Raw genomic sequence first — 56,017 nt, forward strand, 5'->3', positions numbered from 1 at the left:
GGGTTGTGCACCTCGACACCGGCCGGGGGCGCGATGTCGGCGGCGGTGACCAGACCCGGACCCTGCTTGCGCAGGTACATCACGACCGGCTCGTCCTGCTCCGAGGAGACGACCAGCTGCTTGATGTTGAGGATCAGGTCGGTGACGTCCTCCTTGACGCCCGGCACGGTGGTGAACTCGTGCAGGACACCGTCGATGCGGATGCTGGTGACAGCAGCGCCGGGGATCGACGACAGGAGGGTGCGGCGCAGGGAGTTACCGAGGGTGTAGCCGAAGCCCGGCTCCAGCGGCTCGATCACGAACCGGGAACGGAACTCGTCGACGACCTCTTCGGTCAACGAAGGACGCTGAGCAATCAGCACGAGGTATTGCCTCCAGTATTCGGCGCCCGCTGTCTGACGCCATAGACACCCCAAGGGTACGGACCTTGCTACCTTCCGGGGCGCCGAACCGCCTGACCGCACCCACCCGCCAGCCGGTCGGCCGACACAAAGCGGTGCCACCAGGCTCACTGCTCCTGCGGGCGGGGCAAAGGGGCCCGACGTCACCATTAGCGACATGAACGGCCTGTTCGCACGGTTAGCCAGGGAGACCACCGGCATCCAGGACATCAAGCGCCTGGTCGACGTGCTGCCCTTCCTGGAGGCGTCGTGAGCGGGCGGGGGCGAAAGGCCGTCCTGCCGCCAGCCGACTTCGAGGCGCCCGAGGGGATAGCCGCAGACGGACAGCAGGTCACAGTGATCAAGCTACAGGCGCGTCTTCGACTTCACCATGATGCCGATCCCGGAACGTCGTACCGCTCCGCCCAGACGCCCGCTGACCCACAACCTCACGCAGCTGCCCCGGCCCCACACAAGGCCGGGCACATCCCCGCGTTGAGCGATCGATGCCAGACGTCTAAGACCCTTCAAGACGCGCTCAAGCGCCGCCGGCCCGCGGGCCCCACATCGGCTTGCCGCCCGGCAGGCCACGGTCCCCGTCCTGGCCCATCAGCATCAGGAACAGGCTCTTCATCGCGGCCAGCCCACGCGCCCGTCGGACCGCCGCCTCGTCCGCCTGCGCATAGCTGTCGAAGAACCGCGAGGCACCGCCCGCGGGAAGCAGCACCCAGGCGGCCGCAAGGTCCCAGGCCGGGTCGTCGGCGAAAACATCGCCGAAGTCGACCACGCCCGCCAGTGTCCCCTCCGCGACGACGACGTTCGCGGGATGCAGGTCGCCGTGAACCCACACCCGCGGGCCCTCCCACCCGGGAGCCGCGGCCGCGTCGTCCCACACGGCCCGGATGTCGTCCGCGGCGAAGTGGCCGAGGTCCACGGCCCGCAGGAAGCGTTCGAAGCCCTCCGTGCACTCCGTGGGGTGACCACCGCGGTCCGAGGCATCCGGTGCTTCGGCGGGCGCCTCCACATGCAGCGCCTTGAGGAAGGCCGCCAGGACGTCGGCCGCATGGTCGCCGCGGGTGATCGAGCCGTGGTCCAGCGGCGTGCCCTCAACCCATGTCATGACGGTCCAGATCTTGGGGAAGCGCTCGGACGGGGCACCGTCCCGCACCTGGACCGGGATCGGCAGCGCCAGGCGCGAGGCCAGGGTCGGAAGCCACCGGCGCTCCTTGAGTTGCAGATCCGGGTTGGTGTCCATCGGCTGCATCCGGACCGCCAACTCGTCCCCGAGGCGCCACATCCGGTTGCCCCAGCCGCCCGCCACCTCGCGGATGGGCAGCTCGGCCAAGTCCGGATGCTGGTCCCGCAGCAGGTCACGGACCAGACCCTCGCTGATCACAATCTCGGATTCGACCATGCGGAGTCACAGTACTTGGCGCACGCGCAGGCAGGGAACGAGCACGCCCGTACCCGCTCCCCCACAGGACAGCAGCCGTGATGATCAGCAACGCCTCCACCGGACGGAGCTTAGGATCATCAGCGCTCGGTCCACTCCGCCCGGACCAGGTCAGGGTTTCCACGTGCGCAGGAAAGCGGCGATCCGGGCAGCGGTGCAGCGCGGACTGTTCAACTCATGGGCGAGTGCGGTGAGCTGTTCGCGAGTGGGGCTGACCGGGATGTTGCTGGCCTCGAGATACATCACCGCGACCGCGCAAGCCACCGTCAGGTTGGAGCGCTCCAGCCAGCGGCAGCGGCCCAGAGTGTGCACCAGGGCGGCGGCACGGGCGTAAACGCCGTCGTAGACGGGTGTGTCAAGAAGTTCACCGCGATGGCGCGCGACCGCTGCGATGGGGACGCCGTAATCGTCGGCGGCCGGGTCGCGATGACCCGCCCGCTCCGCGACCTCGAGGATCCAGGACTCGTCGACGTGCAGAATCACGCGACGGCGCCCGGCTGGGGCCCGGCGTACGGGGCGTCGAGTTGCCGCTCCAGGTCGTCGAGGAAGGTGCCGTGCTCATCGATGAGCCGCTGGGCGGCGGCCATACCGGCAGCGCGGGCGCCGGTGGTGTCCTCGATGATGAGCCGCTCTACGTACTTGTTGAAGTCCAGTCGGCGAGCGGCCGCGGCCGCCTTGCCGGCCGCGAGCACGTCCTCCTCCAGCCGCACCTGTGTCTGCTTCTTCGTGGAAGTCACCCCCCTAAGGTAGCACGGTGGTAGCAGCCTCGGGTGGGCAATGGGACCAGTGCCCCATCGGCCCCGCACACGCCAGCAGCGGTGCTGCGCCGACCGCTCCAGCGTCAGCCATTCGCGATGGTGTAGGCGGCAAGGCACCGGCGTCGTAGACCCGCACATCACCTCGCCACGCCGTGGCTGAAGGCCTTCGCGCTGAGACCATCACCGCAGGCGCAGGGAGCACAGCGGAGCAGCCGGCGCCGCTCCACCTGGCTCGGGACCATCCCCGCGGGGTGCGGGGAGCACGCCAAGAGGCGCTGAAGCCCCAGTCGACGCCGGGAGCATCCCCGCGGACGCAGGGACCACGTTGTCGGTCATCGCCCGTCAGTAGTCGGGGGGACGGTACGACGGTCTCTGACACCGCAGACGAACACCCTGCTTTGACCCGACGAGACACGGCGATCAGGCTGGCAAAAGCCAGCAGCGCACCAGTTATCGACGACCGGCCAACGAAGCAGTCAGGTGGCGAGGAGGGAGTCGTCCTCGACACGGGCACCAGGCAGCCGGTGCCGGGCTGCGACGAGGGCCACGTCGATGTCGCTGGTACCAGTCGACACACACAGCGTGTAAGCAATGTCGTCCATCCGTCGCCGCACCTCCTCATGCCCCTCTTCCGCGTGCAGGACACGCAGCGTCTCGTACTGCTCGATCAAGTTCTTCAGCACGGCGGGGTGCGCCATGAGCATCACAAGCCTCCTTGCAACCACCAATCGCATGCGCCTTACACCGACCCATGTGCCCCGCCCCGCGGACGCCATTCCCGCGCTGTCCAACCACGCGGCTTGAGCTCCAAGCCGGCACAGACTCGACCGGCACGGTGCACCACCGGTCGGCTCCGCCGTGCTCCTCGACGACCCTGGGGATGACTCCGTCGTTCGGCCCATCAAGGGCACCGGATGCCACGCCGAAAAGGATCAAGCGGAGTCGCCCCAGCCTCGCGTTCCCGTACACCTCCGCGCCCCCGGCCGCCTCCCGTACGCCGGCCGCCAGGCCCGGAGGAGATCCCGCATGCGCGTCGTCCTGCCCCTGACCGCCGTCACCACCGCCGCGCTCCTGCTCGTCACGGTCACCGGCACGACTCCCGCCGCGGCAGACCGGAATCCCGACGGCACACCACTGGTCAGGGTGTCCCAGGGCGACCCGTACGCGAAGTGCACCATCGGCGCGAGGTCCCCCGACAGCGTCGTCTACCCGGGCACCGAGGTCGAGCCGTACCTGTCCGTCGATCCGCGCGACCCGACGCGCGTGGTTACCGTGTTCCAGCAGGACCGCTGGAACGACGGCGGCGCCCGTGGCCTGGTGGCCGGCTGGACCAGGGACGGCCGCACCTTCCACCGGAGCACGTTGCCGTTCAGCCTGTGCGCCCCCGGCGGCGCGGACTACGAACGGGCCACCGACCCCTGGGTGAGCACCGGACCGGACGGCACGGTCTACGCCGGCGGAGAGGGCGTCGACTTCACGAAGAGCACGCGCAGCGCCCTCCTGGCAGTCACGTCCCGTGACGGCGGCCGCACTTGGCAAAACCTCACGACCACGCACGTCGACGAGCAGCCGTTCTTCAACGACAAGCCCACACTCACCGCCGACCCGATCCGCAAGGGCACCGCCTACCAGGTCTGGAACCGCCTCGACAACGACCCACCCGGCCCCAGCTCCCTCGACGGTCCCGGCTACATCTCCCTCACCCGCGACGGCGGCCGCACCTGGAGCAAGGCCCGGCCGTTCGTCGAGACCAGCACCGTGCCCAACACCCAGACCATCGGGCATCAGATCGTCATCGACCGGCGCACCGGCACCCTGTACGACTTCTTCGACCGAATCACCTACTCCGACGACCTGAGCACCGTCGTCGAGGCCTGCTACGAGGTGGTTACCTCGACCGACGCCGGAGAGACCTGGAGCACCCCGGTCACCGTGGCCCGGGACACCTCCGTACCGGAGGTCGACCCGAACGACCCCACCAAACTGCTGCGCGACGGGACCACCGTGCCGAGCCCGGCCGTCGATCCCAGGACGGGCACGCTGTACATGGCCTACGAGGGCTCGGACTTCTCCGGCGGCAGGTTCGACTCCGTCCAGCTCGTGCGGTCCACCGACGGCGGACGCGCCTGGGGCACCCCGGAGCTGATCAGCCCCAAGGGCGTTCCGGCGTTCTCACCGTCGATCGCGGTCGACGAGCGGGGTACGGTCGCGCTCACTTACTACGACCTGCGCTTCCTCAGGCCCGGCGACACCACCACCCTGCCCACCGCCTACCAACTGGCCACGCTGCGGCACGGAAACCAGAAGCTCCGGACCGAACGACGGATCTCGCGGGTCTTCGACTGGCTGCAGGCACCGTTCGCCGGGGGCTTCTTCCTCGGCGACTACCAAGGCCTGGTGGCGGACGGCAAGGGAGTACGGGCGGTGCTCACCGAGACCCACTCCGGCGCACCGCAGAACCGTACGGACGTGTACACCACCGCTCTCCGCACCCGCTGACCGACGCGGACGACCACGTTGGGCGGGGTGGTCTCGTCGTTCCAGGGCCTGTCCGACGGGTCGCGTCACCGACCCCGCACCCGACCGCACTGTCACCCGAATGGCCCAACATGACATGCCACCCACATGGGTGAAGATCAAGCTGGCTAGTGCCCCAACCGAGGCAATCCGTGAAACCACATGCGCATTCGATGAATCCTCGCCGCCGTCTTCGCCACGGCAGCCCTCGCCGGACTCGGCCTCGCAGGCGCCGCCACCGCCACCGCCACCGCACAGGGTGCCCACTCCTACGTCACCCCTGGTGAGTGCAAGGCGGGCGGCGGAATGGCCGATCTGTCGGACAACACCTGTAAGGGCGGTACGCACGACGGGGAGCGGATCGACTGAACCCCACAAGGCGCCCCGCAGCCACGCGCCGCGGGGCGCTCCCGCGCGAGCGTAGCCGGGAGGGAGTCGCAGGCGGCACGGAATATGCCTCCCATCCGCGCCGAAAGCGCAGGTGGGATACGTGATCACGGAACCTACTTCTTCTTGCCTTGGGCCTTGCCGGGGGGCGTCCCCGTGCCCGAGATCGCGAAGAAGCTGGTCATCAAGACCGGGAAGAACGGGTCGCACGCGCGGATGTACGCCCGGGTGAGCTCCCAGGACGGCAGTTCCTTGCCGGACGCGGCCTGAGACAGCGCGCTCGCGGAGTAGTTCGCCAGCTTGGCCATGTCGCGGTAGCTGATGCCTTTCGCCGTGCGGCAGGAGCGCATCTTGTCGGCGAAGTTCCGCAACGGGAGCGGCGAGCTCTCGGGAATCGGGTTCTCAGGCCTGGCCATCGTCGCCCCCCTCCCGGGACTGCTCGATGGCTTCCTCCTTCGGTCCGGAGGAAGCGTCGCGCGGCAGCCCCGGGGCGACCGGCGGCGCTCACCTGCAGCCTCGCGGGACCATGCTCGGAGAGCATCTGATCCCGCCGTTCCGCCGGCACGTCGCCACCGCACTACTGCACATCCACAGGCAGAACACGTCGTCTCAACGTCCCACCGCAAGCGTCCATCCACGAGGGCCTGAGTCCCCCAACACTCCAGCTCTGCACCGCAGTCATGACACACCGCGGAGTACCTGACAGATTCGAAAACCGCCTGCTCCATCCCCACCCCCAACGGAAACGAGGTTAAACGACAAGCTCAGGCGGATCGCCGCGTACGGCTTGGCTGCGATGTCGGGCGTACTTCTGGTCGTAGCCGTACTTTCCTGGGACCGGCTGATCGACCTGGCCGCCCGCATCCCGCTGGTCCCGCTTGTGCTCGTCATCGCTTCCGCAGCCTGTGCGCTGGCAGCGGGCGAGCTGTACCGGCGTACGCGGCTGCGGGGGCCGCGACGCTTCGTCCCGCCTATCCGCTGGTGGTGGCCTTGATTATCTAGCGTTATCGGGGTCCGCCCAGGACAAGTGGGGACACGCGATCAGGCAGGTGAGGCATGTTGCCGGCAGGGGCTGGTGATGGGGTGTCCTGTACGACGCACGGCACACCCCAGCATGAGGCCGGGGTCCGTTGGGCTACGAGGTGAGCTGATTCAGGAGCCAGGTGACGGTGGCGCGGACGGTTCCGGAGACGATACCGCCGAGGGTGGCGCTAGCCAGGGCCAGGCGCTCGCGGCGTGTTAGGCGCGTGCGGGACATGGGTCCTCCACATGTTGTGGTCAGGGGGTGGGTCGCCGGTTGGCTCACTGTCCACGTTCGACCCCGCACGAAGATCAACTCTCAGTTGCGCCAAGACGCCAACCGGAGCTGCTGGTCGAGCTGTTCAGCCCATGCCGGGCGCGGGCGCCGGGGATGATGGTGCGATGAGTCGCGACACGGGTGGCGGTCCGGTGAAGCGGCCGCGGGCGCTGGAGCGGGCGCGGGTGGGATGGCCGAGCTCTCTGCAGGAGCTAAAGGATCTGCTGTACGAGGTGTACCTGGCGGCGGGCACGCCGAGCCTGGATGAGATCGCCGCGGACATCGCCAAGAACGACCGCCTGCCGGGTTCGCCGAGCCGGGATACCGTCCGTCGTTGCATCAGCGATCCGGTCCTTCCGCCCGGCCAGGCCGATGTGGTTGCTGTGTCCGTGGTGCTGGCCCGCCGTGCTGCGTGGGATCAGCGGGATCTGGCTGGGCGAGTGCGCGAGCTCTGGGTCGCGACACGGATGGCCAGGGGTGCGGGGCGACCGATCGGTGATTTCGACGACCGGCTAGTGCTGGATGATCTGGAGGTTCACCGGGCCCTTCACGCCGGTGACGGCCGCGAGCGGCTCGGTGCCCTGCCGGCTTACGTCCCACGGGAATTCGATGCACGTCTGGACGCAGTAGTCGCTACCGCGGCGGCAGGGAAGAGCGGCATCGCGGTCCTGGTCGGGGGATCGTCGACGGGCAAGACCCGCGCGCTGTGGGAAGCCGCCAGGAAGCTGCCGGACGCCTGGCGGCTGTGGCATCCCATTACCCCCACCCGCCCCGATGCGGTCTTGGCCGAACTGCCAGACATCGCCCCCAGGACCGTGGTGTGGCTGAACGAGGCCCAGCACTACCTGGGCCCGGACCCGATCGGGGAAGAGGTCGCCGCGGGCCTGCGGAACCTGCTGCGCGACCCGGCGCGAGGTCCCGTGCTGGTGCTGGCCACGCTGTGGCCCGGGCACTGGCAGAGTCTGACCACCCGCACCACCGTGGACCGGCATGCCCAGGCACGGGAACTGCTGAGCGGGTACAAGATCGACGTGCCGGAGGCGTTCACCCACGCCGACCTAGTCGCGCTCACGGAAACGGCCAGCACCGATTCCCGGCTCAAGGAGGCTGCCGAACACGCCCACGCCGCCCAGATCACCCAGTACTTGGCCGGCGTACCGGTCCTGACAGACCGCTACCGCACCGCCACGGGCGCCACCCGGGCCCTCATCCACGCGGCCATGGACGTCCGCCGGCTCGGCGCCGCGCCCTACATCTCGCTGGCCTGGCTGGCCGACGCCGCCCCCGGCTACCTCACCGAGGCCGAGTGGAACACCACTGAAAACGAGTGGCTGGCCCAGGCCCTCGACTACGTCACCCAAGGATGCAACGGCATCCCCGGCATTCTCACCCCCGTCAAGACCACCACCCCTCGCAATCCGCGCAACGGGCGCAACCGCCGCTCGGCGGACGTCTCTAGCCTTGCCGCCGGGCAGCCGGCCCGGGGCATGCCTGGGCCGCATTACCAGCTGGCCGACTACCTCGACCAGTACGGCCGCCTCCACCGCGCCGACCAGATCCCCCCGATCGACTTCTGGACCGCAGCAGCTAACCATGCCCACCCCGCCGACCTAACTGCGCTGAGTAACGCCGCTTCGCAACGCGGCTTGCACCGCGATGCCGCCCAGCTCCGCAAGCGCGCCACCCACAGTGACCCCCGGGCCGCAGCGCAGCTGCTGCGACAGCTCCACCGCTTGTGTCCTACCGACCGCCGCCCAGCCCAGTGGGTCGTGGACCATGTCTCCCTTGACGACGAGCCGGACAAGGTGGTGCAGCTGCTGACAGCGCTTCGGGACGTCGGGACCAGCCAGCAGTTCACCGACTTACTCGCCCGCGACCCGGCCGCCCACGTCACCGTGGACGACGCCTACGCAGTAGGTCGGCTGCTGAAGGCATTGTCGGAGGTCGCTGCCCATGAGCAGGCCGCCGCTCTAGCCGAACGTGCCGCACGCCAGGCCCCTCTCGACGACCCAAGCGGCGTGGCCTTTCTAATGGAGACGATGCGGGAGATCGGATGCCATGAACAGGTCGCTGTGATTTTGACAGGCGACCCGGCCGCCCACGTCACCGTGGACGACGCCTACGCAGTAGGTCGGCTGCTGAAGGCATTGTCGGAGGTCGCTGCCCATGAGCAGGCCGCCGCTCTAGCCGAACGTGCCGCACGCCAGGCCCCTCTCGACGACCGGCACGCTGCGATCCGGCTCCTGGAGAGCATGCGAGAGGTCGGAGCCTACGAGCAGGCCGCGGCTCTCGCAGAACGGGCCGCACGCTACGCCCCTCTCGACAGCAAAGGTGCCGCATCCTCCATGCTGAAGAGTCTGCAGAAGGCGGGGGCCTACAGGCAGGCTGCCAGGCTCGCCGAACGGGCCGCCGCCCAAGGCGACCTCGACAACCCGGCCGACGTCACCTGGTTGCTGGACAGGCTGCTGAGGTCCAAGTCCTATGAGCAGACCGCTGCGTTGCTGGCGCATGACCCGGCCGCCCACGTCACCCTCGACGATCACTATGCCTTGATCAAATTACTGAAAAAGCTTAGGGAAGCTGGGGCGCATGAACAGGCCGCAGCTCTCGAGGTACGGGTCGCCACCCACATCATCGTCGGCCGCACGCGCGCCTTGTCCCCACTGGAGGAGAGACTGAGGAAAAGTGGAGTCCTTGAGCAGGTCACCACGCTGTTGGCGCGTGACCCAGAACCTCACGTCGCCCTCCGCCACCCTTTCGCGATGCGCGACCTGCTAGAAGAGTTGGGAAAGCTTCAATATCACGAGCAAGTTGAGGCCCTCACCGACTGGGCTGTTTCCCACATCGACCTCGACAGGCCGAGCGCCGTAGCCTGGTTCCTGGTGCACCTGTGTGAGGTGGGGGCTCACGACCACGCCGTTGCCCTAGCCGAACGGGCCGCACGCCACCCCATCTCCGACGACTGGGAGGGCGTAGCCCGGCTGCTGAAACACATGTGGCATATCCAGGCACACGAGCAGGCCACCGCTCTTGCCCAGCGAGCCGCCGCCCACTTCGCCCTCCACCACCCGTATGACGTTTCCAGCCTCTTGGCGAGGCTATGGGAGACGGGATGCCGCGAACTAGCCGCCGCCGTCGCGACCGGGGCTACCGCCCATATCGCCGCCGACAGCACGGGCGCTGTGTCCAGCCTGCTGGGCCGAATGGCCCGTGTTGCTGCGCGAGAAGAAGCAGCAGCCCTCGCCGAGCGGACCACACCGTACGCCGGGCTCGAGGACCCGAGGGCCGTAAAATGGTTGCTTGAGAGACTTTCGGAGTCGGGCTACCACCAGCAGATGACCGTGTTATTGGCACGCGATCCGGCCTCACACGCTGCCCTTCATGACTCGCGTGGCGTCTACGAACTATGGGCGAAACTGCAAGAAGTCGGGGCCCATGAACAGGCCACCCGCCTGGCCGAGCGGCTCCCTGCCGCAGGACACTTCGACTTGTACATCCAAATGATCAACGACGCGCAGCGGTTCATGTACGGCCGTGAGCCAGATGGAAGCGCCGCCGCTCCATGGACCTGGGAGGACCTAGAGTGATCTGTTGGCGGCGTCCAGACGGGCGTCGAGGCTGTCGGGGGCGGCGGTCATCGGCCGTGCTGGTGGTCCAGGTCCAGGGCTCGGAGTCGGCGGCGGCGTTGGCGGCTGCGATGCCCAGCCGGGCGGCGGGTTCGCGGAACGGCTTCTTGAGGCGGCGGTGCGCGGCGACGCGGCGCAGCAGGACCGCCAGGAGCGCGGCCTGCCCGGCGTCGAAGGAGTGCTGGCGTTCGCCGGCGCCGCCCAGGAGGGCCGTGAGCGGCGGGTGGTCGACGGCGGGCAGGACGGTGCGGGCGTACTGGCCGAGGTCGCGCAGCTGGCGGACGGGGACGATGTCGACGCCCTCGAAGTCGCCGCCGTGGCTGACGGTGATGTGCGTGCTCATGGGCGGCTTCCCTTCGGTCAGAAGTGGATCTGTGCCAGGAGGTCGGCGATCCCGCGGGCGGCTGCGTTGATGGGCCCGGCGTCCTCGCGGACCAGGCCGCGCAGCCGGCCGTGCAACTCGGCGAGCAGCTGGTTAAGGCGCCATCGCCGCTGGAAGGCGTAGACGCGGTCCCACGCGGGGAAGTCCGCCGGCATCGCCCGCCACTTGATGCCGTTGTCCACCAGGTAGCGGACCGCGTCCAGCATCTGCCGGTGACAGTAGCCCTCCGGCTGCCCACCCCGTCCCTCCAGCCACAGCGGGACGGGCATCGCGTCCCGCATGACCGCCCACTCCGTGTCCGTCATGTCCGAGTCGTAGCGGCGCACGCGGTCCGGGCGGTCGCCCGCATTTCCGAACCGATGAGCGAGACAATCCACGACCGGGCAGCCGAGTTGGACTCCACCGGCATGACAGCGGAACACTGCGACACAAGGGCCTCCCGGGCTTCGGGCTTCGGGCTTCGGGCTTCGGGCTTCGGGCTTCGGGCTTCGGGCTTCGGCAACCCCGAGCTGAACAGGAAGCCCTGCTTTCATGCGCGCACCGGCCCGAGATCACCCGACCGAGGCCGGCGTCTTCGTCAGAACATGCCGTTCTGGTTCCGCGCCTCGTCGGGGATCTGCTGCATGACGTCCCAGTGTTCGGCGATCTGCCCGTCCTCCAGGCGGAAGATGTCGACGATCGCCGTTTCGGGGCCGCCCGGCACCCGGACGCCGTGGACGTGGGCGATCACGTGGTCGCCCTCGGCGAAGATTCGCCTCACCTCGGCGCGGAGGTGGGGGAAGTCCGCCTTGAGGGTCTCGACGAACTCCCGGAAGCCCTCCAGGCCGTCGGCGATTCGGGGATTGTGCTGTATGTAGCTGTGGCTGAGCAGCTTCGAGGCAGCGTCGTAGTCCTTGTTGTTGATCGCGGCCTGGTAGAAGGCCAGGACCGTCTGCTTGTTCTCTTCGAGTCGTGCGCTCGGCATGTCTCTCCCTATAAGTGAACAGCTGTAGCGCTACGACTGTAGGGCAACGGTCGTGCAGATACAATCAATCACCGTGGATGAGAAGTCACCGAGTGAGCGACAACGGCGCGGGCGCAATCCCCGGGGCCAGGGCGAACGTCTCCGTGAGGAGGTCGTCGCCGCTGCTCTCCGCATGCTCGACGAGCTCGGCGACGACCAGGCTCTGTCCCTGCGAGCCGTCGCCCGGGAGGTCAACGTCGCCGCAACGTCGGTATACCTCCACTTCCCCGACCGTGACGCGCTCGTCCTGGCCGCGCTGGAGCGGTGCCACCAGGACCTGATGATCGCCGTGCAGCAGGCTGAGCTCGCCGAGAGCGACCCGGTCGCCCAACTGCGCGCCAGAACCCTCGTACTCGGAGCCTGGGCACATGACCACCCTGGGCTCTACAAGGTGCTGCACGAGAGCACCCTCAACCAGCGCGCGGACATGCGCTTTAAGGAAGAGCTCGGGCGCACGACCACGGCCGCGGTCCAGAGATGCATGGACGCCGGCCTGGCTCCCGCGGACGACGCATCCACCGTGGCCCTCGACCTGCGCGCCGCCGTACACGGCGCGGTCTCCATGCGGGTCAACCAGTCCGACCAGCACTGGCCCCCGCTGGAGGACCAGGTCGATCGCTTCCTTCGCAAGCTCGTGGGCACATCACCCGTCCCAACTCCCGAAGATTGAGGCCGGGAGTAGTCTTCTGCCCCAGGCCTGCGGTGTTCGAGCTGCGAAAGCGCCGAGCTGACAGGAACGCATGCGCGCCACAGCCGGAGATCACCCGTCCGGGCCGCCTCAATCGAACCGATGCCCACCATGATCGGTACGACAACGGCTTCTCAACCCAGCGGAACGGGCGCCTGGGCTGGCGCTTCGGGTTATCCTCGTCCAACGGAGTTCCTTTCGTTTGGTAGGCGTGCTGGAACACCGCGCAAGGAGCCCTCCCAACTCAGAGGCTTGAGAAACTTCCGTTGGGGATGCAGGGCTCCTTTTGCGTGGAGCAGCGGTCTAGGGATAGGCGATCGGACAGACGGCCACCGAAGTCGTCTGCCTCGTGAGCCTGTTTACTTTTGTTGACTCTGATTGACTCTTTGCCAGGAACCCGCTGTTCAGCGGGACTTGCCACTGGGTCTGTGAATTACGGCCCGCTTGCCTGGTGTTAAAGTGCGCGGTTCCGAATGGCGCAGACTCGTGCCAGGGCCGCACGGCCGGTGCAGCGGGCCCGCTTGCCGGCTGCCACGCTGCAACTGAAGTTGAACTCGTGATGTGGGCCTGGTGGGGTCCAGTTGCGCTGCTCGGCTCTATTGGGCTGGGCACCATTGGTAGATCACGAGAAACCGTCTCCACGACATCGTTGGGCCAGGTCTGGCGGACCCGCTCCAACGTCTGGCCCGCGAGGTCCCTCACTGCCTCTTCCTCGGGCACCACGGAGGCACTGCCATCCCTGACCCGCCGGTCTGGATGTTTTGCCTCGGCGTCCACTGCCTTCTGACACAGTGTCGGAGGACGGTGGGACAGCCGGGGAGGCTCCAGCGACGCGTTCGTCAGTTGAGGTGAGCCCCGCTGGAACTGTAGACCCGGGCCGGGAAGATCCTGGAGGCCGGAATGATGTGGTGGGCGGCCGGTCTGTGGGGGGCCGGTGGTGCGGGGATCAAGGAGGCGGCGGACTACAGCCGTGCCCTGCGTCGTCACGGCGTGCCGCCTTGGAAGGTTCCGCCTCCCCACCCGCTGCCTGGCCCGGCAGCCCGACCCGCTGGGCAGCGTGCGGCTCCGCAGCCGAAGGCCGGCTATTACGTGGCCGACGTACTCTTTCAGGTCGGCGTCGGCTTCCTGGTCGACGCGGCGGTCGGCCTGGGTCTGGAGGCGCGCTATCAATGGGCCGCCGTGGTCTTCCTGGTGATCGGAGCCGGCGGTGTACTGGCTCTGCAGCGCGCCACAGCCCTGGTCAAACTCGTCAGTGGCCCCCTTCTCGCGACGCTGGCCGCAGCCGCAGCACCCACGACGCCGCACGAGGACGGGCCGGACGTCGGCGTACCGAGGGTGCCTGTGACTGCCCAGCAGCCTTCGGTCCGACCACACGAGCCTGTTCGGTTGCCGCAGCAGGCCGCTCTGTCCCGAGAGATCGAAGGTGACGTCGATGCGCGCGGATAGCGTCCTTGGGCAGTTCGTCGCAGTGCTCTCTCGGCGCTCCCGCGCCTTCACGGCACCCACTCCGCCCTGCCCCGGCAACGGCGGCCTGCGTGCGGACAGCGTGCTGGGCCGGTTCGTGGCTGTGGTTTCCCGGCGCACCCCCGCCTTCACCGATCAGCCCGATCCGGCAGTCGGCGAGAAGTCCGCTGCTGTAGCCGACGGTGCATCACCACAGATCCGTCAGCTACCTGACCAGTCGACGGCCAGCGACACGGCCGTAGTCGCCGGAGGGCCGGACAGCCTCCAAGCCGTGCCCTGGCACGGCCAGGCTGGGCAGGCACCCACCGCCGACCGGTCCGGCAGTGCCCAGATGCCTGGGCAACAGGCGACCAACCGTGCAGTTGCAGTCGTATCGGACGACCGCCAGGCTGTGGCCGCGCGCAGCACCGTCGTTGCCCAGGGCCTCGGCGAAGCGGAGCGCAACCCGCAGGCAGCGAGCACTGACCGGACCCGCAATGTCTTGGTCGTGCACGGCCGGGACGAGGAGGTCCGACACGCGATGTTCTCGTTGCTGCGCAGCCTCGGTCTGAGCCCACTGGAGTGGGAGGACCTGGTCAGGGCGAGCGGCAAGGCGTCCCCCCTCCTGGGCGAGGTGGTCGCCAACGCCCCCTCCCGGGCACAGGCGGCCCTGGTCCTGCTCACCCCGGACGACACGGCCACACTGCACCCCCAGCTGCACGGCGAGAACGAACCGGACTACGAGACACAGCCGACCGGTCAGCCGCGGCAGAACGTGCTGATCGAGCTGGGCATGGTGCTGATGGCCTACCCGCAGCGAACCCTGGTCGTCGAGGTCGGCCGTCTTCGCCAGGGTGCCGATACGGTCGGCCTCAACGTTGTCAGGTTCGACGGTACGTCAGCCTCGGTCGCGAAGATCATCAAGCGGCTCAAGCAGGCTGGCTGCCAGGTCGATGACACCGGCTCGGTATGGCAGGACACACAGCTCTTCCAGCATTTATCCGCTTCCTGGCGGGAGACCTAAAGGGTGTTGCACAAGGCCTGGTGGTGGGCATTTTGCCTGTATGGGTGGGGCGTTGAGGGCTGATCCGGTGTGGATGGAGACGTTCACCGGGTTGCGGATGGTGCGGTTCGAGAAGCTGCTGAGGGTGGTGCGGGAGCGGGGTGGAAATGGCCCCGGTGGGGGTCGGCCGTGGTGCCTTCCGCTGGCCGAGCAGGTGCTGCTGGTGGCCGTGTACTACCGCACGAACCTCACCATGCGGCAGCTCGCGCCGCTCTTTGGCTGCTCACCCACCACCGTCTGTCGGGTCATCCAGCGCCTGCGACCGCTGCTTGCGCTGGAGCCGGCGCCCAGCCCCGTGCCGGGCGCCGACCGGTTATGGATCGTGGACGGCACTTTGATCCCGGTCCGTGACCGGCAGGTCGCAGCCTCCTCGCGTAACTACCGGTTTCGGCGAATGCGCAGGTTGTCGTCGATGCCGACACCCGCCTGGTGGTGGCCTCGGCCCGGCCGGCACCCGGGAACAAGGCAGACGCACACGTCTGGCGCGAGTCGGACCTGCCTGCGGTGGCGGCAGGCACGACGGTGATCGCGGCCGGCGCCCACCTGGGCCCCGGCCTGATCGTTCCGCACCGCAGACGAGCCGGGCGCCCCCTCCTGCGCGGCCAGGAGGAAGACAACGCCGAACACCGTCGCGTGCGGGCCCGCGTCGAGCACACCAGCGCCCGGATGAAGAACTGGAAGATCCTCCGCGACCGCCGCCAAAGGGGCGACGGCCTCCACCACGCCGTCCAAGCGGTCGCCACCATGCACAACCTCGCCATGGCAGGGTGAAACAGCAGGGTCAGCCATCACCCAGACACGCCGCCACCAGGCCTTGTGCAACACCTTTGTGACAGCTCCACCACACCGGAGGTCTTCGCCATGATCAAGGCCCGCGGCTGTCAACAACGCTCGTGATCAATACACCTGGCCGCCTGCTGGATCCGCATACTTGCGCCGGGGCATCGCCGACTGCGTCCATCCACGGGCGGGTCACTCGGGTGGGTCGGCGCGTGTTTGGAGCTGCTGCCAGCAGTGGTGGACGTGCTGTTCAGCCTCTCGCACGGCGCAGGAGGCGGCATCCGAGAGCGCGGCCACGGTCTCGTCGGCGCGGGGTGCGGTGTGACCGCGCACCGGGTGGGCCAGACGGGCGACACGTCCTCGGCCGCCCTGGTGGAGGACGACTGCCCGGGCGACCAGGATCGTGGCGATGACTGCTGCAGCGGTCATCGCGACAGCTGCGTGCTGATCGGACATGGCTGTGAAGGGTCCTTCGTAGGGGTATTGGCCAGGGCGATGGGAGGGCTGGTATTCGTGTCCTACCGGCCCTCCCGCCTCCTCATGCGCGTCAGCCGGGCCAGGTTCCGGTCAGGCGGCGGACGACGGTGGCGCCGGCGCGGTCGACGGCCGCTTTGACTCCGGCGAAGATCGCACCTTGCAGCGTGGCGGCGAGCAGTACCTCGCGCCAGGAGCGCTCTTCGTCGGTGGCGTCCGGGGCGTCCTCGTCGTGACCGAGCATCTTCCATGTCTGTTTGAACAGCGCTCCCGCGGCCATGCCGCTGACGGCGCCGAGCGCGAGACCGACCGGCTTGTAGGCGATCTTCGAAGCCTTCACCCGGTTCACCCCTTCCGGCGGCAGGCCAGCCACACCACGACGGCCACACCCGCTGCCGCCAGCAGCACCTTGCGGTTGTCACGCGCCAGCTGCGCTCCCTGTGCGGTCTTCTCCCTTACCGGCTCGGGCGCCTTCTCCTGCCACAGCCGACCGGCCTGAGCGGCCGTGGCCCGGGCCTGCCCGGCAGCCTGGGCGGCCTTGTCCTTGACCGGATCGGGCAGCCGGTCCTGCGCCTGGTGGGCCAGGTCGGCGGCCTTCGCCTTCAGTTCCCCGGCCTTCAGGGCGGCTTGTTCCTTCAGCTCGCCGGCCTTCTCCTGGGCGCGCGCCTTGACGTCGGTCTTCGCTGCGAGCGCCTCGACCGTCTCCCCGAGCTCGGTACGGGTCTGCTCGACCTGCTCGCGCAGTTCCTCGGGGCTGGAGGCGGTGGGTTCGTCGTGAGGCGGGTGGGTCATCGGTGTGCGCTCTCCTTGGTCTCGGCCACGTCGGCTTTCACGTTCTCGACCGTCTGCACGGGCGTGGGCGGCGCGGCCTGGTCGACCTGCTTCTTTCCGCTCAGGGCCATCACCGCGGCGATCACACCCAGCACCGCTGTGACGATCAGCCCGGCCGCCCACACCGGAGACGCCACCGCCAGTGCGGCGATCACCGTGGCGACCAGCGCCTGCGCCATCAGGAAGCCGACAACGCCGGCGCCGCCAAACAGGCCGCCGCCCTTGCCGTAGCGCTTGCCCTTCTCCTTCATCTCCGCCTGCGCCAGGCGCAGTTCGCCGCGCACCAGCTCGGTCAGCTGCTGCGAGGCCCGCTGCACCAGCTCGCCCACCGGCTCCTGGCCCAAGCGATCCGCGCTGGGGGCGGACCCGGCATGGTGCGGCTGCGTGCTCGACACCACGGCCACCTCCTGTCCCTCTCAAGTTCCTGCAGGCCGCGCTGCGTCATGCGCCCGACCATCCGATGAGGGCGCGAGTACCCCGAGCAGGCGAGTTCAGGACGGGCTCATGACCGATGTGTCTGCCTGCTCTCGCCAGTCCGCCCAGCTCTCGAGCAGGCCGTACGGGAGACCGCAGCGGCGGCCCTGGAACGCGATCCGGCCCCCTGCGAGCAGCACGCGCTCGACACGGTTCAGCATGTCTTGCGATAGGGCACGTCAGGCAGGTAGGTGTGCCAGTCGGCCGGGGACAGCGGTCCCCCGGCACGTCGGCACACCGCACGGGCCGCATGGTCAGGGTCTATGTCGTACTTCTGCCAGGTCACGTGCCGACCGGCGGCGTACAGCGTGCCGCCGTCTTGGCTGAAGGCGAGTGAGAGTATCGCGTCACCGGGAGTGGGCAGTGTGCCGAGTTCCCGCTGCGAAGTGACGTCCCACAGGGCCAGGGTGCCGTGGGATCCGCCGACGGCGACGGTGGATCCGTCCGGGGAGAAGGCGGCGGATGTCATCTCTTCCGCGTCGCCCGGCACCTCTTTCGAGAACCCGTTCAACAGGACACCCAGGGGCGCCCTCAGTTTTTTGTCCCAGAGTGTTGCCGCGTAGGTGTCCACGATGGCGACGCGGCTGCCGTCCTGGGTGGATGCGATGACGCACGACGTGCATTGCGTCAATCCGGTCGGATGTGGACTTCGGTGGGACAAGGGGATCAGGACTCCCGTGTTCGTGACGACGCTATGGCCGTCACCCGTGACGGGATAAGGGGAGACGCCCACGCTCCCCTTCGGAGCCTGGGCGCTGTAGTCGACAGTGCGCAGCTTCCTGCCGGACCGGGTGTCCCACAGGGTGATGAGGTTGCGCGTGTCATCCTGGGTGATCAGCGTACGGCCGTCGGCGGTCAGCAGCGTCGCCGCGAAACCGGAGGTGCCGCCCGCCGGAATCACGCGTTTGAGCAGTCGACCGCTGCGTGTATCCCATACCGGTACTCCCTTCGGACAGCCCTCACTTTCGTTCTGGCTCGGGTCGTAGGCCAAGCGCTGCCCATCAGCACTGAGTGAAAGGCGCTTGTCGCTGTCGAATGACAGCCGTGCCGGCGGCCGCGGCAGAGCTATGGCATGCTCGGCTGTGCCATCGTGTCCGTCGAGCACTGAGAGTGTGGCCTGGCGGTGGGTGCTGCGGAGGTCCACCAGCACGCTGCTGTCCGCGCTGAAAGCCGCCTCCATGATCGGCTGTGACCGCCAGGCAGCGTCGAGGGACCGGCCGAGATCCAGGGTGCGCACGACCTCTCCGCCTGTGGCACCGGCCGCCGTGTAGCGAATCACGTTGGCCTTCACATCGATGCGCAGGTCATCGGGGCTGCCCATGGTCAACGGGTAGCGGAATACCGGCGCCTCCGGTCGATCGAGGCGCCAAACCGAGATGTCTCCATTGCCCATGCCGGCCACGAATTTTCCGTCGGGCGTGAAGTCGAACTGGGCAGGAGACACCTGATCGATTCGGGGCAGTTCCTTGCCGTCGGACAGCCGTACGCGCCGGAGTCCGTGCTCGTCCTGCAGGCCCAGTGTCCGGCCGTCGGGCGTGAAGAGCAGGCCACTCTCCAGCTGGCAGCGCGGGCTCGCCTGCCAGCTACTGTCTGCACGCCGCTTGGTCCGCGTATCCCATACGGTGAGGCCGTGGCCCGTGCACAACGCCACACGGCGGCCGTCCGCGCTGACATCACCGTTCCCCAGGGCCTCCTTTTCGCGTAGTGACGCGGTGAAGAGACGGCGCCGGGTATGCGCGCTCCACACTTCCAGCCGGTTTCGCACCGTGAAAACGATCCAGTCACCTCGGGTGCTCAGATGGAAGTTGTACTGGGCGCCCGTCGGCAGACCCCCAGCCGGTCCGAAGGCGGGGCCACGAAAACGCTCGGCCCGGATGTCCCACAGGCGGACCGTCATGTTGAACCCCGAGCCGGCCACGATCACAGCCCGGCCGTCGGAAGTGACCTCCGTGACCCTCTCCTGTGGGCCAGGGGGAAGCCGATACGTGTGCATCCTGCGACGGGTGACCACATTCCACTGAATGATCTCTGCATCACCGACGCTGGTCAGCATGCGCCCGTCCGTGTCCAGGTAGGCGTCGGCGCTGGTCTGATCCGGCGCCTCGAACGGCTCCTGTTCCCGTTGCACCATGGCGCCCAGCAGAGCCGCCCGCGTCTCCGGCGTGCGCCTCAGACGCCAGGCGACCTCGCTCAGCCGCAGGGCCACCAACGGGTTGGCGGCCCGCAGGCCTTCGGCCACCGTGGCGGCCCGGCGAGCCGCCGCGTCGACACGCTGATGATCGCTGGCCGCGTTCTGCTGCCAGGCGATGACGCCGGCCAGCGGGAGGAGGACCGCCAGCACGGACAGCGACACGGCGAAGGCCCGCTGGCGCCGCGCGGTGCGTGTGGCCCCGCGCCGCTCCCGGTCACGCAAGGCCGTACTCGCGGCCAGGAAGGTGCGCTCGAGAGCTGTCAGGGCCGCTGCCTGCCGACACGCGGGAAATGCTTCCTCCGCTGCGGCCAGTCGGGTGTCCCGGTACAGCGCTCCCGGGTCACGGCCCAGCTGATGCCAGACATTTGCGTCCTCGGTCAAGCGGCGATGCAGACGTAGCAGGTCACGGCTCTCCTCAATCCAGTTGTGCAGTCGCGGCCACGCACTGATGAGGGTCTCGTGGGCGAGAGCCACCGTGCCGTCGTCGACGGTCAGCAGCCGAGCACGGGTCAGCAGTTCCAGTGCGGCGTCGACATCGGCAGCGCTGCCGAAACTCAGCTCATCACGACGGACGGGGCGGCGTGTGTCCTGCGCGCCGTCTCCCGGGGCGATCAGCCGCAAGAGGATGTGTTTACCCGCTTCTGCCTGATCAGCCGTCAGGCGGCCTCAGCGGTGCGGGCGATGGCCCCCTGCAGACCGCCCGCCGCCACATACGCCTCCATCGTGAGGGAACGGCCCGCGCGCCGGCGCCAGGTCTCCAACAGCGCATGTGACATCAGCGGCAGCGCGCCGGGCTCGTCCTCGACCTCGTCCAGGATGCGGGCCGTCAGGGCGCGCTCGACGTTCAGCCCAGCGGCCTGCGCGGGTTTGACGATGGCCTCGCGCAGTTCTTCCCGGCTCATCGGGCCGGCCAGCACGGTCGCGTCCTGCAGCGCGGCAGTCAGCCGAGGATGTGCGGCGCAGCGGCCGAGAAAGTCGGCGCGCACCGAGATCACAATCCGCAGCCGGCTCGCCGGGTCGGTGGCGGACAGCAGGTGGTTGATGAACTGGTCGCGTTCACCGGCGTCGGTGCACAGGGTATACAGCTCTTCGAACTGGTCCACGATCAGCCACGTGTCTGCCTCGTCGTCGGCCGGCAGCAAGCGCGAGGCGTGAGTACGCAACGGATGCGCGCCGGGCGTGAGCACCCGTACGGCAGCAGGCCGGGGTCCGGAGGAACCGGGGGTGCGCAGGCGGGGCATGAGACCGGCCCGCAGCAGGGAGGACTTGCCACTGCCCGAGGGGCCGAAGACCGCGGTGAAGCGGCGGGAGCGGGTCTGCAGGTGAAGGCGCTCGGTGAGTTCGTCACGGCCGAAGAACAGGTGAGCGTCGTCCGGTTCGAAGCGGGCCAGGCCGCGGTAGGGCGGCTCCACGTCCTCGTCCTCGGCCCGGGGTGCAGCCGCTGTTTCGGCGGCCGCTTGGCGCCAGCGTTCCTGCCACTCCTGCGGATCGCCCCCGCAAGCGCGGACGTAGGCGAGGACCACCGGCAGCGTAGGGAGTCGCTCACCGCCGGCCGCCTGCGACAGGGTGCTCGCCCCCTGACCGGCTCGCTGCGCCATCGACCGGTACGTCGGACTGCCCGCCTGGGCCCGCAGCCTGCGTAACTCGGCAGCGAACCGCGCAACCGGCCCCGCACTCGGATCGAGTGGGCTCTCAGGACGTCCTGCCATCGACGGCTCACCCCTCTACCCGCCGCCTCCCCCGTGGATGCGGCGCGATCATCCGGACGCTACGCACGCCCAGGGAGAAGAGCAAACGACAGGTGCCTTCTGTGGTCAGTGTCGTGCGCCATGCCCGTGACCTGCAATGCGGCCATTGATCAGAGTGGCAAGACCGGCTGCCCATTCAATCCCCAGCCTGTTGAACTCGATGACGTGACGCAAGGAGCACCGGCAGAGGCCCTCATTCCGAGCCTCGTCCGGTGACTCTCGCACTACATCGAGAAAGGAGACGAGATGCGCGTACTCAGGTCGACAACCACCGACGCGGCCGGGTAGAGGCTTGGTGGGCGAGCCCGATTCTTGCGTGCAGGCATCTGTCGGCCTCGCGCCGTTTTGCCTTCCGCGCCACATCCAGGGACGCCAGGTGCACCAACGTCATCGCGGGTCTGCCTTCGCACCGCCGTACACCCTGCGACACATCGTCAACAGGGCTGGACAGGTGGCGCGGAACCGACCGCCGCCACACCTCGCTCGCCAGCGCCCCCGGGCAGACAACCGGTCGTGGCCCATGACGGATCTGGGCTCTCTGCAAGCGATGAGCCCACAGCTGCAGGGCGGGCCACCCCCGTGGGACTGCCCCGCCCCGACGCGTCCCGCCAGTCAATCAAGATCAGAAGAGGAGGGAACCGGATAATGCAGGTACACAAGCGCCTCACGCTCACCGCGACGGCAATCACCATGACTGCCGGCCTGGCTGCGGCTGTCCCCGCTCAAGCGGACCAGCCGGCCGCCTCGCGGTCCGCCGCCGAATTCAGTGTGCAGGACTTCAACGCCAAGGCGGCTGCTGCCCCGAAGTACCAGATCATGCTCGCTGCCGGTGAGGCGGGTTCATGCCTGGACGATGCACTTGGGGCAAGCCGTGTCTGGACCGCCGACTGTAACTACTTCCGCCACGATGGGTGGCGCTCGACCAACGCCACGGTCGTGGGTGGCTACACCTACTGGAAACTTCGGAGCCAAGACGGAAGGTGCCTTGGTGTTGCCGGAGCGAGCACCAAGAGCGGCGCTGCGCTGGCAGTAGGAAACTGCACGTCGACGAAGGACCACTCACAGCTGTGGCGAGCAAGCTCAGTAAGCGGAACCAGGTACCTCCTGGTGAATGCTCACTCGGGTAAGTGCGCCGGCACGAAGGGAAGCCAAACCTACATCGGTGTACAGGTCGTTCAAGGAAACTGTTACAAGGGCCCCGGGAGCACGCAGATCTGGTACTCACGTAAGAGTCGGTAAGGTTCCGCGATCGGTGCCTGGCCTGTCTCGCTTCGGCCACGGCCGAGTGCTGATGATCAGAGTACATCTGGCCGAGGCCTTCGGCGGTGATGGCGCGGAGCTGGTCCTCCGTGGCGCCGGCCTGCTGGGCGTCGAGAGGAACCAGGACTTCCTCCTCATGTGCGGCGGCTCTATGCGCCACTGTCAGATCAAGCCGCAAGCGGGCGGACAACACGACAAGTGCTTGTCCGTGAAGGGTGGAGGGACGGCCAACAACACCCCTCTGATCCTGTGGCGGTGCAACGGGGCCCGGGATCAGAAGTTCACCTTCCGCTGACTGGCGCTCTCTTGGCCTGGCGAACTGGCCGGTGCAGGGGACCGGCCATCGCGTCAGACCCCAGGCTCAACGTGTGGGGGATCACCGGTCCGAGCTCGTCGGCGCAGACGACAGTCGCGGCTTCGGGCGCAGGTGCAGAGCTCGGTGATTGGTGTTAGCCACCGTCAGTCACCTCGGCCACCGAGGAGCAGACACACCAGCATGGTCGCGACGATCGCCGAACGGCCATGGTCCCGACAGACGCCGTGCCGTGGCGAGGGTGTGGCCGGCTGCATGGGCCCGGTCAATGGCCGGGTGGCCGAAAGCGGCGTAGAACACCGCGCCGATCACCGCGACGCCGAGCGCGGCGCCGATCTGCGGGGCCGTCGACAGCACGCCGGAGGCGATGCCCACGTCACCGAGTTCGATCCGCACCAGGACGACGTTCACCGCGGGGGTGATGAGCAGGCAGCCGCAACCGACAGACGTATCGAGATGCAGTGACGGCGCCTCTACCAAGTCGCCGCCCACACCGTCTCCCCGTCTGCGGGAGCCCGGGATCTCACGCAGATCCCGGGCCCCTCGGGCACTGCGGCCGCTTCTCGGGGCAGACGCCAGTGCCCTGCGTCGTGTCGGCTTTGACCTGGGTGGCCTCTTCGCTCTACGGCGGAGGCGCCGACGGTCGCACGTCGGCCCGCCCAGTGTCGTCCCACGCCAGCCTCCGAGGCACGTCACCACTGCTCACGCCACGAAAATAGGGAGCCCGATCGTGAACCCGCGTAAACAAGACAGCGAGGTGCCGGACTTCGAGGAGTACGTCCGTTCACGGCACGACGCTCTGCTGCGCAGCGCTCGCCGCCTGGTCCCCGATCCGCTCGAGGCCCAGGATCTGCTGCAGACCGCGCTCGAGCGCACCTATCGTCATGATCAACACCCGCACCGAGTGGTGGCGGACCCGGAAACTCCAGGACTCCCCACCGAGCAGCACGCCGACCGCCAGTGGCTGATGGACCTCATGAAGACGCTGGCGCCCCAGCAGCGCAGCGTCGTCGTATTACGGCACTCGGAGCAGATGTCCACCGACGAGACGGCCACCGCCCTCGGCATGGCGCCCGGAACGGTCAAGAGCACACTGCACCGAGCACTCGCCCAGCTCCGTCAGGAGTTGCACGACAGGCTGCGGATAGCTCGTCCCCTCGTCCATGCGCGGGCGCTTCTGTCCCAACAAAGGGAGCAACGAGATGAATCTCGTCAGCGGCCTTGCCAGCAAGCCGGCTTCCGGCGCCCGGTGGCCACGGCTACCGCAACCGGCGCGCTGGTAGTGGCAGCCGTCGTTTTGGCGGTAACGCCCGCTTTCGCCAAGGGCAGTGTCGGTCTGACCGTCTCACCGGGCACCGTGCATGTCGGCCACATCATCCGTGTCAAGGGCCATGGTGACAGCGACGGGGTGCGGTACGCGCAGTTCTGCGCGCAGGAACACGCGGGCACACGCGGCGCATGGCACACCGTCGCATGCGGCCGGATCGTAGACAGCGCGGTCCAAGAGGAGGCCACGATGGACGTGAAGATCAGGGTTCACCACCGCGGCGACGTTCAGTTCCGCGGCGTGCTCTACGACGTAGACGGACCACACGGCGGCCACCGCTACGCGGACCTCACGACCCCGCCCAGAACCGTCCACATACGCTGATCCGGGCACCGCAGCTACGCGGTCCCGACCCAGGTGCGGTGTGTGTAGCCACTGCCTTCAGAGGTCCTATGCCGCGCGAGCCGCCGCGCCCCGAGCTGGACCCGAACCCCGTCGGGAAGGCGGCGCCAGCCCGCCCGGCCCCTTTCTACCCAGCGCACAGAACACCCGGTAGGGCCGGGAGCCTCGACGCGCACAGCAACCGCGGCGGCAACAGCAACGGCGCGTCTCGCTCCACCCGGAAGTCCGCCAGCTCGGGAGCGGCGAAGATCCGGGGGTGGCGGTCATGTAGAGGCGGCGGTCCGCGTGAATGCGCTTGGCGTCGTTGACGATCGCCCACTTCTCGTCGGCCCGGCCTGCGATCCGGTGCGCCTCATCCATGACCGCAAGGTCGAACGGCAGGACCGCGTACCCCGTCTTCTGAGTTTCCTCGATCTTGTTCATGGAGTCGTAGGTGCAGATCACCGTCAACGGCCGAATCTGATCCTCTGCGCTCCCCCACCGCCGACATCAGCCCGCCCAGCGCATGCGGGCTGGTGGTCGACATGATCCTGGCGGCCACCAGTTCGTCGCGGCCGGCCACATCCATCGAGGACACGATCACCATGTGCTCGCCGTGGCCATCCCGGCGCCAGGCCAGCGCGCTCTGCGCCGCCAGATCCAGCGTGGGCACCACGAACAGCACCAGCCGCACGCCGAGCCCATCGGCCACCCGGATCGACACCAGTGTCTTGCCGGTGCCCGTCGCCGACACGAACAGCCCACGACCCCGAACAGCAACAGCAGCTCGCCGACATCGGCCTCACCAGCGAACGCGCCCGCGCTCTGGCACCACCACCGAAACCTCCCCAACCAGCCCGCCCAGCACGGCAACCTCACCGCAGCCGACTACCGCACCGAACACGACGGCTTCCCCCTGGGATGGTGGCTGTACAAACCGCGCCGAGCCGCCCACGCCCCGGACACCGATCAGAACAAACGAACCGCGACACCCGGCTCCAGGCCGCGCAGCTGTTGGGTGCTGAGGGCCGCTCGGACGAGGTCCGCGGGGCCCGGCTCGCCGCGCTCCAGACGGCCCTGGTGAAGGCGTCGGCGGAGGAGAACTTCCGGCGCACGCTCGTCTTCCACCACGTCGTCAAGGAAGCCGAGGCGTTCGTGGCCGGCCTCCCCGATGTCGCCGCGCAACTGCACGCCGCGGACGCGGAGCTGTACCCCGAGGTGATCTGGGCGGACTGGCTGTGCGGCGAGCACAAGCCGAACCACCGGCGGCGGGTTCTCGGGGAGTTCGTGGCCGGGATCGCCGCGGACGGCACGGTCGTGGAGAAGGGCTTCCCACTCCTGCCCGGCAGCTGCTGAAGTTCTCCACGCCGCGCGACCGCGCAGCTGGCGGCGTTCATCAACCTGCGGGTCCTCAGTCCCGAGCACGAGCACTGGCTGCGCGGCATCGAGGCCGCCGTCATCCACGCCCGCGAGCACGGCGACCTGAAGGTCCCATTCACGTACCGCGTACCCGGCCGCGACGACCAGGCGGTGGAGACCGAGAGGCGGCCGGCCTCGCTCGCCAACTTCCCGCTGGGGCAGTGGATCGCCGATGCACGGCGGTTCTACTCCCGCGGAGACATGGACGAGGACCGCGTGGAGCAGCTGGAGAAGCTGGGCATGGTCTGGTCGCACTACGACGTCGCATGGGAGGAAGGACGTGCCGCCGCGCGCGGGTGGGCCGCGCAGAACGGGCACCTGCTCGCGTCACTGGACGCCACCTTCCAGGGCTACAAGGTGGGCATCTGGCTGAACAACCAGCGGGCCGCCGCCCGCAAGGCTGCCGAGATCGCGCAGCGGCGTGCCGAGGGCCTGCCGATTCAGTCGGCGGCCGGCGCGCTGTCGCAGGAGCGGCGCGATCAACTGGACGACATCGACCCCTCATGGTGCCCCACCTGGCCCGTCGAGTGGCAACGCGCCTTCCACCTCACCCGGCTCCACCTGGAAGCCGGCGGCGAACTGCCCATGTCGCCGGGCAAGGTCGTGCACCAGGGCGAAGACCTTGGCCGGTGGGTAGCTCCGTCCGCCTCGGCTGGGACAAACTCACAGGCGTACAGCGATGGATGGGCGAACACATCCTCGGCATCCAACCCGCCACCGAAGACGAGAAGCCGTCTCCGCGCCGTACACAGGCCGACAAATGGGCCATGAACTACGCGGCCGCCCGGCAGTTCTACGAACGCGAGGGACACCTGCGGGGTGATTCTGCCCGGCCCCGCTGTCGTCGGGTCAGCCGTGCCGCTGGGCGGCCTTCCAGCGGTCGGTCAGCTCGTCCTCACAGCCCTTCGGCGGGGGCTACGGGACGCCCGTAGCGACGAGTTGGTCACGCTTCCAGCCGCCGGCGGACGTGCGAGCGACTTCGATCTCTGCGGGCGACGGCAGTTCAGACATGTGCGGTGAAGGAACGGCCGGCGGTGGTTGCCACCCCGGCCCCGGTAAGGAAACGTGAAAGCCAGCCGCCGCCGACCCTCGACTCAGGCACGGCCTGGTCCTGCTCCTGCCGCACGGGCATGTTGCGCGTCACCGCTGGCCGCGCCCAGGCCTGCGAGCAGCCGCAGCCCGTCCTCGGCGGGGCTGCCGGGGGCCGCGGACAGAACCAGCAGCTCCATGCCTGATTCGTCCCGGACTCGGCCGCCCGGCGTCTTGGACCGGGTGTTCACCTACCACTTCGCCGACGGCGTCGGCGAGCACAGCGACACCAAATACGGTGAGCGCTTCGGCGTAGGCACCCTCGCGGGCAGGAAGGCTCTGCTGTCGGTGACCGTCGGAGGCCCGGAGTCGCATTACGCCGCTCGCGGAATCAACGGCCCCATCGACGATCTGCTGTTCCCGATCCAGCACGGCATCCTCTACTACCCGGGTATCGAGGTGCTGCCACCGTTCGTGCTGTACGGCGCTGACCGGATGACTGCCGAGGACTACCCGGACGTCGCCAAGGCATGGAAGCAGTGCCTGCTCACCCTGGAGTCGACCGCGCCGATCGCGTTCCGGCGGGAGAATTTCGGCGACTACGAGATCCCCTCGCTGCATATGGCGGTGGGAGGCCGGGCGAGAGCCCGATGCAATCCACCACCTCGAAGCGCCAACGTCAGGAACGGCCCCTCGCTCACGACAGATGAGCGAGGGACCGTCCCGCTTCCCTCGTCCTCTACGGCAGGCCGGCGCGGTCCGCCATCACGCGCAGCGCCTCGTCAAGCGCCTTCCGTTGCTTCTCCGTCAGCCCGGCCACGAACTCCTCGTCCAGGGTTTGCGCCACGGACGTGCACCGTTCCAGCAGGCCTTGCCCCTCCTCGGTGAGTGTCAGTACCTGCCGTCGGCGGTCCCGCGGATCCCGGACCCGCCGAACCGCGCCGAGGCCCTCCAGGTGGTCGGCCAGCGACACCATCAAGCTGGGCGCGACACCCATCCGCGCGGCCAGTTCCTGCTGGGACGCCACGGCGGCAAGGCTGAGCGCGGCCATCAGGCCGACATGCTTGGGTTTGAGGCCCAGCCCCTCGATCTCCCGTGTGAACCGGTCGGTGACCACCGTACCGAGAGTGCCGAGCCTGAACACCACCGTCGAGGTGAGGCCCGAGGTATCGCCAATCGTCGTCCCATTGACATCGCTCATGACTAAAATGATAGCCTCAAAAAACCATTCACGGTCAGAATGATTCACGGGGAGACGTAACTGTGAACTCGTCCACCGTCCAGGCCATCCTTATTGGCGCCAACAGCCTCGCCTCCCTCACCTCGGCCGGCTTCTGCATCGCCGGAATGATCAGACCCGGCCTGGCCCTGCCCAACGGCATGGTCGTCAACAGGGGCACACACCTTTACGCGAACGCCTACGGAGCCCGGGCGATCCCCCTCGCCGCCGTCACCCTCGCCCTGTTCGCCCTGGGCGACCGGTCTACCATCGCCCCCGTTCTCGCCGTCGCCGGCCTGGCCCAGATCGGCGACAGCGCGATCGGCGTGCAGCAAAGGAACAAAGGCATGGCCATCTGCGCCGGCCTCCTCGGTGTTCTTCACCTCGCGTCGGCGTGGTGGTTCCACATGCACTGAACGCTCAGTGGCCTGCACCTCGAGCACGCTTCAGGGCAGCCGATTCCCGCCATCGGCCGGTACCGTGCATGACGAGGCCCCGCCTGCCTACTTCCGCCTCACCTCAGGCGGGGCTTCGCTGCGCCGTCACTTCTCACAGACCCGCTGGCATGCGGGCAGGTGATGGGCACGTCGTCGTCCAGGAACTCGCCGGGTTCGGCACTCGCTCGGCGGCTTCACTGCCGCCCTCCTACTGGGCGCCGGGCTCAACGACCCCGACACCGGGAACGTGGTCCACCTGGTCGAGCCACGGATCAAGGCGGGCGTACTGCTCGCCGCGCCCGGCAGGGGCGGCGAAGTCCTCAACGGGCCCATGGCCGAGCAGTGGCCGACCATCGGGGCTGTCGACTTCTCCACGATGCCCTACAAGATCTCGCCGAACGATCCCGAAGTGTTCGAGCTCACCCTGCAGAATGCCACCTGCTTTTGTGCCTTCGCCGTCGAGATCGACTGGGCCGCCGCGGGCACATCCGGCAAGACGAACCTCAACAACGGCGGACCGGGCTTCCTGTCCGGCGCGGCCCCCAAGCTTCCCGCGTACACACTCGACTCGTCCAACCGACTGCAACGGACAACGTACCGGCGGCTTTTCGCGGTCCAGCTCGTAACACGATCATCAGCGCGCCTTCTTCGAAGTGCCATCAACAAGCCCGGCCGGCGAGGAGCACTGCCGTCAGGGCCCCAAGGCCCCCTGGCACTTGTAGCGCGGGCCCCCTGGCGATCCCGGACAGGCTCATCGCCCTGGGACCCAACCCGCGGCAAAACACCGCCGTCCCCACCAGGCGCGGGTCCAAGCCACTGTCAACCCCACGCTCCGCCGCCACACGCCGACCAAGCCGCAGGTGCTGATCGACACCCCCAGTGCACCAGAAACTGACCGCATTCATCTGCACGCAAGTCGACCCCCTCATGTGTCCGCCGACACCCCGTCATAATGTCCCGCCCAACGGCTCTTTCACCCGGTGAAGCCCCCTCGGCTCCCGGCGTTCGCGCCGAGCGGCGTCTCAGCTCGGCCCTCCCACTCACGCGTGTCGAAGGCCGGGCACCGATGCGCCGAAGGGCCGTTCCTGCGCAGCCACCTCACGGAGGAACGGCCCTTCGGCGTGACGGGCACCCCGGGGCCATGACTTACCTCGTGGCGACGCCACCGCGCCCAAGTTACGGCCCGGGATGCACCACGTCGCACGAGCCCCGCCCCGGCCACCGACGGGTGAAGTCGGCCATCGCCGGAACGGGGCCCGAGCAGGGCGTCCGGCTCGGTGACCAGAGCTGAACCCCGAGCGGAACTGCCCATGGTGGGCGTTTCAACTGTGGACGCATCCGGGAAAAGATGCCACCCGGTGACGGCCTTGTGCATGGGGCCTGTCAAGCTCGTCTGCTGACCCTAAGGCGAAGCGCGCCGGTTCAGGGCCAGCTGCGGGCAGCCCGCCAGCACGCCCGCAGCTGGCCTCACGTCTTCGTCCCGCTGGCCCGCGCGGCGCAGATCGGGTCAGATACCGAACGCAGCCGCGTAGAGGAACCCGTCGGGACCGGTCGGGTCGCCCCCGTCCGGGCCGGCGATGAACCCGTCGAGGGTGGTGGCCACGTAGTAGGTCAGCGTGCGCACAGCGGCCATCCTTCGATGGCGTGGTAGTGGAGGTTCTCGTCGGAGGAGATCCGGCGCAGGCCGGCCTTCTCCAGGACGCGCTGGGAGGCGACGTTGTCGTGGGCGGTCTCGGCGAGAACCCGCCACACCCTGGCGTCGGCGAAGCCGTGGTGCACCAGGGCACGCAGGGCCTCGGTGGCGTAGCCACGGCCCTCGGCCTCGGGGGCGACGCCGTAGCCGAGGCCGGCGGTGCCCGTCTCGTCCGGGGGCCGAAGAACCCGATGCCGCCGATCACCATCTCGTCCTCCGCGAGCAGGATCTGCAGCGGTCCGAACAGTGGCTCGGCCAGCGGGGACGCAAGGAAGGATTTTGATCAGCTTGCTGCCTGGTCGGCGGAATCCGGCAGGACGGTTTCAGCGACGGCGATAGTGCCCTGAGCGATCGCGCAGAGCGTCTGAGCCCCATCGGAGTTCATCATGAAAAGGTCGCAACGGCAGACAACCCGAGTGCGGCCGGGGCGCACGACCCGGGCATGGGCCCGGAGTACCTCGCCCCGGGCAGGACGTAGGTAGTCGATGGTGTAGCCGGCGGTGAGCAGCCCAGGGCCGGCGACCGTACCGGCAGCGAAAGTGAGCGCATTGTCGGCGGCGTAGCTGAGGACACCGCCGTGGACGAAGCCGTTCTGCTGGCGCAATTCCTCGCGGACGTCCAACTCCAGGACGGCGGCGCCGTCTCCGAAAGCCGTCAGCCGGGCGCCGAGGTAGATGCTGAAGGGCTGTGAGGCCAGCACCTTCCGGGCGAGTGCCAGATTCGGGGTGTATGCGTTCACCACAACCTCACTTCACTAGTGGACTGAGCATCGCGTCGCACGGCTCGCCCTGTCAAGATCGGACCATGCCGCCTGATACTGACCAACGCCTGTTCTTCCTCCTGCAGCGAGCCGCACATACCCTGCGTTTGGCCGCGGACCGCCGCTGCCTGGCCGCTGCTGGGGTCACCACCGCCCAACTCGGTGCCCTGTTCGCCGTGCGAGACCAGCCGGGCCTGACCCAGCAGGGACTCGCCCGCGCCCTCGGCCTGCGTCAGTCTGCGGTGACGCCGCTGGTCGGCCGGCTCACCGCTGCCGGGCTCGTGGCCAAGAGTGCCCACCCCCAGGAACACCGTGCAGTCGTACTGCAGCTGACGCACGCGGGCGCGGCGGCACTGCGCAACGCCGGTCCAGAGATCGACCGGTTCAACGCGGAAATGCGCGATCTCCTCGGCGACGACGACTTCACCCATGCCGCGGCAGCGCTGCACAAGCTCGCGCACTGGCACGCCTAGGCCGTTTTCCTTCGGATCATCTGATCGTTGGTCAATGGGTGTCGTTGACCGACGCCCAGTGGGCGAGGATCGAGCCGTTGCTGCCGGACCGGACGCCGAAGCGGGGCGGGCGGTGGCGTGATCACCGGCAGGTGATCGACGCGATCGCGTTCAAGTACCGCACCGGCACTGCGTGGATGGACCTGCCCGAGCACTTCGGCTCATGGAAGGGCGCTCACAACCGGCTGCGGAAGTGGGCTGCCGACGGCACGTGGGAGAAGGTCTTCACCGCTCTGCTGGCCCAGGCCGACGCCGAAGGCGACCTCGACTGGATCGTCGCGGTCGACTCCACGATCATGCGGGCTCATCAGCACGCTGCCGGGGCCCGTCAAAAGGGGCCCCGGTCGGCGAGCCGGACGGCCATGCCCTCGGACGGTCCCGCGGCGGACTGACCACCAAGATCCACCTCGCCGCCGACCGCCGCTGCAGACCGCTCGCCTTCGTCCTCACGCCGGGTCAGGCCGGTGACGCACCCGCGTTTCCCGAGGTCATGGCCTGCCTGCGGGTACCGCGGCCGATCGGCCGGCCCAGGATCACACCGGAAATGATCCTGGCCGACAAGGCCTACTCGTCGCCCGCGATCCGAACCCGTCTTCGGCAGCGCGGGATCCGGGCGGTCATCCCGCAGCCCGCCGACCAAACCGCGACCCCGGCCACCAGTACAGCAGCGCGACGGCCGAACCGGTAGCGGTCCGGCACGCACATGCGGTCCGCAAAATGCGTAACCGATCTACGCAGCAAGGCGGTTGTCATGACTGCGCACGCCCCGAAGGATCAGGGCAGCACAACAACGCAGGGCGTCGGTGCGTGGGAGGGCAGGTTGGGCAGATTCCGGTTCCGGCCCAGTTACCAGGCGGTGTGCGAGGTGACGGTCGGCGACCGCCGCCTGGTGGCTTACTCCGGGCACCGCAAGGTGATCCGGCTCGCCGACCCGTCCGCCCGCGAGGACATCGCGGTGATCACCGGCTCGCGCGCATGGATCCGTGCACTGTGCGAGGTCCCCGTGGACGGCGGGACGCGGCCGGCGTCCGGCGGCCGGCGCGGCGTCCTCTGCCTGTGGAACCCCGGCGAGCCGAGCGAACCCCTGGTCCGGCTGAAGGGCCATCGCGGCTGGGTGAACGCCCTGTGCACCGTGTGCGTTTCCGGGCAGGAGCTGCTGGCGTCGGCGGGCGCCGACCGCGTCGTACGCCTGTGGGATCCCAGTGACGGCAGCCTGGTGCGTGCGATCGACACCGGCTCCGGAAAAGGGTGGATCTTCGCCCTGTCCACGGTACGGACGGGCGGCCGGACGCTGATCGCGGCCGGGCACGGCCTCGGCTCCGTGACCGTCTGGCACCCCGAGTCGGGGCAGCGCCATGCGGAACTGACCGGGCACCGCGGATTCGTGTGGACGCTCTGCGAGGTCTCCGACGGCGACCGCACCCTGCTGGCCTCGGGCGGCCGGGACGGGATCGTGCGGCTGTGGGACCTGGAGGAACGCCAGGAAGCGCGGGCGCTGACGGAAGGCAGCGGACCGGTGTACGCCCTCTGCCAGGCGGACGTCGGTGAGCGCCGGCCGCTCCTGGTCGGCGGCGACGGCCCCGGGACCGCCGTGCGGGACCCCTCCACGGGCGAGCACCTCGGCGCCCTGGGCACGGACCTCGCCGGTCTGCTCAGCGGACACGGCTGGGCCCGGGCGGCCTGCCAGGTGCGGCCCTTCGACGGGCCGCACCTGGTCGTCACCGCGGGCTACGACGACGACCCGCGGGTGTGGGACGTGGCGAAGGAGCACTCATGACGGCACCGGGGCCCCTCGGGCAGAGCCGGGTGAGGTGGCGGTGAACGCCGCTTACGGCGCCGTGCTGGTGTCCCTGGCGTTGGCACTGTGGGACCTGCTGCGCATCTTGCGACACGACCCGCCCCGCTGGCGGGACCGGCTGAGCCTGGGGGTGTGGGCCGGGGTCGGCACGTTCGCCGCCGAGCGCTGGACCCCGGGCTGGATGGCGGTCGTCGCCTGGGTGATTGCCGGGTTCTGCGTGCTGGGTGCGGTCGTGGCCACCGTCCTGCAGACCGTGGTCCCCTCCATCCCGGTGGTCGAGGAGCAGCAGCTGCGGCAGCGCGTGCTCGCGGTGTGCGGACCGGACGGTCCCGAGTCGACCACGGTGGGGGTCTCGAGCACCGGATTCGTCGCTGTCCGGACGCGAGGGGAACGCCTTCCCGTCATGGCCGCGCGGCTGGAGCGCGGCTGCCCCTTCTGTTTCGTCGAGGAGATCCTCACCGCCGTCGGTGAGGACGCGGAGCGCGCTGTCGAGCGGTACCGCGGCGAGCGCTCCCGCGGCGTCAACGCCATGGTTGTGCTGACCCGTGCCGCCACGGGTGCCCGCCGCCGGCGAGCCGAGATCCTCCCGATGACCGGCAACCGCAAGCCGTTCCCGCACGCGGGGTGTCTCACGCACGCCCTGCTCTGATCGCCGGGCGGGCTCATCGGGACGGCGTGCCCGAGGGCTCCGCTGGTCCTCCGGTTCGACGCACGCTCAGAGGAAGGCCGACCGTGCTGCCTGTGCTGTTGAGTGTCCTGGGGACTCTGCTCCTCGTCGTCGCCGTGCTCGCGCTGATCGTCGGCGGGCGACGGCTCCGACGCCCCGAGGCACGGCCCGTGCCCTGGCACCTCCTGGCCGCGTCGACCCTACCGCGAGCATGGACGACAGCGCCGTCTTCTCCTCGTCGGTGGTAGTCCGCTTCCAGACCGACTTGATGTGGGTGTAGTCCTTGGCGTACGTGCACCAGAAGGCATGGTTGGTGGGCTTCCAGTCGGCCGGCCCGCTGTCGGATTTCGAGCTGTCGGCCGGCTCTGACGCTATAGGAGGACGCCCCGCTCCCATGGTGGTTCGAGTGTGATCACACTAGCCAGCGTGGTGGGGGTCAAGGCATGCGGCTGCCGTCGAGCGTGAGTGGGGCGGTGAAGGCGCCGGATGTGAGCATCGGCCCCGCAGCTTTAGGAGGCGCAGGGTTCCACTGCTGCTTCTGCGAGGCCGGTGCATCACCCACGTACCCTCTGATCCACCCGATACGCCCGATCCGTCCCAGCAGGGATGTACCCGTAACGCATGAAGTGGGCCCGGCCGTCTGCGGCCGGACCCACTTCGCCATGTGTTGCCCGCGCGGCCCTTTCACGCTGCGCGCTGAGGGCTTGTTGCTACCAGCGGTACCAGCGGCCCTTGCGGCCTGCGCCGTCTGCGGTTCGGACGACGAAGCCGAGCAACCACACGATCAGCACGATCACCGCGATCCACCACAGCGCCTTCAGTGCGAAACCGGCGCCGAAGAGGATCAGGGCCAGCAGGAGAACCAGAAGCAGGGGAACCATCGTTATCAACCTCCTGGCCACCGGATGCCCTTACTTCCGCCCTACAAGCACGCAAAATATGAATTATTTCCGTCGGGCTAAGGGCATGCGCACGCCGTCACCGCTTCCCCCACGCGCCCATCTCACGCACCACCAGTCCCCTGCCGCCGACCACTCAGGGTTAAGAACACAGGTTTGTCGCAGGCAGGGGGCAAGGCAGCCCATGCTGCCGGACCCGTCCACAGCACCGCCTCGACCCAGCCACCGCCCAGGAACAAACAAGCGACCACACCTGCGGATTGCCTGAATCACCACGCCGCACACGCCGTCACGCGAGCATCTCCGGGCGGCGTTAGATCACGTGGCGCGACACAGACCACCCCGGACAGCGGGCATCCCGGCGCAGAACCGGAGAGACAGGAAACTGACCTCAGCAGGAGCGAACCGGTTGGCCTCGACGGCCGAACCGGCCATCGCCCGCAGGTAGAAGGCATGGACCACCGACTCGGCCTGAACCTGCCCGGAAACCTCGAACGGCTCTACCCGATCGAGGGGTAAGTCCAATCATCGGCGCCGGCACCGGCGCGCCCACCGCCGGGGGAGCCGGTCGAAAACCGGACGAGCATGCCGTTTCACCGCCTGTATGGCAGGGTCCTCTGCCACAGTGCACACACCATGACCAGTCAGTCACAGCAGCAATCACCGCCGGACGACGTCCCTGCCGCTCGCCCCGACGCCCTCGAGGGGATGTCCGCTCCGCTGACGGTGGGAGTGGAGGAGGAGTTCCTCCTCATCGATCCCGTCAGCAGGGCCGTCAGCCCTCAGGGCCCGCAAGTGGCCGCCGCGGCAGCCAGTGAGCTCGGCCACCGCGTCGGCACCGAATTGACCCGCTACCAGGTCGAAGGTCGTACCGACCCGCACACCTGCTTGAGCAAGGCAGCCGAAGAACTCCGCGCCACGCGAACGGCTCTGGCACGTGCGGCCGCAGGCCGCGGCCTGCGCATCGCCTCCAGCGGATCCCCGATCATCGGACTGGTCACCCCCGTGCCCATCACGCCAGGCACGCGTTACGCAGAGAGCCTGTCCCTCTTCCGCGCGCTGGACGACGAGCAGAGTGCGTGTGCGTGTCACGTGCACGTCGGCGTGGCCGATCCGCATGAAGCGATCGAAGTGAGCAACCGCCTGAGACCCTGGCTGCCGACGCTGACCGCGCTGGCGGCGAACTCACCGTACTGGGACGGCCGCGACACCGGCTACGCCAGCTGGCGCACCACCACCTGGGGGCGATGGCCGGTGGCCGGCCCGCCGCCCTACTTCGACTCCCCCGCCCATTTCCAGGACCTGGTCGAAGAACTCATCCGCACGGGAGCGGTCATGGACCGCGGCGGCCTTTACTGGGACATCCGCCCCTCCCACCACCAGCCCACCGTCGAGGTACGCGTCGCCGATGCAGGACTCACCCCCGAGGACACCATCCTGCTCGCCGCCGTCATCCGCGCCCTCGTCGCCACGGCCCTCGAGGCCATCCGCACCGGCGAACCGGCCCCCCGCCCCGCCCCCGAGATACTGCGCGCGGCCTGCTGGCGAGCGGCACGCGACGGTCTGACCGGACACGCCCTCGACCCCATCAGCCGCCAACTGGTCCCTCAGACCGCGCAGGTCGAAAGCATGCTGCGGGCCCTTGCCCCCGCCCTGCGTCACAACGGTGATCTCGACCTCGTACGCACCCACTGGGATCGCCTGCGCACTCAAGGAAGCGGAGCCGACCGGCAGCGCGCCGCCTACCGCCACCACTCCAGCCTCCACGACGTCGTGGACCATGTCATCGAGGCCACCTGCACCTCGCAGACAACCTGAGCAGCAACACCAGCCCTGCCCACCGGGCAAACCCGTCCACTCGGGAGCCCGAACGACGCGCTTGGACGGCCCGGCGAGAGCGGCCGGGAGCCCGACCCAGGACCGCCGGCGGAAACTCAGCAGGCGGCCAGGGCCCGCGTAGTCGGGTCAGGGTCGGGAGGCAGTTCTTGGTTGGCGGAGCGTGCGGGCAGGGTGTCGGAGACGTCTGGCCTGTTCGTGGTTGCTACCAGGAGCACGGTGATGCGATGGGCGAAATCCGGTGGCGGGACGCCATGTGGTTGTCGGCCGGCGGTCGGGATGTTTCCTGCAGGGGGCGGGCTCGGGTGGTGGTTCCAGGTCGTCGGTCTGCTGGTGCCACCACCGGGCGGTGCCCTGCTCGCCCTGGGCGAGGTGGTGAAGGTGGAGGCAGTGGAAGCGTCTGGAGCGTAGGGAGGAACGGTGTCGCGGGGAACGTTGCGTTCCTTGACGAGGCAGGCCCTGGACAGCAGGTCGTCGAAGCGGGTCATGGAGTTGTCCCTTCGTCGGTCTCGGGCGGGTAGGGGGTGCTCTTCAGGTAGGGCTCGGCATTGCGCTGGCTGGAGCGCACCATGGTTGGCGTCAGGCCCAGGACTTCGGAGACCCGTTCGGTGGGCATGCGCCACAGGATGCGCAGGGCGATCACGTCGAACTGGTTGGCGGGCAGCCGGCTCATCACCTGGAACAGAGCGATGGTCTCGCTCAGTTGGCGATGGTGCTTCCTCGTCGGTGAGGTAGGTGAGCGCGACGGTGTTGAAGGCCGCCTGGCTGAAGCAGGGGCGGCCGTCGATATGGGGGGTGCTGGACATGACGGTGCGTCGCAGTACCGTCCAGGCGTAGCGGCGGGTGTCGGGGCCGGCCAGAGCGTCGTTCCAGGACAGCCAGAGGATGTCGAAGGTGTCGGAGACGGCGGCCTCACACTGGAGGTCGTCGGGGATGAAGGCCTGGGCGTACAGGAGGTAGTCCTGCTGCCCGCGGAAGCGACGAAAAGTGGCGACCGCTCGCACGGTGGCCAAGCGCAGTTCCACAAGAGGCTCCGGCCGGCGCTGCGGCGGCAACTGCCGGCCGTTAGCCCGGGTGCGACCGTTCGCCCGTATCGCCTCCGTGTACGGCGTACCGGTGGACCGGTTCTGCTCTCGGATCTCCCGCAACATCAGCAAGAACGCCACCCACCCGGACGACCTCAGCCACGGCGCCGGGACCGCCTCGGACACGTCACCAGGATTGTCCGATCGTCCCTGAGATCATTGTTTGTACGGAAATCGCTCCGGGTAGCGTCGAGTTCCTGAGGGGTGTTCGGGAGTGCTGCCAGGAGGTCCGTGGTCGCGGCCGCGACGAGACCGACCGGCAGGAGCCGACGGGGGGCTCGTAGTGCCTTTGGGAGGTCGCCGGTTGAAACCGGCCGGAATGAGCACGGACGATCCGAAGCTGTACGAGGTCGACCCGCTCGAATACATCGCCGCACGCGTCTTCGCCGCGACGCCGCCCCACGTCACGAACGAGGTGGCGACCCTGGCCATGATGGCGTCCGGTTTCCTCGCGGACGAGGCGCTTCCCGAGGCATGGCGGCGCACGTTCGTGCAGACCCTGGCCGACGCCTGCCGTACCGGCTCCGGCCGGCCACGGATCAACGCCATCGGCCTGCTCACCAGCATCGCGGACTCCTGCGGACTCGTACGCGAGACGCTCGTCGAACTCCAGGCGGACGGCACGTGGGAGGTTTGCCGGACGGAGTTCGCCCAGCATGTCGCGTCTCTGCCCGCCCCTCCGGAAGACGCCCTCGAACGCATGATGTGGACGTTCACCAGGAGGACGGCGAGCCTCTACCTGCCCCCTCGCATGTCGGGCGAGCAGATCTTCACGCTCGTCGGCCCGGACGAGTCCAGGCGGCGGGAACGCGCCGACGACTTCACGCGCAAGGCACTTGCGGCCGGAGGCCGCGGTGCCCACCGCGAGGCAGCCACGTGCTGGGCGGAGGTCGCACGGCTCCTGCCGGACAACCGCAATGCCCGTTTGAGCCGTGCACTGTGCCTGATCCACGCCGGCGACGGCGACGAGGCGATCGGGTTGCTCGACGTGCTGTGCCATGAGGAGCCGGACAACCCCGCGTACCATGCCGCACGCGGCACAGCCCTCCTCGTGACCGACCGGGACGACGAGGCACTGGTGGCCATGGACCGGGCCCTGGAACTCGACCCCGGGCGTGCGTCCGCGCTTCTGAACAAGGCCCGAGTGCTGGCCGGACGGGGACGGCACCTGGAGGCGGAGGAGCTCCTGCGCACGGGGGCGCGCGCCGGCACCTGGAAGCTCCCGCCGGAGCAGGTGGACGACGCCGCCCGCGCGTTGGCCGGCCATGCGGCGGAGGCGCTCGCGGGCCGGCGCTTCGGCTCGCTGGCCCACGTGGCCGCGGCCGGGTGCGAGGTGCAGCCCCAGGTCACCGAGTGGTGGCTGATGCGTGCGCTCGCCGCAAGTGAGCTGGGGTGCCCGGCGGAGGCGGAGGAGTACCTCGCCCGGGCGGGGCAGGGCCGACCGGACGTCGAGACCGCGCTCATGCGGGCCGATCTGGCGTTGCGGGCCGGTGACCTGGCGACCGCCGCCGCCTGCGCCGACCTCGTGCTGGCAAGGGAGCCGGCCTCCGCAGCCGCACTGTGGATCAGAGCCCATGCAGCCTGCGGTGCGGGAGAACTGGACACGGCGGTGGGCCTCTACCGGCGCTATCTGGCATTGCGTCCCCACGACGGCAGAACCTGGAACGACCTGGGAATCACTCTTCAGCAGACCGGGGACCGGGACGACGCCCTCGTCTGCCTCCGAAGGGCCGTCGAACTGAGCCCCGACGAAGGACTGCACTGGGCCAATCTGGCCCTGGCAGCCCTCAACGCCGCGGAAGACGGCGCGGACGGATCGCTCATCCGGGACTGCCTCGTGCGTGCCCGGCAGTTGGCGCCGACGGCTCCGACGACCCTGCTGGCCGTCGCCGCCTTTCACCTGGCGACGGGCGACGTGGGCGAGGCGGAACGGACCGCGGCCCAACTCCTGTCTCGATCCCCGGACCACGCACAGGCACAGGCCATCATGGCTGCCTGTCGTGACCTGCGGGCCTCGCAGCCGCACAGCGGCGACTTCCCGGAAGGCGGGGGATGACCGCCGTGGACACCGCCACTCTGCTCTCGGTACTGGAATCCGCCGACACTCCGCTGCCGGTGAAGTTGAGCGCCGCGGCGAAGGCGATAGACGCCAGACTCGAACCGGCCGCGATGAACCGTGTCGTCGCCGCCCTGTCCACCCTGTCGGGCACGGCGCTGGAGGTCGCCGACGCCGCGACCGTCTCCTTCCTGCTGGGAGCGGCCTTACGCACGCTCGCGGAGGAGCAGCCGGCCTACGACCGGCTCGCCGACGCCCTGGGCCTGATGCGCGACGCCCCCGAGGTCGCCGTGGCCGATTACATCGTCAGCAGCTATACCGCCTGCGCGCTGGCACTGGGCAGGAGCGAGGAGGCTCTGCGCCGACTGCGGGAAGTCGTCCCGGACGAGGGACCGACGGCACAGATGGCGCTCGGCATGGCGCGGCTCCTGGCGTCGTCGGGACGGATCGACGAAGCGATCGCGGTGCTGACCGAGACCGCCCAAGCCGGCCGGTCCACCCGCCCGGAGACCGCGGAGTTGTTCCGCTGGTGCGGCATACTGCGCGAAAGGAGCGGTCGGAGCGATGCGGCGGTCGCGGACTTCCGGACCGCCGACGCGATGATGTCCGACGATGTGCCGCCCGAGCCACGGGCGTTGACCGCTGCGAGTCTCAGCGCGGCGTTGCACAACATCGGTCGATGGGACGAGGCGGCCCAGGTCGCCGATCGCGCGATCGAGCTCGCGAGGGCGGGAGGGGCACCGGACGTGCTGGCCGCCGCACTGCTGGCCCGGGCCAACGTGTGCAACGGCAGCGGGCAGACGCGACTGGCCCTGCGTCACTACCACCAGGCGCTCTTGGAACATGCGAAGGTCGGCAGACGCGACCAGGAGGTGACGCTGCTCAACAACATCGCCACCTGTTACTTGGAGCTCCGCCAGGTGGCCCTCTCCGTAACCTATCTAGGCTGGGCGCTGGATTCCGCCACGGAGCTCGACGACCGCGAGAACAAGGCTCTGGCCTTGCTGAACCTGTCTTACGCGTCCGAGCCCCGGGAGGCACGGGGACTGATCACACAAGCCTGGGGCATCTACGCCCAACTGGGCGACCGGCAGGGGCAGGCTGTCGCCCTCCGGTACCTGGCGCAGGTGCTGGACAGGCAGGGGGAGCAGTCGGACGCGCTGCACTTCCTGGGCATGGCCTCGGACATCTGCTCCGCCATGGGCGATTCCAGTATCCTCGCCACCATCCACGAGGAGATGGGGGACCTTGCTGCCCGCCTCGGGCTACCGGACGCCGCCTGGGAGCACTACGAGCGGTCGTGGGCAGCGCACGAGGCCGTCCGTCGGCTGACCTTCGCCGAGTCCGTGCAGCTGGGTCTGAGCGAAGCCACCCGCGACTGTGTCGCCGGTGCGATGTCACTGGCCCTTGCCATGGCGGAGAGCAGCCGGTGCGCGGCCGACGCCCGCCTGTGGCGGTCACGCCTGTTCGCCGCACTGGAACGGAGCCGGGTGCGGGTCCTCGTGGACCGGCTGGGGTCCACGCCCACGGCTGCCGCGGCCCTGCCCGCCGAGGTCGGCGACCGACTCGCCGACCTGGCCGGACAGGTCCGCATGCGGCAACGGCTGCTGCAGAGCGATCGCTCCGCCGGGGACACCGAGCCCGAGCGGCTGCGGCTACTGAGGCAGGAACTGCAGCGGGCGAAGGAGGAGTTCGATGAGTACGAGGCGTTCGCCTCCCAGTCCTTCCCGACCTACCGGTCCTTCACCTCGGTCGAGTCGGGTGACGAGTCCGACCTCGACACCCGTGCGGGAGAGCGGGTCGCCGTCGTCGAGTACGCGGTCGTCGGGGGGGAGCTGATCAGCCTGGTCCGGCATCACGGGGAACTGTCGGTCCACCGGCACGGTGACGCCGCCGACATCGCATCCCTCGACCACGAACTGGCCGACGTGTGCTGGGACAGCCCGGACACGAACCGGATCACCTCGCTCTCCCGGCTCCTGCACACCCGCCTGCTGGACCCCGTCGAGCGCGCCGGAGTGCTGTCCGCAGCGACCGAGCTGATCGTCGTACCCACTCCCGAGGTGTTCGAGTTCCCCGTGGAAGCACTGGCGGGCGCGGACGGCTACGTGTTCGAGAGGTACGCGGTGTCGTACCTGCCCTCCCTGTCTGTCTCCCGGTTCCTGCGCGGGCTGCCGGACACTTTCGAACCCGCCCTGATCATGGCCAACCCGGATGGGACCCTGCCGGGCGCGGAGGACGACGTGGCGGCGCTCCGCCGGTACGTGCGTCACCTCGCCGGAGGCACCGCCTTCATCGGTGAAGCGGCGACGAAGGCGGCGTTCACGCAGTGGGCGCCCACGGCACGGCTGCTGCACCTGGCCGCGCACACCGACCTCCAGCAGGACGCCCCGGCGTTCTCCGGCATCGTTCTGGCCGGTGGAAGCCCGGACGGCTCGGGAAACCTGGAGGTCCGGGACCTGCTTCCGGTCCGGCTCGACTCCTGCCTCACCGTGCTGAGCGGCTGCGAGACGGGGTGGGGCTCGGTCAAGGGCGCGGACGAGATGATCGGATTCGTACGGGCGTTCCTCGCGAGCGGCTCCTGCGCGGTGCTGGCCACCCGGTGGCCGGTGCGTGACCGTCCGACGAGCCTGTTCATGCAGGCCTTCTACGAAAGCCTCATCGACGGCGGCCTTCACCCGCTGGAAGCGCTCGCCCGGGCGCGCGCCCACCTGCGCGAGCACCGTTCCTTCCGGCACCCCGCCTTCTGGGCGCCGTTCACCTACTTCGGTCTGCCACCCGGTTGGGGGCGGCAGACGACCACCGGCCGACGGAACCGGTCGATGTGACCCCGACTTCCTCCCGTGGCCCTACCGGGGCGCGCACTCTCCCGACGAACGGAGCGACGGACATGCCCGGCTCTCACGGCCCCACCGGTATCACGCCGGAACAGCGGCGGGACGTCCTCGAAGCCGTCCGCGGCATCTCGGGTGCGCGCGTGTCACCGTCCCGCTGGGACCGGCTGGAAGCGGCCCTGGATGCGGTGGCGCAGGCCCTGGCCGCCGACGACCCGGCGGACCTCGACAGCGCCCTGACCGAACTGGCGCTGGCGGACACCCTGCGCATCCGGACCCGGCTCGGTGACGACGCGGACGAGCCGCCCGAGCGGATCCGCGAACGCCTCGACCGCATCCGGCACGCCGTGTCCGAAGAAGCCGAGGCGGTTGCGCCGCGTGGAAGGACTCCGCCGAATGTCACTGAATGAGCAGTCGCTCGTCGTCCATCTCCACACCTCGGTGACACCGGAACGCGACGGCATGGTCCCGCCCGGTCTGCGCGCCCTGTGGGACCGGTTCGCCGACACCCTGGGCATGGCGGAACCAGCGCTTGCGACCTGTCTGCCCGAGCGGATACCCACCTCGCCGGACAGCCTGCCCGACGACGGAGCTGTGGCCGCGCGCCGCGATCCCCGGGACCATGCGCAGGCCGTCCTGCGCCGCAGCGGCGACCTCCTCGTGGTATCGGTGGCCCTGTCCGGCGCGGACTGGCAGGAGATGGAACGGCGCTGGGAAGCGGCGGCTCAGGGCGTCGAGGAATGGGCCTGGGGGGAGGCCCGCCTCTTTGTCGCGTACGCCGACGGTGGCCGGGTCTCCCCTCGAGAGCTGGCGGCCGCACTGCCGTCCGTCGCAGGGGGAACGGCGGTGCTGTCCGCGGCCGTCCGGCTGCACGGCCCCCGGGCCACGCTGTGGGAGACCGACGGCGCCGACGACCGCCGGTTGCGGCGCCTGGTGGCGGTGGCACCGCGCACCGGCGACCTGCCGGAGCGGCTGGAACGCTGGCTGTGGTACGAGCGCGCCGCCACCGTCCCCCCGTTCGCCCGATACCTCGGCCACGCGGCCAAGGCACGCCTGCAGATGCGCGTACTGACGGCCACGCCCGCGCCCCGGACGGCGGACCTCGCCGAGGAGGCGCTGGCCCGTGTAGGGAGCGGCTCCACGCCAGGGAGTCCGTCCCGCACGGTGTCCGAGGAGGCCCGAGAGCTGACGTCCACGCGGCACCGCCTGCTCACGGCCCTGTCCGGCCCGGGTGGGCTGAGCCAACAGCTCATGGACCTGCGCGAGATGCAGCAGACGGTGCAGATCGCGGTGTCGAACATGGAGACTTCCGCCCCCGCGGGCGGTCCGCTCGCCGACGACCGCGCGGTGACCCAGTGGTTCCAGCACCGGCTGGCGGACGCCGTCGCCTACCTGGAACTCGACCGGGAGCGGCTCCGGGACCTGCTGACCGCCCTGACCGTCCGCGCCGAGGAAGTGATCCAGCTGGGCAGGGAGGAGCTGCAGCGGCGGGAAGCGGCCCTGCAACTGCGGCAACAGCGGGTCAACCTGCTGCAGACGGCGTTGATCGGCGCGTTCCTCATGGTCCTCACCGCGATCCAGGCATTCGGATACCGGCTGCGGTTCCTCCCGCAGTCCGCCGTCCCGGCCCTGATCGCCCTCCTGGGTACCCTCGCTCTGTGGCTCTCCACCCTGGTCATCGCTCTGCTGGCGCCCGGAAGCCCGGGCTGGCAACGGCATTTCGGCGGAGCGTGTACGGGATTCGTCACAGCGTCACTGGCTTGGCTGGCCACGGCCGTGGGCAGCGTCCTCGCGGCGGGCCGCCCCGCGCCCGTCGTGGTGACCCTGCCGGTGGCGGCGGTGTGGTTCGCTCTCGGGTGGTGGGCGATGCGGCGGTACACGGCCGGGTACGGGAACCCCACCCCGTAGCCGACGGGCGAGGGCCGGCCCCCGGCCCAGGACCGCTCCTCCGGTCTGCGGGTGCCGGGCCGGCCGGATACCCAGTGGGCGCGGATCGAGCCGCCGCTGCCGGACCGGACACCGAAGTGCAGAGGACGGCGGCGTGAGCACCGGCGGGTGATCGACCCGATCGGCAAGGCGTATTCGCCTCGGGCGATCCGCTGTCACCTGCGACGGCGCGGGATCCGATCGGTGATCCCACAGCCGGCCGACGAGACCCGCGCTCGGCCTGCGCGACAGCCGTCCGCCCGCCTTCGGCGACGCCTATGAGCAGCTCGGGGTCAGCCATAACCACCCAGTTCCGGTCCGGGCCCTGGCCCACCGACCGGAGGCATCAAACGGGCTTGCTCTGAAGCAAACCGCCTAGCTCCGTGGGACGTCCCTGACGAAGACGATGCCGTCGCCGGCCGTCAACCGGGCCGGGTCGAGCGGGGAGTAGCCGAACCAGGGGGACACCCGGTGTGCGGGCCGAGTGTCGCCGAGGGCGGTGGTCAGCCGCGTGGTGTCGGGAAGCAGTGGCCCTCCCGGGAGCGTGTACAGGAGCCCTTCGACGGTGTCCGGCGGCGGCGTGTCCACGCCCTGGTGCCGGAGTGTGCCGAGCGCCGTGGCCAGGAAGCCGTACCCCCCCCCCGCCGAGCCGGGCGCTCGCCAGAGCGCCGGCGGTCCACCACTCCACCGGAACCTGCCACATCTGCAGCCTGCTTCTGTTGCTTCCCACCGGCGTCCAGCACGCCACCACATCCTCCGGGGACCAGTCCCGACGCACCTACGCCCGCCCCTCTGACGACTACCCATTCGGGCTAACGAGATGTCAGAGCACAAGGAAACGGGAAGGCGGGAGGCCCGCGTCTACTGTGCACCGTGGGTCAGAGATAGGAGTCCGGGGCCGATTCAACGCGCGCGCCAGCACCGCCCCGGTCTGCACCGAGGGCACCGGCCCATCGGTCTGGAAGGCCTCCGACACGGTCGTACATTCCAGCCCCGCCCCTCTGGCCAGATCCGTCTGGTCACCACCCTCGCCGTCACCGTGGCTGTCGTCTACGCCAACCCCTGGCCTTAGGGCCTGTCCGATGGGTCAGGTGCCAGACCCATCAGAGGGCCCCTACGCACCAACAGCGGCGCACGCGCGATTCCCGAATCCGTCAACAGCACCCACGTGATCGACGGTCACAGCAAACGAAGTTGCGGTGGGTGACGTCTGCACCACTAGCGCCACGTGCTACACGCACACAGTCCAGCGGCGAGGAGAACCCATGACCCAGAACCGGAAGACCCCGGACACCACCGACGGCGAGATAGAGCCCTCCGAGGCCGTGAAGGTCGGCGTTAGCGCAGGCCTTCTCGTCCTCGGAGCGGTCCTCGGTTTCATCCTGGACGAGCCGATCAAGAACAACATCAGTGTCTTCCAGGACGCTTCCGACTTCGTCGTCCGGGGCGTGTTCTTCTTCGTCTGGGCCATCGTCGTGTTCTGGCCCATCGCGTACACCATCGACCGCGCGGTCAAGCGCCGCGCTGTCCGCGGACTGCGCAAGGATCAGCCCTAGGCACTGTCCGCCGGGCCACGAGCGAAGCCAAAGGCGTATGGCAGCGACAGCCACGGGCCGTGGAAGATGTACGCCCTCTTGTCGAACCGGGTAGCTACGGCGGAATCCCTTGGGCGCATTGATCGTCCGCTCAACTTCGTTGCGGCGCTTGTAGAGCGTCTTGTCGAAGCCGGTGGGGCGGCATCCTGTGCTGCCTCGGCGCTGGCGGTTGGCCCGCTGGTCCTTGCGCTCGGGAATGGTGTGCTTGATCTGCCGCCGCCGTAAGTACCGACGGTTCCGTCGGGACGAGTGGGCTTTGTCGCCCAGCAGGTGATCGGGCCGCTTACGCGGATGGCCACCACCCGGCCGCGGGACACGTATTCGGTCGAGGACAGGGATCAGCTGTGTGGCATCGCCCCCACTGACCCGGCGTGAGACGAACGCGAGCGGACGGCGGCCGCCCCAACCAGCCAGATGGATCTTGCAGGTCAACCCGCCCCGGGGTGGCCCAGTGCCTCATCGGACCGATGCTGAGCGGGCCGGCCGCGTCGTCCAGGGATACGCGGCGCGGTGGTGCGGGCACCCGCAGCGTGCTGATGAGCTCGGCAAGAAGTCGAATCCACGCGGGCCATGCTCCAGTCGATCCGGCCTTCAGCGTCGGCATCGGCCTGGACGGCTCGCAGGATCCTCTCCCATGTACCGTCCGCCGACCATCTACGATGCCGGTCCTGCACAGTTTTCCACTTCCCGAACCGTGCCGGCAGATCACGCCACGGAACACCAGTCCGCTGCCGGAAGGGGATGCCTTTGACCACCCCGCGATGACTCTTCCAACGCCCGCCTCTTCGCACCACCCTCGCGCCGCCCGGCCGCCGTCCCCGAGTGTCATCGCTCTCCAGCAACCAGCAACCAGCAACAGCACCCCAGCCCCCCGAAGACCCATGCAGCAGACACAGCAGCGCCCCGGACGAAGGTGGAGTCCGGGGCGCTGCTGCGTCTGCTCGGGAGGCCTTACGCCTCAACGCAGGCCACGATGGTGATCTGCCGAAGGGCGGTTACGTAGTAGATCACGCGGACTCCGTCGACGTCGTCCACGTAGTTGCGCAGCAGGGTGTCGGGAACCGGGGTGTCCAGCTCGGGGTTGACGCTGATCGCGACGATCGCGCGGTCCAGGCGGTGGGTCTCGGCTGCTGTCAGCTTTGCCAGCTGGTTCAGCGCGGGCTCCACCAGGACGACCTGGGATCGGCGCGGTGCGCGCTCAGGCGACACGGGGCTGCTCGTCGGCGAGGCGCTCTAGGTGGGCGTCGCGGGCTTCCTCCCACAGCACGCCGGACTCCGCGGTCGGGTAGCCGTGCTCTGCGATGTCCTCCAGCACCGAGGCGAGGACGTCGACCCGGGCGCGCTGTTCGGCCGCGTAGGCGCGGATCGACGCGGCGGCGTTCTCATCGAGGAGCTGGCGGTCGGACACGGGGGCCGGCTGCTGACTCGTCCGAGGCTCCTGGGCGTGGCTGGCGTGTGTCCTTACGGTAGCGCCGGGGCCGGGTGTTCCGGGACGGTACGGACAGAAACCCGGCCTCGTCGACCTGGACCCAGGGCCCAGCAGACCCAGGTAGATCCAGCAGGAGCTGGGGCGCGCGCCGGGGGGCCAATGCCTGGAGGGGAGCACCCTGGAGACATGCGCACCAAGGACGTCCCGGTGGGCGAGACGTACCGCTGCGACGTGCCCCTCGCGCTTCCGTGGCGTAGGTACCGGCCGGAGACGATGGGCGACTCCTGGTGGCCGCTGACGCGGCTGCTCGGCACGTATGTCCCGCTGGCCGTGGTCGACGTGGACACCGCCGCCCGGACCGCGCAGGGCCTGGTGATGATTGAGGTGAGCACCCGGGTCACGGTGGAGCTCACCGAGGACCAGGCGCAGGAGGCCGGCCTCCCAGCCGCAGACGGCTACCAGGTCTCCGGGATACTGCTGGACGCCGAGGGCGAGCCCGTCGAACTCCCCCGGATCAACACGCTCACCGTGCCGGTCCGCTGGCTGCACCCGGTGGACACGCCCGTCTCCCCCAGCCACCACGAACCGAAGCTCGATTGGCTCGCCATCGGCCGACCCGAGCTGCAGCGACGTGCCAGCAGCCCGGGCTTGCTAAGGAGCAGGCTCAAAGTACTCAGCAGCAGCCACCGGAGAGCCGTCGGCGACGGCACGTGAGTACCGTTCGTCGGCAATCTCGACAAACTGGCGTCGCTTAGGGTCGGCGGAAAACTCGGCCGAGACGCGCCATCCAGGGCCGCCGGTCACCCAGTGCGCGCGTGCGATCTCACCTTGGAAGTGGCCGTCGAACATGTCCCGGAGCGCGGCCTCGCCCAAGTTCCCGAGCCTGAAGTCGGACTCCCAGTTGGTGACGATGAGGTTGGTGAACAGGATCTGCTTCCTTCGGGTGGCTGTCATCGGCGTCTGCGGCGGCTCCCAGCACGCAAGGAGCGAAGGATCGCCGAGCGCCAGGATGATCAGCTCTCGATGGGCATCGCGTCGCGCGGCTTCCTGGGCTATCTGCGTCTGTCGGGCCTGGTACCACAGCGAGGCAGCCACTCCGGCCAGTGCAGCTGCAGAGAAGAGCACGGACAGCGCACCGTAGGTCTGACTGACGTTGCTCAGCTGACCCCAGTTCAGATCATCTGGGGCAAGTACGTTCAGAATGAAAGGGGTCCCGAGGATGAGCCCAAAGGTGGACAGGACGCAGGAGGCGGCAACGAGTGTCCGGCTCTTCTGAGACGGCCTTCCCCGGAGACTGAGCACGTTTCCCCCACCGTGATTCGCTGGCCAATCTCAACATGGTGGCAACTGGCAGGCAGCCCATCAATGGGGCGGTGGCTGGAACGGCATCACTCAAACTTCGATGGCCACGCTCAAGGTTCGCTGTCACAGGACAGCTGATCTGACCACCGGTACACAGCGTGATCAACGCATGGGGGGAGGCTGCCCTCGGTGATCAGCTCGGAAGAGCGGGCCATGTACGCAAGAGTCAAGGGCAAGAGACCACCCGCGCTACTTCCTCAAGGCCAAGGAGAGTGCCGCGCTGCGCTGCACCTGCTGGAGCGCCGTGGCCGCCTGGACTGGGGACCCTGCCTGACGGGTGCCTCGCCGACATCGCTCAGATCCACCTGGAGACGACCGAGAAAGGGCCTGCCTCGAAAGGCGCTCCGGGGACGTGGGCGAGCCCCCGGACCGGTAGTCCAGAGGCTCGCGGCTGTTCGGGGCGCGCGCCTGCTACAGGTCGAACTCGACCTGCTCGACGTCCGTGAAGCGCACCTCCTCCAGCTGGCCTGCGCGCAGGCCGCTGTCCTGGAAGTACACCTCCTTGAGCGCTTCGGCCGCGATCTCCCGCAGCTGCTGGTCGGTGGCCCCCTGCTCCTGGGCGTCGAAGAGGCGGGCGGCGTACTGCGGCGGCAGCGCCACCGTCAGGTGCCTGAGGCGGGCATCGTCGGTTGAGCCGATCGGCGCGGTGTAGCCGATGCGGGCGCGGGTGTCGATGACGATGCCGGCGGTGGTCGCCGCCCGCTGCCTGGCCCGGGCGCGAACCTGCGGCTGCCATCGCTTGCGGACTTCGGCCTCCAGGCGGGCGGCGAGGTCCGGGCGGGGCTTTTTGATCTGGTGTTTGACGTACCGCTCGACGGTACGTTGGGAGATCCGCAGCATCTGGGCAACGGGCCGGGTGCCCTTGAGCTGCTTGACCAGGTACCGCATCTGCGCGCCAGCCGACTTGGGGATCGGACGCGTGAACGCGCGCTGCACCGCTTTGTCCAGGCCGTCCCCGAACATGCTCATCGCGGTCTACCTACTCCCCGTCGTCCTCGTTGGTGACCTCGCCGGTCTTGATGTACCGGGCGAGGTTGAGCTGGGGCGCCTGGAACTGCTCACGGACGCCTTCGCCCCACAGCACGGTCTGGGTGCCCTCGTGCTTGACCATGCCGGGGCTCACGCCGAGTCGCCAACCGCCCGGGAGTGGCTTGCCGTCCCGGTAGGGCAGGAAGTCCATTGGCGAGGGGCCGTCTGCTGCGTACACGGCGCAGTCGGAGAGGATCGCGACCGGGTACTGGCCGGTGAACGCCGCGTGTTTGACGATCTTGCGGTGCATGTTGACCCGGGTCCGGGAGATCACGGCCGCGCGGATGTCCGGTCGCCAGGTCGGCCGGGACAGAGCACGCCATGGCTCGCCCGGCTTCCAGCCCTCACCGCGTGGGCGTTCACGCAGCTTACCGATGCCGCCCTTCACGGTCGCCTTGACCGCGGCCACCACGATCGCGAGCTCCGGGTCCCGCTCTTTGTATCCGTCCATCGCCTCAAGGAACTCCTGTGGCGAGAGGTCGGCGGGTACGCCCAGGTCGGCCATCGTGGCGACGTAGGCGTCGCGCAGCCGGTTGTACCAGGAGTCCAGGTAGCGGCCGTTGTCGTAGCGGACATACGCCTCGATTGGGCGCACCTCGTAGCCGAGTTCGACGGCGTAGGCGACCGTCGGCGTGGCGTACCAGGCCGGCCCCTCAGGACGGTCGCCTGTCGGCGTGAACGGGCTGGGCAGCAGCTCACCGTCCAGCTCCACCCACTCCTTGCCGGCTTTCACACGGGACAGGTCGACGTGGGAGAGGTCGACCAGCCATGAGCCGGGCAGTTTCGGGTCGAACACCGGCGCCGTGACGTGCGTGGGCGCTCCGAGGCCCACGGCCGCCCCGTTGGCGCCGGCGGCGAAGGCCATGTTGACGTCGATGCCGACCAGGAAACGCTTGGTGCATTCCGCGTCGGTGAGCGGGCGCGCCCAGTCGTACGCCTCCTCGAAGAGCTTCTCGCCGGGGCCGCGGACGTGGAAACGCGGCAGGTCTTTCAGCAGTGGGTGCCCATCCGGGGCCTCGCACGGCGCACAGTCCACCGGGTCCTTCCCCAGACTGCCGGGGTTGTGCTCGGAGTGCCGCCGGCCGTCGGCGTCGGGCTCGGAAGCGCGGGTCGGCGGGTGCAGCGCGGTCATCAGCTCCAGGCCGGTGACGGCGGTGGAGCCGCGCGGTGTCATCACCCGGGACGCGTACATGCCCAGGAGCCGGGCGAGCTCCGCCGGAGGAAGCTGAGCGGCATGGCCCCAGTGGCGGGAGTCGAGCGCGTGCCAGGACGGGATGCAGAGCTGGACGCAGGCCCGCTCCGAGCCTTGGGCAGGGCGGTAGATCCGCGCCCACGGCCCGAACCCGCGCTTCGTCAGCTTCCAGTCGGCGCGCGTCAGCTGTTTGATGACCTTGTGGCCCTCCGGGATCCGTCCGGCGAGCCGCTCCTCATCCGTGAGGGCGACCGGCAGGCCGTAGCGCTCCAGCGCGGCCTCGGTGAGGACCAGCAGCGGGTCGGCGTCCTTGCCCGGGCCGGACAGCTTCGGCTGCCCAAGCTTCGCCTCGCGCAGCGTCCAGTCCACCAAGGCCGGGAGGGACTTGGCGGGCACGTCCAGGATCAGGCCGCCGGGGCAGTACGCCAGCACCTGGCCGTCTTCGACGTCGACAACCGCGAGGGGTCCGTTCTCAAAGCGCGGATCGGTGCCGCGCGCCGGGTTGGAGGCCGCAGCCGCCTTCTTCGTGCCCGGGCGGCGCGACGTCGACGAGGGCCGAGCGGCGGGTACTGGAGGTCGCTGGACGGTGGCCGGGGCAGGAATGACGGAGGAACCGGACGGCGGCTCTTGGGGGGTTGGCGCCGCAGCAGGCTCACGGATTTGCCCCGTGGGCGAGGGCTGCGCTTCCGGCGCCGTGGGCTGCCCGGCGAACGCCTGTGGCATATCCGGCTCTGGGGCGGTACTGGGGAAGCGTTCGGCGAGCTTCTCCAGGAGCCGGGCGTAGGCAGCGCGCTGTGGCGGCCGCGGTTCGGTCTTGCCCAGCTCCCAGTTGGCTACGGTCTCGCGGCGCGTCTCCAAAGCGGTCGCGATCTGGGCCTGGGTCAGCCCGGCGGCCTCACGCAGACGCCTGCGCTCGGCAGGCGGCGGCAGGTCATCGTGGGAGACCTGTTCCAGTAGCGCATCGACAGCGCTGAACAGCTCGTTCTCAGTTGGCACGCGCTCACCTCCGCCCCTTACCCTAGCGAATCGCCCGCTGCTTTTCGTGTCTATTACTTGCTGAAACGCTCATGGATTTCTCACGGAGCGGACGAGCAGACTGCCGCCCTGCTGGACCGGGCCGCAGCCCGGATGTCACTCGACGACCCGCACACGGTCGCCTGGCTGCTGGGCCGGCTGCGGAGGGCGGGAGCGGACAAGGAGACTGCCGCCCTGCTGGACCGAAACCCCGCCGCCCGTGTGTCTCTCGACAGCCCACACGCGGTCATCTGGCTGCTGGACCGGCTGCGGGAGGCGGGAGCGGACGAGCAGGCTGCCGGCCTGCTGGACCGACTTCCTGCCGCGGGGTGCTTCGATCAATGGATCAGGTCTGGAGGCGATCCGATGCGCTTCCGGTTCGGGCGTGAGCCCGACGGGAGTACCGCCCCTCCATGGGCATGGGACGACCTGGAGTAATCCGGGAACCGGCGCACAACCACCTGCCGCTGTCCTTGCCGACCTCAGGGCGGCTGCCAGGTCGTCTCGCCCGGTAAACGGAATGACCGTTACCGCTGATGACTGTTCGATCGGTCTCCGAAGCCGGTTTTGCCTACGCGCGGGGTGCCGTCGCACTACCGTCTCGCGCACGCACAGCACCGTGGGGGCCCGATGGACAGACAGCGCAACACCATCCCGGAAGCGCTGCTCGACGAGTACGACTACACCCACCAGGCGCTCGCCGAGGAGGTGAACCGCGAGGCCGAAGCCATCTTCGGCAAGCCCGGCGACTGCAGCGACAGGCACGTCCGAGATGGATCTCAGGCGAGGTTCGGTGGCCGTGGAGGACGTACCTTCTGCCACTGGAACGGATCTTCGATCGTCCGGCCCAGGCGCTGGGGTTCGTGCCGCGTGGCAAGGCCGGCGCCAACTTCCCCCGCCCTCCGCGGCCGACACAGCAGGAGGGGGGACCCGTGCACCGTCGCAGGTTCGTCACCGCGTCCGCCGCCGGCACCGTCGCCGTCGCCCTGGGCATCGACGACACCCCCTCCAGCGGGCGCCTGTCCATGAGCGACGTCGAGCGCGTCCACCGGCGCGTCGACCGCATGGACGCCCACTTCTTCTCCATCGGCGGGGGCCGCTGATCTCCGTCTCCACCGCCTACATCGCCCGGCTGCGCCAGGCCCTGGACGGCTGCACATACGGCGACCGCGTCGAGATGGTCCACTGGTCGATGGTCCTGCTCATGACCCGCCGTCTGGCCGGCTCACGCCGCGGGCTGTCATCGGAGTTTGATCACCGCAGGTCAGCGACTCAGCGCACCTTCGGTGCGTTGAGTCGCTGACCTGCACTCATGTCCAGTTCCTCGCAAACATCTAGGTCAGAGCCTTGCGATCGTCATGCAGGCTGCTCGATTTGTGGGGACGGTGGGGTCAGGAAGGCTTGACCGCCGAGACCGGGGTGACCGTCACCTTGTTGTCGCACTCGGCCCACACCCCGTCGTTCAGGGCGACCTGGTGCTTCCCGGAGTGCGGCAGCCCGATGACCATCGTCGGATACGTCACCGGGTCCTTGCCCGACACGCAGTAGCCGTCGGCCTCCCCTTGGACCTGGACGAAGGTCAGCTTCACCCACGCCTTGCCGTGCGGCCGGACCGTCACGGTGGCCGCCCTGCCGGTGGGGGTGACCTTGAGCGGGGTGTTGTGGGCGGGGGAGCCGTTGCCGGCGCCCGCGACCGTCGGATGGCCCTTCAGGACGCACGTCTTCCGGGAGACGTTGGTGAACTGCACGACCGCCGCCCCGGTCCCGGTCCCGACGGGCCGGTGGACGGCCTGCCAGGCGCTGACCTGGAGGGCGGAGGCCGGGCAGGCGGGCGGCGGGGTGGAGGTGGTGGTGCTCGCCGCCATGGCGGTGCCGGGCAGGATGCCGGTCACCGCCGCCGCGACGGCCGTGACCGCCGTCGTTGCCAGAGCCGCCCTGCGAATGCCGTTGCTGTGACGCATGCTGTCGTCCCCCTGAGTCGTCTCGTCCGCGGGTTTCGGTCGTCGGTTGTTGCCCCGCGGTACGCGTGGTCGTGGTACGTGAGTGCAGACAGGGCGGGAGAGCGGCAGGGTTCCGTGCGGCGACTCTTGTGACGGAACGGTGACAACAGGCTGCACCCGTGCAGATGGCCGTCAGGGCAGACAGAAGCACCTCCAGCGCGCCACGGATTTTACCACGCCCCCGGCGCGCACCGAAGGTGCGCTGAGTCGCTGACCTGCGGTGATCAAACTCCGATGACACAAACTCGTGTCCGTCAAAGTCCGATGGCAAACGGTCAGGATCCAGTGGCACGGGACAGTGCGGTCCGGGGCGGCCGACGCGCGGTGATGGGTGCCAGGCCGCTGCGGCGCACCGGCCTGGTCGGGCTAGACCTCGATGTAGGCGACGACCACGACGGTGCGCAGTGCGGTGACGAAGTACAGGACGCGCACGGACTCGATCTCGTCGGTGTACTGGCGCAGCTGGGGGCCGGCGGTGTCGCCGGGGATCGACTCGCCGACGTCGGGGTCCACGGAGACGACGACCAGGGCGCGGTCCAGGGCGTGGATCTCCGTCTCGCTGGTGATGTTCTCCAGCTGCTTGGCGGCGGAGCCGGAGAAGGCGATCCGGGCGCGGCGCGGGCCGTGCTGCGGGGCCATCAGGCGACGGCCGGGCGCTGCGAGGCGAGCCGGGCGACGTGGGCCTCGCGCAGCTCCTCCCACGGCGTGCAGTCCTCCACCGACGGCAGGCCGTTGGTGGCGATGTCCTCCAGGACGGCGGCGAGCTGGTCGGCGTTCTCGCGGGTCTTGGCCGCGTAGGCGCGGACCGCGTCGGCGGCCGCGGGGTCCAGCTGCTGCCGGGCGTGGTCGGCGGGTGCCGGCTGTTCGCTCATCGAGGGCTCCGTAAGGGCGGAACTGGCGTCTCTCCAACGGTATCGGCCGCACTCGCTGCTGGGGACCACTCCGGACGAACCGGCCTGGGCGGGCGGGTGGGACCCAGGGACCCGGGTCGACCCGGGTACGGGGCCCGTTCGTGTCTACCAGGGAAAACACCGGTCTCGGGACCCAGGGACCCAGGTTGTGGGCGGTTGCTGGGCCACCCAGGTCCCGGTCGGCGATGACACTGATCAGCTGATCAGTGACACAGATAGGCATGTCCACTGGGGGAAGCCGGGGTTGATGACACAGGTCGGCTCTGCCCGGCCGGACTGTTCAGGAGCGGACGGTAACCGGGCGCGAGCCGTGTCACGCTGATCAGGCGAAAGAGGCCCGGGATGGGGGTCCGGGCCCGTGGTTCCGGGCCAAATCGACCGCGTGACACCCGGTCGTGACAGCCGGACGGGGGTGCGTGACACCCCTGGGCGTGACAGCGTGACAGTCACCTTCCGTGATCGTCACGGGCTGCACCTCCAGCTGGGCGGTTTCGTTTGGATCATCGGGCGGAACAGAGGAAGATGCCTGCGATGTACAGTCCGGCCAAGTAGATGGCGGCTGTCTTCTCGTAGCGGGTGGCGATGCCTATCGGCGTCCG

50 protein-coding genes and 12 pseudogenes are annotated in these 56,017 nt (G+C 69.1%); 28 read left to right on the forward strand and 34 right to left on the reverse strand.

Annotated features, from left to right (window positions below; translation table 11 throughout):
• The 5 genes and pseudogenes from ACIGXP_RS38310 to ACIGXP_RS38330 form a co-directional block, all read right to left on the reverse strand.
• Positions 1–362: pseudogene (locus ACIGXP_RS38310) on the reverse strand (DNA-directed RNA polymerase subunit alpha); the annotation flags it as partial.
• A 537-nt stretch (positions 363–899) separates the two neighbouring features.
• Positions 900–1,794, reverse strand: a pseudogene (locus ACIGXP_RS38315) (aminoglycoside phosphotransferase family protein); the annotation flags it as partial.
• Positions 1,795–1,944: 150 nt separating this feature from the next.
• A complete protein-coding gene (locus tag ACIGXP_RS38320) occupies positions 1,945–2,316 on the reverse strand; it encodes a fic family toxin-antitoxin system, toxin component (protein ID WP_399776379.1) in 372 nt (123 codons plus the stop codon).
• The gene (locus ACIGXP_RS38325) at positions 2,313–2,570 is read right to left on the reverse strand and encodes a hypothetical protein (protein WP_399776381.1); all 258 of its coding nucleotides are present in this window, start codon (positions 2,568–2,570) and stop codon (positions 2,313–2,315) included. Before ACIGXP_RS38325 ends, ACIGXP_RS38320 begins: the two co-directional genes overlap by 4 nt.
• A 497-nt stretch (positions 2,571–3,067) precedes the next feature.
• Positions 3,068–3,295 carry a DUF5133 domain-containing protein gene (locus ACIGXP_RS38330; protein WP_399776383.1) on the reverse strand — a complete coding sequence of 76 codons (228 nt, stop codon included), beginning with the start codon at positions 3,293–3,295 and terminating at the stop codon, positions 3,068–3,070.
• Positions 3,296–3,617: 322 nt separating this feature from the next.
• Here ACIGXP_RS38330 and ACIGXP_RS38335 point away from each other — a divergent pair, with 322 nt between their 5' ends.
• Positions 3,618–5,090: a sialidase family protein gene (locus tag ACIGXP_RS38335; protein ID WP_399776385.1), complete on the forward strand. Its 1,473-nt coding sequence runs from the start codon at positions 3,618–3,620 to the stop codon at positions 5,088–5,090.
• 521 nt (positions 5,091–5,611) lie between these two features.
• Here the strand turns inward: ACIGXP_RS38335 and ACIGXP_RS38340 are convergent.
• Complete coding sequence (locus ACIGXP_RS38340; protein ID WP_399776387.1) at positions 5,612–5,911, reverse strand: helix-turn-helix domain-containing protein; 300 nt, start codon at positions 5,909–5,911, stop codon at positions 5,612–5,614.
• A gap of 380 nt (positions 5,912–6,291) precedes the next feature.
• Between ACIGXP_RS38340 and ACIGXP_RS38345 the strand changes: the two genes are divergently transcribed.
• Together ACIGXP_RS38345 and ACIGXP_RS38350 are read left to right on the forward strand one after the other, a co-directional pair.
• Entirely contained in the window at positions 6,292–6,489 is a 198-nt protein-coding gene (locus ACIGXP_RS38345) for a hypothetical protein (RefSeq protein ID WP_399776389.1), read from the forward strand.
• A gap of 428 nt (positions 6,490–6,917) precedes the next feature.
• Positions 6,918–10,379 carry a hypothetical protein gene (locus tag ACIGXP_RS38350; RefSeq protein ID WP_399776391.1) on the forward strand — a complete coding sequence of 1,154 codons (3,462 nt, stop codon included), beginning with the start codon at positions 6,918–6,920 and terminating at the stop codon, positions 10,377–10,379.
• Here the strand turns inward: ACIGXP_RS38350 and ACIGXP_RS38355 are convergent.
• The 3 genes from ACIGXP_RS38355 to ACIGXP_RS38365 all read right to left on the reverse strand — a co-directional run bounded on the left by ACIGXP_RS38355 (position 10,315) and on the right by ACIGXP_RS38365 (position 11,764).
• Positions 10,315–10,761, reverse strand: a complete 447-nt coding sequence (locus ACIGXP_RS38355) for a hypothetical protein (protein ID WP_399776393.1) — start codon at positions 10,759–10,761, stop codon at positions 10,315–10,317. The two genes, ACIGXP_RS38350 and ACIGXP_RS38355, sit on opposite strands and share 65 nt — an antisense overlap.
• 17 nt (positions 10,762–10,778) lie before the next feature.
• Complete coding sequence (locus ACIGXP_RS38360; protein WP_399776395.1) at positions 10,779–11,105, reverse strand: transposase; 327 nt, start codon at positions 11,103–11,105, stop codon at positions 10,779–10,781.
• 272 nt (positions 11,106–11,377) lie between these two features.
• Positions 11,378–11,764 carry an ester cyclase gene (locus tag ACIGXP_RS38365; RefSeq protein WP_399776399.1) on the reverse strand — a complete coding sequence of 129 codons (387 nt, stop codon included), beginning with the start codon at positions 11,762–11,764 and terminating at the stop codon, positions 11,378–11,380.
• Between the two features lie 73 nt (positions 11,765–11,837).
• On the opposite strand from ACIGXP_RS38365, the gene ACIGXP_RS38370 reads away from it, so the two are divergent.
• From ACIGXP_RS38370 to ACIGXP_RS38385, 4 genes and pseudogenes are all read left to right on the forward strand, one after another.
• Positions 11,838–12,473: a TetR/AcrR family transcriptional regulator gene (locus tag ACIGXP_RS38370; RefSeq protein WP_399776402.1), complete on the forward strand. Its 636-nt coding sequence runs from the start codon at positions 11,838–11,840 to the stop codon at positions 12,471–12,473.
• Positions 12,474–13,580: 1,107 nt separating this feature from the next.
• Positions 13,581–13,937, forward strand: coding sequence for a hypothetical protein (locus tag ACIGXP_RS38375; protein ID WP_399776404.1), 357 nt, complete (start codon positions 13,581–13,583; stop codon positions 13,935–13,937).
• Positions 13,924–14,958 (forward strand): TIR domain-containing protein, encoded by a 1,035-nt coding sequence (locus ACIGXP_RS38380; protein WP_399776407.1) that lies wholly within the window; start codon positions 13,924–13,926, stop codon positions 14,956–14,958. The genes ACIGXP_RS38375 and ACIGXP_RS38380 overlap by 14 nt, the downstream gene beginning before the upstream one ends.
• Before the next feature lie 40 nt (positions 14,959–14,998).
• A pseudogene (locus ACIGXP_RS38385) lies at positions 14,999–15,768 on the forward strand (transposase family protein).
• A gap of 201 nt (positions 15,769–15,969) precedes the next feature.
• On the opposite strand, the gene ACIGXP_RS38390 reads toward ACIGXP_RS38385, so the two are convergent.
• The 6 genes and pseudogenes from ACIGXP_RS38390 to ACIGXP_RS38415 all read right to left on the reverse strand — a co-directional run.
• On the reverse strand, positions 15,970–16,206 hold the full coding sequence (locus tag ACIGXP_RS38390; protein ID WP_399776409.1) for a hypothetical protein: 237 nt from the start codon (positions 16,204–16,206) through the stop codon (positions 15,970–15,972).
• A gap of 118 nt (positions 16,207–16,324) precedes the next feature.
• Positions 16,325–16,591 (reverse strand): DUF4235 domain-containing protein, encoded by a 267-nt coding sequence (locus ACIGXP_RS38395; RefSeq protein ID WP_399776411.1) that lies wholly within the window; start codon positions 16,589–16,591, stop codon positions 16,325–16,327.
• Between the two features lie 5 nt (positions 16,592–16,596).
• Positions 16,597–17,043: a DUF3618 domain-containing protein gene (locus tag ACIGXP_RS38400; RefSeq protein ID WP_399776413.1), complete on the reverse strand. Its 447-nt coding sequence runs from the start codon at positions 17,041–17,043 to the stop codon at positions 16,597–16,599.
• Positions 17,040–17,411, reverse strand: coding sequence for a phage holin family protein (locus ACIGXP_RS38405; RefSeq protein WP_399776536.1), 372 nt, complete (start codon positions 17,409–17,411; stop codon positions 17,040–17,042). Before ACIGXP_RS38405 ends, ACIGXP_RS38400 begins: the two co-directional genes overlap by 4 nt.
• Positions 17,412–17,710: 299 nt before the next feature.
• Positions 17,711–19,687, reverse strand: coding sequence for a WD40 repeat domain-containing protein (locus ACIGXP_RS38410; protein ID WP_399776538.1), 1,977 nt, complete (start codon positions 19,685–19,687; stop codon positions 17,711–17,713).
• Between the two features lie 456 nt (positions 19,688–20,143).
• Positions 20,144–21,456 (reverse strand): annotated as a pseudogene (locus ACIGXP_RS38415) (helix-turn-helix domain-containing protein); the annotation flags it as partial.
• An 855-nt stretch (positions 21,457–22,311) separates the two neighbouring features.
• On the opposite strand from ACIGXP_RS38415, the gene ACIGXP_RS38420 reads away from it, so the two are divergent.
• The gene (locus tag ACIGXP_RS38420; RefSeq protein ID WP_399776541.1) at positions 22,312–22,734 is read left to right on the forward strand and encodes an RICIN domain-containing protein; all 423 of its coding nucleotides are present in this window, start codon (positions 22,312–22,314) and stop codon (positions 22,732–22,734) included.
• Between the two features lie 484 nt (positions 22,735–23,218).
• Here ACIGXP_RS38420 and ACIGXP_RS38425 read toward each other — a convergent pair whose 3' ends face one another.
• Positions 23,219–23,560: a hypothetical protein gene (locus ACIGXP_RS38425; RefSeq protein ID WP_399776415.1), complete on the reverse strand. Its 342-nt coding sequence runs from the start codon at positions 23,558–23,560 to the stop codon at positions 23,219–23,221.
• Positions 23,561–23,798: 238 nt separating this feature from the next.
• On the opposite strand from ACIGXP_RS38425, the pseudogene ACIGXP_RS38430 reads away from it, so the two are divergent.
• Positions 23,799–24,263, forward strand: a pseudogene (locus ACIGXP_RS38430) (sigma-70 family RNA polymerase sigma factor); the annotation flags it as partial.
• Between the two features lie 522 nt (positions 24,264–24,785).
• On the opposite strand, the gene ACIGXP_RS38435 reads toward ACIGXP_RS38430, so the two are convergent.
• Positions 24,786–25,160, reverse strand: coding sequence for a DEAD/DEAH box helicase family protein (locus ACIGXP_RS38435; protein WP_399776544.1), 375 nt, complete (start codon positions 25,158–25,160; stop codon positions 24,786–24,788).
• Positions 25,090–25,476, reverse strand: a complete 387-nt coding sequence (locus ACIGXP_RS38440) for a DEAD/DEAH box helicase family protein (RefSeq protein WP_399776547.1) — start codon at positions 25,474–25,476, stop codon at positions 25,090–25,092. Before ACIGXP_RS38440 ends, ACIGXP_RS38435 begins: the two co-directional genes overlap by 71 nt.
• A 254-nt stretch (positions 25,477–25,730) precedes the next feature.
• On the opposite strand from ACIGXP_RS38440, the gene ACIGXP_RS38445 reads away from it, so the two are divergent.
• From ACIGXP_RS38445 to ACIGXP_RS38460, 4 genes and pseudogenes are all read left to right on the forward strand, one after another.
• Complete coding sequence (locus ACIGXP_RS38445) at positions 25,731–26,072, forward strand: hypothetical protein (protein WP_399776416.1); 342 nt, start codon at positions 25,731–25,733, stop codon at positions 26,070–26,072.
• 126 nt (positions 26,073–26,198) lie between these two features.
• Positions 26,199–26,318 (forward strand): annotated as a pseudogene (locus ACIGXP_RS38450) (hypothetical protein); the annotation flags it as partial.
• A gap of 18 nt (positions 26,319–26,336) precedes the next feature.
• Positions 26,337–26,906 carry a helicase associated domain-containing protein gene (locus tag ACIGXP_RS38455; RefSeq protein ID WP_399776418.1) on the forward strand — a complete coding sequence of 190 codons (570 nt, stop codon included), beginning with the start codon at positions 26,337–26,339 and terminating at the stop codon, positions 26,904–26,906.
• Positions 26,907–27,392: 486 nt separating this feature from the next.
• Positions 27,393–27,797 (forward strand): annotated as a pseudogene (locus ACIGXP_RS38460) (NAD(P)H-dependent oxidoreductase); the annotation flags it as partial.
• A 106-nt stretch (positions 27,798–27,903) separates the two neighbouring features.
• On the opposite strand, the gene ACIGXP_RS38465 reads toward ACIGXP_RS38460, so the two are convergent.
• A complete protein-coding gene (locus ACIGXP_RS38465) occupies positions 27,904–28,413 on the reverse strand; it encodes a MarR family winged helix-turn-helix transcriptional regulator (RefSeq protein ID WP_399776421.1) in 510 nt (169 codons plus the stop codon).
• A gap of 14 nt (positions 28,414–28,427) precedes the next feature.
• Between ACIGXP_RS38465 and ACIGXP_RS38470 the strand changes: the two genes are divergently transcribed.
• Positions 28,428–28,799 carry a hypothetical protein gene (locus tag ACIGXP_RS38470; protein ID WP_399776424.1) on the forward strand — a complete coding sequence of 124 codons (372 nt, stop codon included), beginning with the start codon at positions 28,428–28,430 and terminating at the stop codon, positions 28,797–28,799.
• A gap of 199 nt (positions 28,800–28,998) precedes the next feature.
• Positions 28,999–29,199: pseudogene (locus ACIGXP_RS38475) on the forward strand (chlorophyllase); the annotation flags it as partial.
• 1,155 nt (positions 29,200–30,354) lie between these two features.
• Here the strand turns inward: ACIGXP_RS38475 and ACIGXP_RS38480 are convergent.
• The 3 genes and pseudogenes from ACIGXP_RS38480 to ACIGXP_RS38490 all read right to left on the reverse strand — a co-directional run.
• Positions 30,355–30,444 (reverse strand): annotated as a pseudogene (locus ACIGXP_RS38480) (dihydrofolate reductase); the annotation flags it as partial.
• The gene (locus ACIGXP_RS38485; protein ID WP_399776550.1) at positions 30,432–30,800 is read right to left on the reverse strand and encodes a GNAT family N-acetyltransferase; all 369 of its coding nucleotides are present in this window, start codon (positions 30,798–30,800) and stop codon (positions 30,432–30,434) included. The pseudogene ACIGXP_RS38480 and the gene ACIGXP_RS38485, both read right to left, overlap by 13 nt.
• Entirely contained in the window at positions 30,797–31,252 is a 456-nt protein-coding gene (locus ACIGXP_RS38490; RefSeq protein ID WP_399776426.1) for a PaaI family thioesterase, read from the reverse strand. The genes ACIGXP_RS38485 and ACIGXP_RS38490 overlap by 4 nt, the downstream gene beginning before the upstream one ends.
• A gap of 65 nt (positions 31,253–31,317) precedes the next feature.
• Here ACIGXP_RS38490 and ACIGXP_RS38495 point away from each other — a divergent pair, with 65 nt between their 5' ends.
• The 4 genes and pseudogenes from ACIGXP_RS38495 (at position 31,318) to ACIGXP_RS38510 (ending at position 34,232) form a co-directional block, all read left to right on the forward strand.
• Entirely contained in the window at positions 31,318–31,746 is a 429-nt protein-coding gene (locus ACIGXP_RS38495; protein WP_363221061.1) for a MarR family winged helix-turn-helix transcriptional regulator, read from the forward strand.
• A 38-nt stretch (positions 31,747–31,784) separates the two neighbouring features.
• A pseudogene (locus ACIGXP_RS38500) lies at positions 31,785–32,425 on the forward strand (IS5 family transposase); the annotation flags it as partial.
• Between the two features lie 180 nt (positions 32,426–32,605).
• Positions 32,606–33,562, forward strand: a complete 957-nt coding sequence (locus ACIGXP_RS38505) for a WD40 repeat domain-containing protein (RefSeq protein WP_399776429.1) — start codon at positions 32,606–32,608, stop codon at positions 33,560–33,562.
• A 40-nt stretch (positions 33,563–33,602) separates the two neighbouring features.
• Positions 33,603–34,232 (forward strand): hypothetical protein, encoded by a 630-nt coding sequence (locus tag ACIGXP_RS38510; RefSeq protein ID WP_399776431.1) that lies wholly within the window; start codon positions 33,603–33,605, stop codon positions 34,230–34,232.
• A gap of 728 nt (positions 34,233–34,960) precedes the next feature.
• Here the strand turns inward: ACIGXP_RS38510 and ACIGXP_RS38515 are convergent.
• Positions 34,961–35,131: a hydrophobic protein gene (locus ACIGXP_RS38515; protein ID WP_360162700.1), complete on the reverse strand. Its 171-nt coding sequence runs from the start codon at positions 35,129–35,131 to the stop codon at positions 34,961–34,963.
• Positions 35,132–35,785: 654 nt separating this feature from the next.
• On the opposite strand from ACIGXP_RS38515, the gene ACIGXP_RS38520 reads away from it, so the two are divergent.
• Complete coding sequence (locus ACIGXP_RS38520) at positions 35,786–36,967, forward strand: glutamate--cysteine ligase (RefSeq protein WP_399776434.1); 1,182 nt, start codon at positions 35,786–35,788, stop codon at positions 36,965–36,967.
• A gap of 502 nt (positions 36,968–37,469) precedes the next feature.
• On the opposite strand, the gene ACIGXP_RS38525 is transcribed toward ACIGXP_RS38520, so the two are convergent.
• Positions 37,470–37,658, reverse strand: a complete 189-nt coding sequence (locus tag ACIGXP_RS38525) for a hypothetical protein (RefSeq protein WP_399776436.1) — start codon at positions 37,656–37,658, stop codon at positions 37,470–37,472.
• A gap of 731 nt (positions 37,659–38,389) precedes the next feature.
• Here ACIGXP_RS38525 and ACIGXP_RS38530 point away from each other — a divergent pair.
• The 4 genes from ACIGXP_RS38530 (at position 38,390) to ACIGXP_RS38545 (ending at position 44,868) form a co-directional block, all read left to right on the forward strand.
• Positions 38,390–40,126: a tetratricopeptide repeat protein gene (locus ACIGXP_RS38530; RefSeq protein WP_399776439.1), complete on the forward strand. Its 1,737-nt coding sequence runs from the start codon at positions 38,390–38,392 to the stop codon at positions 40,124–40,126.
• Positions 40,123–42,954, forward strand: coding sequence for a CHAT domain-containing protein (locus ACIGXP_RS38535; RefSeq protein WP_399776442.1), 2,832 nt, complete (start codon positions 40,123–40,125; stop codon positions 42,952–42,954). The genes ACIGXP_RS38530 and ACIGXP_RS38535 overlap by 4 nt, the downstream gene beginning before the upstream one ends.
• Before the next feature lie 62 nt (positions 42,955–43,016).
• Complete coding sequence (locus ACIGXP_RS38540; protein ID WP_399776445.1) at positions 43,017–43,370, forward strand: CATRA system-associated protein; 354 nt, start codon at positions 43,017–43,019, stop codon at positions 43,368–43,370.
• The gene (locus tag ACIGXP_RS38545) at positions 43,357–44,868 is read left to right on the forward strand and encodes a CATRA conflict system CASPASE/TPR repeat-associated protein (protein ID WP_399776448.1); all 1,512 of its coding nucleotides are present in this window, start codon (positions 43,357–43,359) and stop codon (positions 44,866–44,868) included. The genes ACIGXP_RS38540 and ACIGXP_RS38545 overlap by 14 nt, the downstream gene beginning before the upstream one ends.
• A 393-nt stretch (positions 44,869–45,261) precedes the next feature.
• Here ACIGXP_RS38545 and ACIGXP_RS38550 read toward each other — a convergent pair.
• A pseudogene (locus tag ACIGXP_RS38550) lies at positions 45,262–45,604 on the reverse strand (erythromycin esterase); the annotation flags it as partial.
• A 547-nt stretch (positions 45,605–46,151) separates the two neighbouring features.
• Here ACIGXP_RS38550 and ACIGXP_RS38555 point away from each other — a divergent pair.
• Complete coding sequence (locus tag ACIGXP_RS38555) at positions 46,152–46,442, forward strand: hypothetical protein (RefSeq protein ID WP_399776553.1); 291 nt, start codon at positions 46,152–46,154, stop codon at positions 46,440–46,442.
• A gap of 21 nt (positions 46,443–46,463) precedes the next feature.
• Here the strand turns inward: ACIGXP_RS38555 and ACIGXP_RS38560 are convergent.
• From ACIGXP_RS38560 to ACIGXP_RS38570, 3 genes and pseudogenes are all read right to left on the reverse strand, one after another.
• Positions 46,464–47,266: pseudogene (locus ACIGXP_RS38560) on the reverse strand (IS5 family transposase); the annotation flags it as partial.
• Positions 47,267–47,432: 166 nt separating this feature from the next.
• Positions 47,433–47,690: a hypothetical protein gene (locus ACIGXP_RS38565; protein WP_399776451.1), complete on the reverse strand. Its 258-nt coding sequence runs from the start codon at positions 47,688–47,690 to the stop codon at positions 47,433–47,435.
• Positions 47,680–47,889 carry a hypothetical protein gene (locus ACIGXP_RS38570; protein WP_399776454.1) on the reverse strand — a complete coding sequence of 70 codons (210 nt, stop codon included), beginning with the start codon at positions 47,887–47,889 and terminating at the stop codon, positions 47,680–47,682. Before ACIGXP_RS38570 ends, ACIGXP_RS38565 begins: the two co-directional genes overlap by 11 nt.
• 207 nt (positions 47,890–48,096) lie before the next feature.
• Between ACIGXP_RS38570 and ACIGXP_RS38575 the strand changes: the two genes are divergently transcribed.
• Positions 48,097–48,624: a hypothetical protein gene (locus ACIGXP_RS38575; RefSeq protein ID WP_399776457.1), complete on the forward strand. Its 528-nt coding sequence runs from the start codon at positions 48,097–48,099 to the stop codon at positions 48,622–48,624.
• On the opposite strand, the gene ACIGXP_RS38580 is transcribed toward ACIGXP_RS38575, so the two are convergent.
• The 3 genes from ACIGXP_RS38580 to tap all read right to left on the reverse strand — a co-directional run bounded on the left by ACIGXP_RS38580 (position 48,562) and on the right by tap (position 52,489).
• Complete coding sequence (locus tag ACIGXP_RS38580; protein ID WP_399776460.1) at positions 48,562–49,035, reverse strand: DUF6082 family protein; 474 nt, start codon at positions 49,033–49,035, stop codon at positions 48,562–48,564. The genes ACIGXP_RS38575 and ACIGXP_RS38580 overlap by 63 nt on opposite strands.
• Positions 49,036–49,683: 648 nt before the next feature.
• Complete coding sequence (gene tpg / locus ACIGXP_RS38585) at positions 49,684–50,241, reverse strand: telomere-protecting terminal protein Tpg (protein ID WP_399776463.1); 558 nt, start codon at positions 50,239–50,241, stop codon at positions 49,684–49,686.
• 10 nt (positions 50,242–50,251) lie between these two features.
• Positions 50,252–52,489, reverse strand: coding sequence for a telomere-associated protein Tap (gene tap / locus ACIGXP_RS38590; RefSeq protein WP_399776466.1), 2,238 nt, complete (start codon positions 52,487–52,489; stop codon positions 50,252–50,254).
• A gap of 57 nt (positions 52,490–52,546) precedes the next feature.
• Here tap and ACIGXP_RS38595 point away from each other — a divergent pair, with 57 nt between their 5' ends.
• The gene (locus ACIGXP_RS38595) at positions 52,547–52,945 is read left to right on the forward strand and encodes a hypothetical protein (protein WP_399776469.1); all 399 of its coding nucleotides are present in this window, start codon (positions 52,547–52,549) and stop codon (positions 52,943–52,945) included.
• A 494-nt stretch (positions 52,946–53,439) separates the two neighbouring features.
• Positions 53,440–53,610, forward strand: coding sequence for a twin-arginine translocation signal domain-containing protein (locus tag ACIGXP_RS38600; RefSeq protein ID WP_399776471.1), 171 nt, complete (start codon positions 53,440–53,442; stop codon positions 53,608–53,610).
• 288 nt (positions 53,611–53,898) lie between these two features.
• Here the strand turns inward: ACIGXP_RS38600 and ACIGXP_RS38605 are convergent, their stop codons facing one another.
• From ACIGXP_RS38605 to ACIGXP_RS38615, 3 genes are all read right to left on the reverse strand, one after another.
• Positions 53,899–54,468: a DUF4232 domain-containing protein gene (locus ACIGXP_RS38605; protein WP_392321723.1), complete on the reverse strand. Its 570-nt coding sequence runs from the start codon at positions 54,466–54,468 to the stop codon at positions 53,899–53,901.
• Positions 54,469–54,873: 405 nt separating this feature from the next.
• Positions 54,874–55,146 (reverse strand): hypothetical protein, encoded by a 273-nt coding sequence (locus ACIGXP_RS38610; protein ID WP_399776475.1) that lies wholly within the window; start codon positions 55,144–55,146, stop codon positions 54,874–54,876.
• Positions 55,146–55,379, reverse strand: a complete 234-nt coding sequence (locus ACIGXP_RS38615; protein ID WP_363220118.1) for a hypothetical protein — start codon at positions 55,377–55,379, stop codon at positions 55,146–55,148. The genes ACIGXP_RS38610 and ACIGXP_RS38615 overlap by 1 nt, the downstream gene beginning before the upstream one ends.
• Positions 55,380–56,017 lie beyond the last annotated feature (638 nt).

It is taken from the genome of Streptomyces sp. NPDC053069, assembly GCF_044546895.1.
In the GTDB taxonomy this organism is placed as follows: Bacteria; Actinomycetota; Actinomycetes; order Streptomycetales; family Streptomycetaceae; genus Streptomyces.

Excerpts from the sequence above, each read along its gene's own strand:
- ACIGXP_RS38335 (WP_399776385.1), top strand. The coding sequence starts at position 3,618 with ATGCGCGTCGTCCTGCCCCTGACCGCCGTCACCACCGCCGCGCTCCTG.
- ACIGXP_RS38605 (WP_392321723.1), bottom strand. The coding sequence starts at position 54,468 with ATGCGTCACAGCAACGGCATTCGCAGGGCGGCTCTGGCAACGACGGCG.
- ACIGXP_RS38330 (WP_399776383.1), bottom strand. The coding sequence starts at position 3,295 with ATGCTCATGGCGCACCCCGCCGTGCTGAAGAACTTGATCGAGCAGTAC.
- ACIGXP_RS38400 (WP_399776413.1), bottom strand. The coding sequence starts at position 17,043 with ATGACCCACCCGCCTCACGACGAACCCACCGCCTCCAGCCCCGAGGAA.
- ACIGXP_RS38365 (WP_399776399.1), bottom strand. The coding sequence starts at position 11,764 with ATGCCGAGCGCACGACTCGAAGAGAACAAGCAGACGGTCCTGGCCTTC.
- ACIGXP_RS38525 (WP_399776436.1), bottom strand. The coding sequence starts at position 37,658 with ATGAGCCGGCTGCCCGCCAACCAGTTCGACGTGATCGCCCTGCGCATC.
- ACIGXP_RS38535 (WP_399776442.1), top strand. The coding sequence starts at position 40,123 with ATGACCGCCGTGGACACCGCCACTCTGCTCTCGGTACTGGAATCCGCC.
- ACIGXP_RS38435 (WP_399776544.1), bottom strand. The coding sequence starts at position 25,160 with ATGAACAAGATCGAGGAAACTCAGAAGACGGGGTACGCGGTCCTGCCG.
- ACIGXP_RS38545 (WP_399776448.1), top strand. The coding sequence starts at position 43,357 with ATGTCACTGAATGAGCAGTCGCTCGTCGTCCATCTCCACACCTCGGTG.
- ACIGXP_RS38495 (WP_363221061.1), top strand. The coding sequence starts at position 31,318 with ATGCCGCCTGATACTGACCAACGCCTGTTCTTCCTCCTGCAGCGAGCC.
- tpg (WP_399776463.1), bottom strand. The coding sequence starts at position 50,241 with ATGAGCATGTTCGGGGACGGCCTGGACAAAGCGGTGCAGCGCGCGTTC.
- ACIGXP_RS38355 (WP_399776393.1), bottom strand. The coding sequence starts at position 10,761 with ATGAGCACGCACATCACCGTCAGCCACGGCGGCGACTTCGAGGGCGTC.
- ACIGXP_RS38340 (WP_399776387.1), bottom strand. The coding sequence starts at position 5,911 with ATGGCCAGGCCTGAGAACCCGATTCCCGAGAGCTCGCCGCTCCCGTTG.
- ACIGXP_RS38410 (WP_399776538.1), bottom strand. The coding sequence starts at position 19,687 with ATGGTGCAACGGGAACAGGAGCCGTTCGAGGCGCCGGATCAGACCAGC.
- ACIGXP_RS38515 (WP_360162700.1), bottom strand. The coding sequence starts at position 35,131 with ATGGTTCCCCTGCTTCTGGTTCTCCTGCTGGCCCTGATCCTCTTCGGC.
- ACIGXP_RS38575 (WP_399776457.1), top strand. The coding sequence starts at position 48,097 with ATGCGCACCAAGGACGTCCCGGTGGGCGAGACGTACCGCTGCGACGTG.
- ACIGXP_RS38420 (WP_399776541.1), top strand. The coding sequence starts at position 22,312 with ATGCTCGCTGCCGGTGAGGCGGGTTCATGCCTGGACGATGCACTTGGG.
- ACIGXP_RS38615 (WP_363220118.1), bottom strand. The coding sequence starts at position 55,379 with ATGAGCGAACAGCCGGCACCCGCCGACCACGCCCGGCAGCAGCTGGAC.
- ACIGXP_RS38390 (WP_399776409.1), bottom strand. The coding sequence starts at position 16,206 with ATGACCGCTGCAGCAGTCATCGCCACGATCCTGGTCGCCCGGGCAGTC.
- ACIGXP_RS38530 (WP_399776439.1), top strand. The coding sequence starts at position 38,390 with ATGAGCACGGACGATCCGAAGCTGTACGAGGTCGACCCGCTCGAATAC.
- ACIGXP_RS38345 (WP_399776389.1), top strand. The coding sequence starts at position 6,292 with ATGTCGGGCGTACTTCTGGTCGTAGCCGTACTTTCCTGGGACCGGCTG.
- ACIGXP_RS38555 (WP_399776553.1), top strand. The coding sequence starts at position 46,152 with ATGACCCAGAACCGGAAGACCCCGGACACCACCGACGGCGAGATAGAG.
- ACIGXP_RS38455 (WP_399776418.1), top strand. The coding sequence starts at position 26,337 with ATGGACGAGGACCGCGTGGAGCAGCTGGAGAAGCTGGGCATGGTCTGG.
- ACIGXP_RS38350 (WP_399776391.1), top strand. The coding sequence starts at position 6,918 with ATGAGTCGCGACACGGGTGGCGGTCCGGTGAAGCGGCCGCGGGCGCTG.
- ACIGXP_RS38540 (WP_399776445.1), top strand. The coding sequence starts at position 43,017 with ATGCCCGGCTCTCACGGCCCCACCGGTATCACGCCGGAACAGCGGCGG.
- ACIGXP_RS38380 (WP_399776407.1), top strand. The coding sequence starts at position 13,924 with ATGCGCGCGGATAGCGTCCTTGGGCAGTTCGTCGCAGTGCTCTCTCGG.
- ACIGXP_RS38610 (WP_399776475.1), bottom strand. The coding sequence starts at position 55,146 with ATGGCCCCGCAGCACGGCCCGCGCCGCGCCCGGATCGCCTTCTCCGGC.
- ACIGXP_RS38360 (WP_399776395.1), bottom strand. The coding sequence starts at position 11,105 with ATGACGGACACGGAGTGGGCGGTCATGCGGGACGCGATGCCCGTCCCG.
- ACIGXP_RS38520 (WP_399776434.1), top strand. The coding sequence starts at position 35,786 with ATGACCAGTCAGTCACAGCAGCAATCACCGCCGGACGACGTCCCTGCC.